Origin of the sequence: Arthrobacter cavernae (genome assembly GCF_017368795.1) — a bacterium.
GTDB classification, from domain to species: domain Bacteria; phylum Actinomycetota; class Actinomycetes; order Actinomycetales; family Micrococcaceae; genus Arthrobacter; species Arthrobacter cavernae.
The window spans coordinates 1-57,671 of the sequence record NZ_JAFNLL010000038.1 but is presented as its reverse complement, the minus strand read 5'-3'; the positions used below and the strand labels follow the sequence as shown (position 1 = coordinate 57,671).

General features: G+C 65.1%; 47 protein-coding genes, 1 tRNA gene and 1 other RNA gene (1 of these 49 running past the window's edge). 27 read left to right on the top strand and 22 right to left on the bottom strand.

Annotated features, from left to right (window positions below; translation table 11 throughout):
- From J1902_RS14835 to J1902_RS14785, 11 genes are all read left to right on the top strand, one after another.
- A protein-coding gene (locus J1902_RS14835) for a hypothetical protein (RefSeq protein WP_207617074.1) crosses the window boundary here: on the top strand, positions 1-183 show its end. It extends 618 nt beyond the left edge of the window; only the last 183 of its 801 coding nucleotides appear in the window; its start codon lies beyond the left edge, outside the window; it ends in the stop codon at positions 181-183.
- A 114-nt stretch (positions 184-297) separates the two neighbouring features.
- Complete coding sequence (locus J1902_RS14830) at positions 298-1,617, top strand: ABC transporter substrate-binding protein (protein WP_207617073.1); 1,320 nt, start codon at positions 298-300, stop codon at positions 1,615-1,617.
- A 9-nt stretch (positions 1,618-1,626) separates the two neighbouring features.
- Positions 1,627-2,619, top strand: coding sequence for a carbohydrate ABC transporter permease (locus J1902_RS14825; RefSeq protein ID WP_207617072.1), 993 nt, complete (start codon positions 1,627-1,629; stop codon positions 2,617-2,619).
- On the top strand, positions 2,619-3,512 hold the full coding sequence (locus tag J1902_RS14820) for a carbohydrate ABC transporter permease (protein WP_207617071.1): 894 nt from the start codon (positions 2,619-2,621) through the stop codon (positions 3,510-3,512). Before J1902_RS14825 ends, J1902_RS14820 begins: the two co-directional genes overlap by 1 nt.
- Before the next feature lie 58 nt (positions 3,513-3,570).
- Positions 3,571-4,317: a sugar phosphate isomerase/epimerase family protein gene (locus J1902_RS14815; protein WP_207617070.1), complete on the top strand. Its 747-nt coding sequence runs from the start codon at positions 3,571-3,573 to the stop codon at positions 4,315-4,317.
- Complete coding sequence (locus J1902_RS14810; protein WP_207617069.1) at positions 4,314-5,435, top strand: Gfo/Idh/MocA family protein; 1,122 nt, start codon at positions 4,314-4,316, stop codon at positions 5,433-5,435. Before J1902_RS14815 ends, J1902_RS14810 begins: the two co-directional genes overlap by 4 nt.
- A gap of 20 nt (positions 5,436-5,455) precedes the next feature.
- Entirely contained in the window at positions 5,456-6,646 is a 1,191-nt protein-coding gene (locus J1902_RS14805) for a Gfo/Idh/MocA family protein (RefSeq protein ID WP_207617068.1), read from the top strand.
- A gap of 1 nt (position 6,647) precedes the next feature.
- On the top strand, positions 6,648-7,649 hold the full coding sequence (locus tag J1902_RS14800; protein ID WP_207617067.1) for a sugar phosphate isomerase/epimerase family protein: 1,002 nt from the start codon (positions 6,648-6,650) through the stop codon (positions 7,647-7,649).
- 109 nt (positions 7,650-7,758) lie between these two features.
- Positions 7,759-8,337, top strand: a complete 579-nt coding sequence (locus J1902_RS14795; RefSeq protein WP_207617066.1) for an NADPH-dependent FMN reductase — start codon at positions 7,759-7,761, stop codon at positions 8,335-8,337.
- Between the two features lie 105 nt (positions 8,338-8,442).
- On the top strand, positions 8,443-8,973 hold the full coding sequence (locus tag J1902_RS14790) for a GNAT family N-acetyltransferase (protein ID WP_207617065.1): 531 nt from the start codon (positions 8,443-8,445) through the stop codon (positions 8,971-8,973).
- 86 nt (positions 8,974-9,059) lie between these two features.
- Positions 9,060-9,758, top strand: coding sequence for a DsbA family oxidoreductase (locus J1902_RS14785; protein WP_207617095.1), 699 nt, complete (start codon positions 9,060-9,062; stop codon positions 9,756-9,758).
- A 14-nt stretch (positions 9,759-9,772) separates the two neighbouring features.
- Here the strand turns inward: J1902_RS14785 and J1902_RS14780 are convergent, their stop codons facing one another.
- Both J1902_RS14780 and J1902_RS14775 read right to left on the bottom strand, forming a co-directional pair.
- Complete coding sequence (locus J1902_RS14780) at positions 9,773-11,284, bottom strand: CYTH and CHAD domain-containing protein (RefSeq protein WP_207617064.1); 1,512 nt, start codon at positions 11,282-11,284, stop codon at positions 9,773-9,775.
- A gap of 5 nt (positions 11,285-11,289) precedes the next feature.
- Complete coding sequence (locus J1902_RS14775) at positions 11,290-11,556, bottom strand: hypothetical protein (protein ID WP_207617063.1); 267 nt, start codon at positions 11,554-11,556, stop codon at positions 11,290-11,292.
- A gap of 452 nt (positions 11,557-12,008) precedes the next feature.
- On the opposite strand from J1902_RS14775, the gene J1902_RS14770 reads away from it, so the two are divergent.
- Positions 12,009-13,391, top strand: coding sequence for a TrkH family potassium uptake protein (locus J1902_RS14770; RefSeq protein WP_307794465.1), 1,383 nt, complete (start codon positions 12,009-12,011; stop codon positions 13,389-13,391).
- Positions 13,392-13,450: 59 nt separating this feature from the next.
- Positions 13,451-14,104: a TetR/AcrR family transcriptional regulator gene (locus tag J1902_RS14765; protein ID WP_207617062.1), complete on the top strand. Its 654-nt coding sequence runs from the start codon at positions 13,451-13,453 to the stop codon at positions 14,102-14,104.
- A 55-nt stretch (positions 14,105-14,159) separates the two neighbouring features.
- Here J1902_RS14765 and J1902_RS14760 read toward each other — a convergent pair whose 3' ends face one another.
- The 3 genes from J1902_RS14760 to J1902_RS14750 all read right to left on the bottom strand — a co-directional run bounded on the left by J1902_RS14760 (position 14,160) and on the right by J1902_RS14750 (position 15,659).
- Entirely contained in the window at positions 14,160-14,462 is a 303-nt protein-coding gene (locus J1902_RS14760) for a DUF4193 domain-containing protein (RefSeq protein WP_207617093.1), read from the bottom strand.
- Positions 14,463-14,596: 134 nt separating this feature from the next.
- Positions 14,597-15,244 (bottom strand): LytR C-terminal domain-containing protein, encoded by a 648-nt coding sequence (locus J1902_RS14755; RefSeq protein WP_307794466.1) that lies wholly within the window; start codon positions 15,242-15,244, stop codon positions 14,597-14,599.
- Positions 15,245-15,359: 115 nt separating this feature from the next.
- Positions 15,360-15,659, bottom strand: a complete 300-nt coding sequence (locus J1902_RS14750; RefSeq protein ID WP_207617061.1) for a type II toxin-antitoxin system VapB family antitoxin — start codon at positions 15,657-15,659, stop codon at positions 15,360-15,362.
- Between the two features lie 135 nt (positions 15,660-15,794).
- Here J1902_RS14750 and J1902_RS14745 point away from each other — a divergent pair, with 135 nt between their 5' ends.
- Positions 15,795-16,715: a hypothetical protein gene (locus J1902_RS14745; protein ID WP_207617060.1), complete on the top strand. Its 921-nt coding sequence runs from the start codon at positions 15,795-15,797 to the stop codon at positions 16,713-16,715.
- 257 nt (positions 16,716-16,972) lie between these two features.
- Here J1902_RS14745 and J1902_RS14740 read toward each other — a convergent pair whose 3' ends face one another.
- The 6 genes from J1902_RS14740 to J1902_RS14715 all read right to left on the bottom strand — a co-directional run bounded on the left by J1902_RS14740 (position 16,973) and on the right by J1902_RS14715 (position 23,444).
- Positions 16,973-17,740, bottom strand: coding sequence for an amino acid ABC transporter ATP-binding protein (locus J1902_RS14740; protein WP_307794464.1), 768 nt, complete (start codon positions 17,738-17,740; stop codon positions 16,973-16,975).
- A complete protein-coding gene (locus tag J1902_RS14735; RefSeq protein WP_207617059.1) occupies positions 17,737-18,693 on the bottom strand; it encodes an amino acid ABC transporter permease in 957 nt (318 codons plus the stop codon). Before J1902_RS14735 ends, J1902_RS14740 begins: the two co-directional genes overlap by 4 nt.
- Positions 18,690-19,592, bottom strand: a complete 903-nt coding sequence (locus J1902_RS14730; protein ID WP_207617058.1) for an ABC transporter substrate-binding protein — start codon at positions 19,590-19,592, stop codon at positions 18,690-18,692. The genes J1902_RS14735 and J1902_RS14730 overlap by 4 nt, the downstream gene beginning before the upstream one ends.
- Before the next feature lie 349 nt (positions 19,593-19,941).
- The gene (locus J1902_RS14725; RefSeq protein WP_242702052.1) at positions 19,942-20,994 is read right to left on the bottom strand and encodes a PDR/VanB family oxidoreductase; all 1,053 of its coding nucleotides are present in this window, start codon (positions 20,992-20,994) and stop codon (positions 19,942-19,944) included.
- Positions 20,975-22,675: an HAL/PAL/TAL family ammonia-lyase gene (locus J1902_RS14720; protein ID WP_207617057.1), complete on the bottom strand. Its 1,701-nt coding sequence runs from the start codon at positions 22,673-22,675 to the stop codon at positions 20,975-20,977. Before J1902_RS14720 ends, J1902_RS14725 begins: the two co-directional genes overlap by 20 nt.
- A complete protein-coding gene (locus J1902_RS14715; protein ID WP_207617056.1) occupies positions 22,653-23,444 on the bottom strand; it encodes an IclR family transcriptional regulator in 792 nt (263 codons plus the stop codon). Before J1902_RS14715 ends, J1902_RS14720 begins: the two co-directional genes overlap by 23 nt.
- A gap of 185 nt (positions 23,445-23,629) precedes the next feature.
- On the opposite strand from J1902_RS14715, the gene J1902_RS14710 reads away from it, so the two are divergent.
- A complete protein-coding gene (locus J1902_RS14710; protein WP_242702051.1) occupies positions 23,630-24,838 on the top strand; it encodes a cytochrome P450 in 1,209 nt (402 codons plus the stop codon).
- Between the two features lie 203 nt (positions 24,839-25,041).
- On the opposite strand, the gene J1902_RS14705 is transcribed toward J1902_RS14710, so the two are convergent.
- The 4 genes from J1902_RS14705 to J1902_RS14690 all read right to left on the bottom strand — a co-directional run bounded on the left by J1902_RS14705 (position 25,042) and on the right by J1902_RS14690 (position 29,432).
- Positions 25,042-25,878 carry a carbohydrate ABC transporter permease gene (locus J1902_RS14705; RefSeq protein ID WP_207617055.1) on the bottom strand — a complete coding sequence of 279 codons (837 nt, stop codon included), beginning with the start codon at positions 25,876-25,878 and terminating at the stop codon, positions 25,042-25,044.
- Positions 25,875-26,846, bottom strand: coding sequence for a carbohydrate ABC transporter permease (locus tag J1902_RS19405; RefSeq protein WP_207617054.1), 972 nt, complete (start codon positions 26,844-26,846; stop codon positions 25,875-25,877). The genes J1902_RS14705 and J1902_RS19405 overlap by 4 nt, the downstream gene beginning before the upstream one ends.
- Before the next feature lie 6 nt (positions 26,847-26,852).
- A complete protein-coding gene (locus J1902_RS14695) occupies positions 26,853-28,148 on the bottom strand; it encodes an ABC transporter substrate-binding protein (protein WP_307794463.1) in 1,296 nt (431 codons plus the stop codon).
- A 69-nt stretch (positions 28,149-28,217) separates the two neighbouring features.
- Positions 28,218-29,432 (bottom strand): aminotransferase class V-fold PLP-dependent enzyme, encoded by a 1,215-nt coding sequence (locus tag J1902_RS14690; protein ID WP_307794462.1) that lies wholly within the window; start codon positions 29,430-29,432, stop codon positions 28,218-28,220.
- Positions 29,433-29,680: 248 nt separating this feature from the next.
- On the opposite strand from J1902_RS14690, the gene J1902_RS14685 reads away from it, so the two are divergent.
- Positions 29,681-30,367 carry a FadR/GntR family transcriptional regulator gene (locus J1902_RS14685; protein WP_242702050.1) on the top strand — a complete coding sequence of 229 codons (687 nt, stop codon included), beginning with the start codon at positions 29,681-29,683 and terminating at the stop codon, positions 30,365-30,367.
- 9 nt (positions 30,368-30,376) lie between these two features.
- Here the strand turns inward: J1902_RS14685 and J1902_RS14680 are convergent, their stop codons facing one another.
- From J1902_RS14680 to J1902_RS14670, 3 genes are all read right to left on the bottom strand, one after another.
- Positions 30,377-30,859, bottom strand: a complete 483-nt coding sequence (locus J1902_RS14680) for a glutathione peroxidase (protein ID WP_207617053.1) — start codon at positions 30,857-30,859, stop codon at positions 30,377-30,379.
- A gap of 85 nt (positions 30,860-30,944) precedes the next feature.
- Entirely contained in the window at positions 30,945-32,171 is a 1,227-nt protein-coding gene (locus J1902_RS14675; protein WP_242702049.1) for a M23 family metallopeptidase, read from the bottom strand.
- A gap of 299 nt (positions 32,172-32,470) precedes the next feature.
- A complete protein-coding gene (locus tag J1902_RS14670) occupies positions 32,471-32,848 on the bottom strand; it encodes a MarR family winged helix-turn-helix transcriptional regulator (RefSeq protein ID WP_207617051.1) in 378 nt (125 codons plus the stop codon).
- 84 nt (positions 32,849-32,932) lie between these two features.
- Here J1902_RS14670 and J1902_RS14665 point away from each other — a divergent pair, with 84 nt between their 5' ends.
- The gene (locus tag J1902_RS14665; protein WP_207617050.1) at positions 32,933-34,396 is read left to right on the top strand and encodes an MFS transporter; all 1,464 of its coding nucleotides are present in this window, start codon (positions 32,933-32,935) and stop codon (positions 34,394-34,396) included.
- A 110-nt stretch (positions 34,397-34,506) separates the two neighbouring features.
- On the top strand, positions 34,507-35,418 hold the full coding sequence (locus J1902_RS14660; protein WP_207617049.1) for an oxygenase MpaB family protein: 912 nt from the start codon (positions 34,507-34,509) through the stop codon (positions 35,416-35,418).
- Positions 35,419-35,484: 66 nt separating this feature from the next.
- On the opposite strand, the gene J1902_RS14655 is transcribed toward J1902_RS14660, so the two are convergent.
- Positions 35,485-38,988, bottom strand: coding sequence for a proline dehydrogenase family protein (locus tag J1902_RS14655; protein WP_207617048.1), 3,504 nt, complete (start codon positions 38,986-38,988; stop codon positions 35,485-35,487).
- Positions 38,989-39,111: 123 nt separating this feature from the next.
- Between J1902_RS14655 and J1902_RS14650 the strand changes: the two genes are divergently transcribed.
- Positions 39,112-40,011: a LysR family transcriptional regulator gene (locus tag J1902_RS14650; RefSeq protein ID WP_207617047.1), complete on the top strand. Its 900-nt coding sequence runs from the start codon at positions 39,112-39,114 to the stop codon at positions 40,009-40,011.
- Positions 40,012-40,216: 205 nt separating this feature from the next.
- Here J1902_RS14650 and J1902_RS14645 read toward each other — a convergent pair.
- Together J1902_RS14645 and J1902_RS14640 are read right to left on the bottom strand one after the other, a co-directional pair.
- Positions 40,217-40,301 (bottom strand) — tRNA-Ser (locus J1902_RS14645).
- A gap of 373 nt (positions 40,302-40,674) precedes the next feature.
- Complete coding sequence (locus tag J1902_RS14640; RefSeq protein ID WP_207617046.1) at positions 40,675-42,543, bottom strand: PA domain-containing protein; 1,869 nt, start codon at positions 42,541-42,543, stop codon at positions 40,675-40,677.
- Between the two features lie 177 nt (positions 42,544-42,720).
- Here J1902_RS14640 and J1902_RS14635 point away from each other — a divergent pair, with 177 nt between their 5' ends.
- The 4 genes from J1902_RS14635 (at position 42,721) to J1902_RS14620 (ending at position 48,149) form a co-directional block, all read left to right on the top strand.
- Positions 42,721-43,044 carry a YqfO family protein gene (locus tag J1902_RS14635; RefSeq protein ID WP_207617045.1) on the top strand — a complete coding sequence of 108 codons (324 nt, stop codon included), beginning with the start codon at positions 42,721-42,723 and terminating at the stop codon, positions 43,042-43,044.
- A gap of 77 nt (positions 43,045-43,121) precedes the next feature.
- Positions 43,122-44,012: a hypothetical protein gene (locus J1902_RS14630; protein ID WP_207617044.1), complete on the top strand. Its 891-nt coding sequence runs from the start codon at positions 43,122-43,124 to the stop codon at positions 44,010-44,012.
- A 256-nt stretch (positions 44,013-44,268) separates the two neighbouring features.
- On the top strand, positions 44,269-44,535 hold the full coding sequence (locus J1902_RS14625) for a M15 family metallopeptidase (protein WP_242702048.1): 267 nt from the start codon (positions 44,269-44,271) through the stop codon (positions 44,533-44,535).
- Positions 44,536-45,002: 467 nt separating this feature from the next.
- Entirely contained in the window at positions 45,003-48,149 is a 3,147-nt protein-coding gene (locus tag J1902_RS14620; protein ID WP_207617043.1) for a peroxidase family protein, read from the top strand.
- Positions 48,150-48,387: 238 nt separating this feature from the next.
- On the opposite strand, the gene J1902_RS14615 is transcribed toward J1902_RS14620, so the two are convergent.
- Entirely contained in the window at positions 48,388-53,148 is a 4,761-nt protein-coding gene (locus J1902_RS14615; protein WP_207617085.1) for a DEAD/DEAH box helicase, read from the bottom strand.
- A 217-nt stretch (positions 53,149-53,365) separates the two neighbouring features.
- On the opposite strand from J1902_RS14615, the gene J1902_RS14610 reads away from it, so the two are divergent.
- The 4 genes from J1902_RS14610 to recR all read left to right on the top strand — a co-directional run bounded on the left by J1902_RS14610 (position 53,366) and on the right by recR (position 57,585).
- On the top strand, positions 53,366-53,689 hold the full coding sequence (locus tag J1902_RS14610) for a helix-turn-helix domain-containing protein (RefSeq protein ID WP_207617042.1): 324 nt from the start codon (positions 53,366-53,368) through the stop codon (positions 53,687-53,689).
- A gap of 84 nt (positions 53,690-53,773) precedes the next feature.
- Positions 53,774-53,870, top strand: an RNA gene (ffs, locus tag J1902_RS14605) — signal recognition particle sRNA small type.
- 33 nt (positions 53,871-53,903) lie between these two features.
- Positions 53,904-56,900, top strand: a complete 2,997-nt coding sequence (locus J1902_RS14600; RefSeq protein WP_207617041.1) for a DNA polymerase III subunit gamma and tau — start codon at positions 53,904-53,906, stop codon at positions 56,898-56,900.
- 85 nt (positions 56,901-56,985) lie between these two features.
- The gene (gene recR / locus J1902_RS14595; RefSeq protein ID WP_207617040.1) at positions 56,986-57,585 is read left to right on the top strand and encodes a recombination mediator RecR; all 600 of its coding nucleotides are present in this window, start codon (positions 56,986-56,988) and stop codon (positions 57,583-57,585) included.
- Positions 57,586-57,671: the final 86 nt, after the last annotated feature.

Here is a 57,671-nt window from a genome sequence, read left to right as displayed (position 1 = left end):
GCGGCGTGGCCGGCCACCGTCAAGGTCACCGGGCCCCAGGGCGAAGTCCTGCTCCCCACGCTTTACGAATCCGCTCACCGCGCCACCTGGCGCCGGCTCAAGGAACACCTCGACGCCGGCACCAGCCCCACCGATCTGCACCGTTTCGCGGCGCTGACGGAATCCATCTCCACGCTCTCCTGACCCCGTCCCAACAACGAGCACCACCAGTCATTCACAGCATTTGCCCTACTCAACGTTGAGCTGGACCGGCTCACACAACGCAGACTCAGCGTGCCGGTCCCGAAAGGAATCATCATGAATGTTCAGCCCGCAGCCAACCGTTCGTTTTCCCGCCGCGGTTTCCTTGGCCTGACAGCAGCCGCTGCTTCAGTGCCGCTCTTGGCCGCTTGTGGCGGCGGATCAGCCACGCAGGGCGGAGGCGGTGCGGGCGGAACGATCAAGTTCTGGGACATGCCGTGGGCAGCCCCGGCTTACAACGACGCCGCCAAGAAGCTCGCGGAAGGGTTCTCCGGGGCCAACAGCAAGGCCAGCTACCAGATCATCCAGTGGAACAACTTCTACCAGACGTTCTCCTCGGCAATCGCGTCCAAGTCCGGCCCGGCTGTGTCCACCGGCGGCGGCTTCCAGGCCTTCCAGTTTGAGCAGCAGGGCCAGATCGCCTACGCGGACAAGGTCATCGAAGAACTCAAGAAGAACGGCCAGTTCGACGACTTCCTGCCCGGCGTGTTGGACCCGTTCAAGACGGACAAGGGATACGTTGCCGTTCCGTGGCAGCTGGACATGCGCCCGCTCTGGTACCGCAAGTCCCTGTTCGAGAAGGCCGGCGTCGAGGTTCCCACGGACTGGGCCACCCTGCTCGAGGCCGGCAAGAAGCTCAAGAGCATCGGCGCGTTCGGCTTCGCCACCGGCTCCGGCGCCGGCAACAACATCGGCAACCACACCATGATCCTCATGATGATCAACAACGGCGGCGGCGTCTTCACCAAGGACGGCCAACTGGACGTCATGAACGACCGCAACGTGGAAGCCATCGAGTTCATGCTTGAGCTGGTCTCCAACGGCATCATCGATCCTGCCGCCGTCAGCTACACCACCGACAACCTCAACGCGCAGTGGAAGGACGGCAAGGCCGCCTTCGGCCCGTACGTGCTGGGCGTTCCGGAGCGCGTGGGCGACACCTCCGGCGACATCGTGGTGGCCAGCCCCATCGCCGGACCGCACGGCGACAAGACTGCGCTGGTGTTCCCGAACAACATCATGATGTACACCAACACTCCTTCGCAGGAAGCCTCCGAGGCCTTCCTGGTGCACTACATGGGCCAGATCAAGGAACTGTGGCGCCAGAAGCTCATGAACGCACTGCCGGTCTTCAAGTCCATCACCGAACTGCCCGAATTCACGTCCGACCCCAACAACGTGAAGATCGTCAAGGAATACGTGCCGATCGCCAAGACCTTCGCTTCCCAGGGCACGGCCCTCAGCGCCGATCTCGCAGCGCTCGATGGTGGTCAGGCGCTGAACCAGTTCACGCAGACCATCCTCACGGGCAGGACCGACGCCAAGTCCGCGCTGCAGGCCTTCGAGTCCGGCCTCAAGTCCGTCCTGAAGAAGTAGGCGGCCAGCATGTCGTCCACTACAGCGCCGTCCGGCCTCGCCCGGGCCCGCAAGGGGCTGGCCCCCGGCGGGCCCGGCGGCGGGTCCCGCAACCGCAAGGACCTCAACCGCAAGGACCTCAACCGCAAGAGCAAACTGTCCGCCCAAACATCACGGACGTTCTTCTGGCTCCTGCTTCCCTCGGTCATCCTGCTGGTCCTGATCCACGGCTACCCGCTCTTCCACGCCGGCATCCAAGCCACGCACGACGGCAACCTGATCGAAACCGGCAACTTCGTGGGCGTCGAAAACTTCGCCAACGTGCTGTCCTCCCCGGCCTTCTGGAAAGCAGCCCAGTTCACCCTCTGGTTCACCATCGTCGGAGTTTTCGGCTCTTGGCTGGTCGGGCTCGGCTTGGCGTTGCTGCTGCGGACCAAAATCCCCGCCGGCGGCACCTTCAAGGTCCTCCTGCTCCTGCCGTGGGTAGTGCCGATCGTGGTCTCCTCCACGGCCTGGAACTGGCTGGTTGCCACCCCGGACAGCCTCATTCCTTCCATCTTCCGCAACCTCGGACTGGGCACCCCGCTGTTCCTGGCGGACCCCACCCTGGCCGCAGTCACGGTCATGATCTTCAAGGTGTGGGTTTCATTCCCCTTCATGATGATGATGATCTCCGCCGCCCTGGCCTCCGTGGACACCACCGTCTACGAAGCAGCCAGCATGGATGGAGCATCCCGTTGGCAGCAATTCACCCAAATCACCCTGCCGCTGATCGCCCGCTCCACCTATATTTCGTGGATCCTCATGACGATCTTCTGCGTGAACGACTTCCCCACCATCTACCTGCTCACAGGTGGCGGCCCCGTTGACGCCACCACCTCCCTGGTGGTCCTGGCCTACCGCACCGTCTTCCAGGACTTCGCCACCGGTCCCGGCGTCGCCATCGCCTTCCTCATGACTATGACCCTGGTAGTCGTCTCGGTCATCCTGTACCGTCAGATCCGAAAGTCGAGCGTCGAATAATGAGCGCAGTACTTCACGCCCACCCCGAGTCCGGACCCGCCCTCGGCGTCGCCACTACCGGCAAAACCCGCCGCGTCCTTTCCGAAGCCGGCATGCGCGGACGCTGGTGGAGATTCGCCCTGATCCTGGCCATCACCGCGATCGTCCTTGTACCCATCATGGTCACCGTCATCCTGGCCCTCACACCGGCGCCGAACAGCACCACCACCGGACTCACCCTCGAGAACATCACCGGAGTCTTCGAACGCACCCTCGCCGCCACCTGGTTGCAGAACAGCCTCATCACCACGCTCGCAACGGTGGTGGTCTCCGTCGCAGTCGCAGCCCCCGCCGGGTACGTCCTCTCCCGTGGCCGTTCCAAGGCAGTCTCCGGCTACTCCCTGCTGCTGTTCGTCATGCAGTCCCTGCCCATCATCACCTCCGTGGTGCCGCTGTTCATCCTCTTCGCCGCCATGGGACTCGTTGACAACCTCATGGGCCTGACCATCATCTACGTCGGCTCCACCATGACCGTGGCCACCTGGATGATGGCCGCCTACTTCGACTCCATCCCGATCAGCCTCGAAGAAGCCTCCTGGATCGATGGCTGCTCCGTGTTCGGTTCCTTCTCCAAGGTGGTCCTCAGGAACAGCCTCCCGGGTGTGCTCTCCACAGCGATCTTCGCCTTCCTCCTGGCCTGGAACGACTACCTGGTAGCCATCGTGTTCCTGCGCTCCAACGAGATCTTCACCCTCCCCATGGGTGTCCAGTCCTTCTTCCAGCAAAACCTCACCGACTGGTCCGGCGTCATGGCCCTCGCCGTGATCATGATGCTCCCGCCGATCATCGTGTTCGCCGCCCTCAACAAGTACTTCAGCGTCGGCGGAATTGGTGGTTCCCTTGCCGGCCGCTAACTAGACTGGCGCCAACTCCCTGAATTCCCTGCACAACCCACTCCCGCAAAGGAAAACAATGTCGTACTCACTCCAGCTGTACACCCTCCGCAATGCCATCCAGGAGGACCTGCCTGGAACCATCAAGAAGGTTGCCGAGATCGGCTTTACCGAGGTTGAGCCGTACAACTTCGTGGCCACCGCCAAGGAACTCGGAGCGGCGCTGAAGGAAAACGGACTCACCGCACCTTCCGGCCACGCACCCCTGCTCTCCCAGGACCAGGATGAGATCTTCGCTGCCGCCAAGGAACTGGGCATCACCACCGTGATCGATCCCTACCTCCCGGCCGAGCACTGGCAGGACGCCGAAACCATCCAGGCAACGGCAGCCACGCTCAACGCTGCAGCGAAGAAGGGTGCCGAGTACGGCATCCGCGTGGGTTACCACAACCACGCGTGGGAGCTGGAGTCCACCATCGAAGGCAAGACCGCACTGGAGTACTTCGAGGGACTGCTGGATCCCGAGCTCGTCCTTGAGGTGGACACCTACTGGGCAGCCGTGGGTGGCCAGGACCCCGTGGAGCTCCTGGCCCGTTTGGGTGACCGCGTAAAGCTCATCCACATCAAGGACGGCCCGGGCAACACTGACACCAAGGCCCAGCAGCCCGCAGGCCAGGGCACCATCCCCGTGCTGGACGTCATCGCCGCGGCCAAGTCCTTGGAAGTTGGCGTGGTGGAATTCGATGACTACTCCGGCGACATCTTCCAGGGCATCACCGAAAGCCTCGCCTTCCTCAACGCACAGTCGGCAGGAGCCAAGGCATGAGCTTCTCTCCGTCCACCCGCAAAGGGCCCGTCGGCGTTGCCGTGATCGGCGCGGGCAACATCAGCAAGCAGTACCTGGACAACCTCACCGTCTTCCCTGACCTCAAGGTCCTCGTGATCGCCGACCTCTTCGTGGAGGCAGCCGAGGCACGGGCCAAGGAATACGGGATTGCCGAGTGGGGAACGCCGGAGCTGGCACTGAACCATCCCGACGTCGAGATCATCGTGAACCTGACCATCCCGGCGGCGCACGTCGAGGTGGCCACGGCGGCCGTCAAGGCCGGCAAGCATGTCTGGACCGAGAAGCCGTTCTCCCTAGACCGCGAATCCGGGCTCGGCCTGCTCAAGGCCGCCGACGCCGCCGGCATCCGCCTCGGCACCGCCCCGGACACTTTCCTCGGCGCAGGCCTGCAGACGGCGCGACGGCTCATTGAACGCGGCGACATCGGCACGCCGCTCACCGGGATGACCACATTCCAGACTCCGGGTCCGGAGTCCTGGCACCCGAACCCCGCATTCCTCTTCCAGCACGGCGCCGGTCCCCTGTTCGACATGGGCCCGTACTACCTCACCGCGCTGATCCAGACGTTCGGTTCGGTCCGCAAGGTGGCCGCCGTCGGGTCCTCCGCGAAGGCGACCCGCATCATCGGTTCCGGCCCCAAGGCCGGCGAGGAGTTCGCCGTCGAGATCCCCACGCATGTCTCCGCGATGGCGCAGTTCGAGGGCGGGCAGTCCTCGCACAGCGTCTTCAGCTTCGAGTCCCCGCGCCTGCGGATGGGCTTCGTGGAGATCACCGGCTCCGAGGCCACGCTCTCGCTGCCGGACCCGAACTACTTCGACGGCGACCTCAAGCTCTGGCGTCCGGGCGCGGAAGAACCGGAGATCATCCCGGCAACGGGCCCCTCCAACGGCCGCGGCATGGGCGTGCTGGACATGGCCCGCGCCCTGCGCGCCGGCGAACCGCACCGCGCCACGGGCGACCTCGCGTACCACGTGCTGGACACCATGGTCTCGATCGCTGAGTCCGTGGAATCGGGCTCGTTCGTGGACGTCACCAGCAATGCACCTGCCTCGGCGGCCATCCCTGAGGACTGGGCCCCCGAAACAGCAACTCTCTAGAACCAGCGAGGAATCGAACCATGACCACCCCCACACACTCGTCCCGGCCTTCCGACCGCCCACTCGGCGTGGCCGCCATCGGCTACGCCTTCATGGGGAAGGCCCACTCGAATGCGTGGCGGAACGTGGCCAGCTTCTTCGACGTCCCGGCCTTCGAGCAGAAAGTGCTCGTTGGCCGGGACGCCACCCAGGTGGCCGACGCCGCAGCCAAGTACGGCTGGGCCGAGTCCGCCACCGACTGGCGCTCGATTCTGGAGCGCGATGACATCGACATCGTGGACATCTGCGCCCCGGGCTGGATGCACGCCGAGATCGCCATAGCCGCGCTCGAGGCCGGCAAGCACGTCCTGGTCGAAAAGCCCCTGGCCAACACGATCGCCGAGGCCGAAGCCATGACCGTTGCCGCAGCAGCGGCCCGCGGCAAGGGCGTCCAGTCCATGATCGGCTTCAATTACCGTCGCGTCCCCGCCCTGGCTCTCGCCAAGGAACTGATCGCCGAGGGCCGCCTCGGCACCATCCGGCACATCCGCGCCGCCTACCTGCAGGACTGGCTCGCCGACGCAGAGTCCCCCATGACCTGGCGGCTCCGCAAGGAAACCGCCGGATCCGGAGCCTTGGGTGACATCGCCTCCCACGCCATCGACCAGGTCCTCTACCTGCTCGGGGACGCCGTCACCGAGGTCACCGGCCGCCTGCACACCTTCGTGTCCAGCCGCCCCGGGCCGGACGGTCCGGAAGATGTCACGGTCGACGACGCCGCCTGGGCCACGCTGACCCTCGCCTCCGGGGCCATCGCCTCGGTGGAAGTCTCCCGCATGGCCACTGGCCAGAAGAACTCCCTCAAGCTCGAGATCTACGGCGACAAAGGCTCGCTGCTGTTCGACCTTGAGGCCTTGAACGAACTCGGTTTCCTGGACGCCACCTTGCCCGTGCGGGAACAGGGCTTCCGCCGGATCCTGGTCAACGAGCCGGAGCATCCGTACCTTGAAGCCTGGTGGCCGCAGGGTCACATCATCGGCTGGGAGCACACGTTCACACACCAGATCCGCGACTTCCTCACCTCCATCAGCGCGGGCGAGGCACCGTCGCCGTCGTTCGAAGAAGGCCTCAACGTCCAGCACATCCTCGCCGCCGTCGAAGAGTCGGCGGCCGCCAAGAGCTCACTGATCCAACTCAACGCAACCACCCAGACCTCTATTGAAGGAGCCTGACATGCCCCGCCCGTACACCCTGTTCACCGGCCAGTGGGCCGACCTTCCCTTCGAGGAAGTCGCCAGACTCGCCTCCGGCTGGGGCTACGACGGCCTGGAAATCGCCGTCTCCGGGGACCACCTGGACGCCTGGCGCTGGGACGAACCCGGCTACGTCGAATCCAAGCTCGCCATCCTGGAGAAGTACAACCTCAAGGTCTGGGCCATTTCCAACCACCTCAAGGGCCAGGCGGTCTGCGATGACCCCATCGACTTCCGCCACCAGGGAATCATCGGGTCCAAGGTCTGGGGCGACGGCGAGCCCGAAGGCGTCCGCCGCCGTGCCGCCGAAGAAATGAAACACACCGCCCGCCTCGCCAAAGCCCTGGGCGTGGACACCGTGGTCGGGTTCACCGGTTCCTCGATCTGGCAGTATGTCGCCATGTTCCCGCCCGTCCCGGAGAAAGTCATCGAGGCCGGCTACCAGGACTTCGCGGACCGCTGGAACCCCATCCTAGACGTGTTCGACGAATCCGGCGTCCGCTTCGCCCACGAGGTCCACCCCTCCGAAATCGCCTACGACTACTGGACCACCGTCCGCACCCTGGAGGCGATCGGGCACCGCGAAGCGTTCGGCCTGAACTGGGACCCCTCCCACATGATGTGGCAGGGCATGGACCCGGTCTCCTTCATCTGGGACTTCAAGGACCGGATCTACCACGTGGACTGCAAGGACACCAAGCTGCGCCCCACCGGCCGCAACACCGTTCTGGGTTCCCATCTGCCCTGGGGCGATCCGCGCCGCGGCTGGGACTTTGTCTCCGCCGGACGCGGCGACGTCCCTTGGGAAGCGTCCTTCCGGGCCCTCACGGCGATCGGCTACGACGGTCCCATCAGCATCGAATGGGAAGACGCCGGCATGGACCGCCTTCACGGCGCCCCCGAGGCCCTCGCCGCGCTGAAGAAGTTCGACTTCCCGCCGTCGCAGACCAGCTTCGACGCGGCGTTCAGCACCCAGGATTAGCTTCTCTCCCGGGTGATCCTCGCCACATTGCTTGACGCAACAACCATTCTCCCTTCAAGATAGATGCAAACACATACATGCATTTGCATCTATCTTGAAGGAGACCGCAATGACCAAGATCGCCATCATCACCGGCAGCACCCGTCCCGGCCGCGTCAACCACCAGGTCGCCAACTGGGTCCTCGCCCAGAGCGCAGCACGCACCGACGCCGAGTTCGAGATCGTGGACATCGCCGACTTCCAGCTCCCCGTCCTGGACGAGCCGTACCCGGCCGCGTACCAGAACTACCAGAACAGCCACACCAAGGCGTTCTCCGCGAAGATCAACGAATTCGACGGCTACGTGTTCGTGGTTGCCGAATACAACCACTCCATCACCGGCGCCCTGAAGAACGCCCTGGACTACCTGTCCGTCGAGTTCAACAACAAGGCCGCGGGCTTCGTGTCCTACGGCTCCATGGGCGGCGCCCGCGCCGTGGAGCACCTGCGCGGCATCGCTTCGGAGCTGCAGCTGGCCCACGTCCGCAACCAGGTGATGTTCTCGGTCTTCACCGACTTCGAGAACTTCTCCACCTTCACCCCCAGCGAGACCGCCGCCTCCGGCCTGACCCCCATGCTGGACCAGCTGGTCCTGTGGACCCGTGCCATGGAATTCGCCCGCAACGAAGCCCTCGTCGCCGCGAACTAAGCAGCACCCCCGCAAGGCGGCAGGCCGCCGTCGGGCCCTTCCGGAAATGCCCCTTAAGATCACTCTTGAGGGGCATTTCCGCGCCTGCCTGCCTGAGAGGACCGCATGAGCCAGACCATCCGAGAAGCAACAGCGGACGACGCCGGGAAGCTGGCCGCGCTGGCCGCCGTCACCTTTCCGCTGGCCTGCCCGCCGTCGTCGTCGCCTGAGGACATCGCCGCACACCTCGCGCGGACGCTGAGCGAGGCCAACTTTGCGGAGTACCTCGCCGACCCGGACATCACCATCCTGGCCATCGACGCCGGCGGCGAGCTGCGCGGCTACAGCCTGCTGGTGGACCGCCCCGCCCAGGACCCGGACGTGGCGGGCGCACTGACCTTGCTTCCCTCCGCGGAACTGAGCAAATGCTACGTGCACCCGGAGCACCACGGCCTGGGCGCGGCGGCGGAACTCATGAAGGCCACCCTGGGCCGTGCTGCCGCTTCCGGAGCCGCCGGCGTGTGGCTGGGCGTCAACAGCCAGAACGCCAAGGCCATCCGCTTCTACGAGAAGAGCGGCTTCCGGAAGGTCGGCACCAAGACGTTCAAGCTGGGCAGCGCTGTGGAGCACGACTTCGTCATGGAGCGGGCGCTCTAGTTTCTTGGCGCGAACCCCGAGCCGCAGTGACGAATCCAACAGCCCATTTCGGGAATGACCGCGGACTGGCCGGGGTTGTCGCCATCATGAAGATTGAGATCTGGTCAGACGTCGCGTGCCCGTGGTGCTACATCGGAAAGCGCCGTTTCGAAACGGCCCTAGCCGACTTCCCGCATAAGGATTCCGTGGAGGTGCAGTGGCGCAGCTACCAGCTGGACCCCTCGCTCCCCGAGCACTACGACGGCACCGAGCTCGACTACCTCAGCACCCGCAAGGGCATGGCCCCGGCCCAGGTCAGCCAGATGTTCGATCACGTGGCCCAACAGGGCAAGGGTGAAGGCCTCAACTACCGCTTCGACAACGTGGTGGTGGCCAACAGCTTCACGGCCCACCGCCTCATCCACCTCGCCGCGGCTTTCGGCTTGCAGGACGAGGCCAAGGAACGCCTGCTCAGCGACCACTTCGAGCACGGCAAGGACATCGGCAGCCAGGAGTACCTGACGTCCCTCGGCACCGAACTCGGGCTGGACGCCGTCGAGCTCGGGGAACTCTTCACCACCGACAAGTACGCGGACGCCGTCCGCAAGGACATCGCCGAGGCCCGTGCCATCGGCGTCACGGGTGTGCCGTTCTTCGTGATCGACCGCAAGTACGGAATCTCCGGCGCCCAGCCGGCCGAGCTGTTCGCCCAGGCACTGGACCAGGCCTGGCAGGAAACCAACCCGCTGGTGACCGTGGGCAGCTCCGACGCAGAGGCCTGCGGCCCGGACGGCTGCGCCATCTAAGGCCTTTTGCCCCTTTACAGCCGGATGCCGCGTGCCTTCTTGCGGGCCTTGCGGTAGTTGGCTTCGGCGTCGGCCGCGATCCGTTCCTCCACCGTGCGCAGCGCGTTGAAGGCCAAGGCCGCGGCCGACGGCAGGCTCGGATCGGCGCCCAGCCTGAGCAGGAGAGCGCGGGCCACCACACTGTCCTGGTGGTCGCCAAGGATTTTCTGAAGCTGTTGGGCTGCAGCGGCCAGCTTGACGGCGCGTTTCCCGTGGATCCCGGTGACGGACTCGGCGGCATGCCGCAGTCGTTTGGCGTCCTTGCGGACCTGATGCAGTGCGGCGTCGCGGGCGTCGCCCTTTCCTGAATTCGCGGCGGCCTTTTGTGCCCGGCGGAGGCGCTTGACGGCATTGTCCACAAGTTTGGCCGTCACTTTGCGGGCCGACCTGGAGGCCAGGGACGTGGCGGGCGGATGGTCGCGGAAGTCTTCGAGGTCATCCAGCAGCCGGTAGTAGCGGTCGGTTGCGAGGGCCTGCAACGCCGCCTTGTAGCCCGAATCGTAGACGGTGCCGAGTTCGTGTTCTATCGACTCGAGAACGGACCCGGGCATGTCCTCCGCCGGCAATTCGTGGATGTGCTGGCGGAGCCGTTCGCGCATGACCTCGGCATCGCGCGGCACGCCGAGGAGCCGGGCGAGCCATCTCAGTTCGTCCTCGATCCTTGTGACCGCTGCTTTGTTGAAAAGTCCGCGGTAAGTCGCCAGGGCAGAGCGGATCCGGCGTGTCGCGGACCTCATCTGATGAACGGCGTCCGGCTCCTCCAGCCGCACACCGGGGTAAAGGCTTAGAAGTTCGTTGATCTGCCCGCCCACGTAAGAGGTCACGACGTCGGCCGCCGGCCCGTCCTTCTGCGCTTTTCCAGCGGGGGCGGCTTGTCCGGACGGGAAGGAGTCGCCGAGCGCCCGGGCCAGCTTGGAGCCATGCTGTGAGCGGCTCGCTCCCGCTCCGGTAAGGGTTTCCGCGGCGACGGCAAAGAGAGTCCCGGTTCCGTGGACGAGCTCGATCTCCCATTCCCGCCAGTCCATGCCGGGCCTTGGTGGCTCCAACGCTTCGGCGTGGACGTGGTCATCGACAAAGTCAGCCAGGTGTTCACCGCCGGAACCGTACAGCCGGTGCGTGGTGCGTTGCGTGGTCAGCCGGGCGATGGGCCGGATTGCTTCTCCACGCGTATACGCGAGCACGTGGTGCAGCAGTTCCTCGGGCACGGTGGCGGGTTGCCCCAGCGGTGCCTGGAGCTCCTGCCGCTGGTCCGGTCCGACCGGGATCTTGAGGTGCCAGCCATGGTCCGTCCCGCCGGTGCGGCGCCGCAGGGTGATTCCCCGCGCGGCCAGGGCCAGGGTTTCGGTGTCGAAATAGACGGCCTCAAGCTGGGCTTCGACCGGCTCCGCTACGCGATCGACGCCGGGAATCTCCAGCAGCGCCGGCAGCGGGGTTGCGGTGTCGACGTCGTATTTTTGTTCGGTTTCGAGGCTTCCGGGCGTCGTCATGAGGGTTAGCCGCCGTCTCCGATCGCGTCTTCGAGGGCCGCCGTGGCAAGCACTGCGGCGGCGACGTCCTCGCGGAGGTAGTAGTTTCGAAGTTCCACGGGTTCCAAGCTGCCGTGGACGACGTAGTAGCCGCGGCCTTCGCCTGGTCCGCCGGCGGCGCGGTCGAGGGCATCTACCATGGAGCGGTCCAGGATTTGGTCCGGACCTCCCTGTTGGAGCATGGCCAGTTCGTCCGGCCGGAGTGCGCTAATAAGACCCTGGATATTCGTCATTGTCCGCTTCCTTTGCCGGGACTGCTGGAACGTGATGCCACCCCCCGGGCGTGCCCGGAGTGCCTTCGCCAGTGCATCCACCCCGATTTTAGGTGCAAGAAGAGCGGCTGGGCGAGAGGCTGTTTGCCGCCGGTGCCGGGCGGTGCCGTCGAACGGCCCGGCCGGCGATGATTTGCTTCCTGCCCATGCAAGTCTTCACAACAGGACTCCGGGGCGTAAAGATTTCGTCAAGACCGGTTCCGGCACCACCCGCCTGGTGTTAGGCTCCCTGTGCGCTCCGTGACGGACCGGTGGGCGGACATCTGCCGGTCAAGGATCACTGAGCTGCTTTCGAAAGGAGGGCCTGATGCCGGCACCGCTGATCGTCCGGGCAGAGGGGGACCACGTTGACGGCCGGAACCGGTGACCGCAACCCCCTCCGCCGCCGCGGCAGTCTCCGGAAAGACGGTCCCGTGAAGGGCAGTCCACGGGACCGTACCGTGCCCCGGGCGAAGAAAGAGAGCGATCTGGCGCGCGCGCTCCTTCATCCCGTCCGTTCGGTGCCCCTCGCGTTCCTGGCCGTGATCATCCTGGGCGCCGGGCTGCTGATGCTTCCGGTATCGCGGACCGGAACTGACGGCGACATCGTCATGCCCGCCCTGTTCACAGCCGTTTCCGCGGTCTGCGTCACCGGCCTGATCACCGTGGACACGCCGACCTTCTGGACGCCCTTCGGCCATACAGTGATTCTCGGACTCATCCAACTCGGGGGGTTCGGCATCATGACGCTGGCGACGCTGCTCGCGCTGCTCGTCCGCAAGAGCCTCGGCCTCCGGGGCCAGCTGGTGGCCCAGTCAGAAACCCACACACTGAACTTCGGTGACGTCAGGGCGGTACTGTTCCGGGTCGCCAGAATCATGATTGCCGTCGAGGCCGTCACGGCGGCGGTGCTCACGGTCCGCTTCTGGCTCGCCTATGACGACAACCTGGCGACGGCGCTCTGGCACGGGGTATTTCACGCGGTCTCGGCTTTCAACAACGCCGGGTTCGCCCTCTACAGCGACAACCTGGTTGGCTTCGCCGCAGATCCCTGGATCATCATCCCGATCTGCGCAGCAGTGATCGCCGGAGGGCTAGGCTTCCCCGTGATCATCCAGCTCTTCAGGGGCACCAAAATCGGGGACTGGAGCATCCACCTCCGCCTGACCGTCTACGGCACCCTGCTGCTCTTGGTAGCGGGCTTCGCGTTTTTCGCCGCCTTCGAATGGGACCGGCCCGGAACGCTGGGGCCACTGAGCCTCGGCGGAAAGGTTCTGGCGACCGTGGCCGGCACCGTCTTCCCGCGCACCGCAGGGTTCAACAGCATCGACTACGGCGCAGCGGCACCGGAGACCCTGATGGTCACGAACATTCTCATGTTCATCGGCGGAGGCAGTGCCGGTACGGCCGGCGGAATCAAGATCACCACGTTCCTGGTGCTGGGCTTTGCGATCTGGAACGAGGTCCGCGGCCGCGACCAGGTCACGGTTGCGCACCGCTCCATCAGTGCCTCCGTGCAGCGCCAAGCCCTCTCCGTTGCCCTCCTCGGCGTCGCCGCTGTGGTCAGCGGCACGCTGCTGCTCCTTATTTTCACCGATTATTCGCTGGAGAAAGTGCTGTTCGAATCCATCTCCGCGTTTGCCACCGTAGGCGTAAGCACAGGCATCACGTACAACTTGCCACCCAGCGCCGAATGGGTGCTGATGGCGCTCATGTTCACCGGCCGCATCGGCACCATCGCCGTAGCGTCGGCCATTGCCTTGGCATCACGGCCCAGACTCTTCAATCTGCCCGAGGAGAGACCCATCATCGGATAGTGCAGCCGTTCACGGCATACATGCCCCGGTTTGCTGACACATCACTGTAATGTGTCTGTATGCCTAGGATTACGGCCGCGAACAACGCGGCGCAGCGCGCCGAGACTCAACGACGCATCCTGACGGGATTCGGGGAACTCCTGTTCACGCACGGACTGCCGGGCCTGACCATGACCGACGTCGCCAGGCATGCCGGCGTGGGGCGCACCGCCGTCTACAACTACTACGCGGACATGGAGCAGCTTCTCATCGCCTACGCCCTGGATGAGACCGAGCGTTTCATCGTGGATCTGCGCGATGCGCTGGAGGCCCTGGAAAACCCGGTGGACCGCCTCGCGCTCTACGTCCGGGCCCAGGTGGAGGACCTGAGCCGCCGGCATCTCCCGCCGGGGCCGGCCATGGCGGCGGTGCTCTCCCCCGGCTCCTTCGCGAAGCTCGCGGACCATGTGGGGGATCTGAACCATCTGTTGCAGGACATCCTGCGCGACGGCGTCGCGCAGGGCTATCTGCCGGCTATCGACGTCGTGCAGCTTGCGCAGCTGATCCACGGCACGCTGTCGGCCAGCGCCTCGCGCCGCAACCGCCCCGGCGACTCGCCGGACGCTGCCCCCGCCGACGACGTCGAGGCACTGATCGCGCGGACGGTCCTGTTCATCCAGCTGGGCGCCGGAGCACGGTTCGACGACGATGGCCGCCCAGTGCCGTTGGACTGAGTGCCGCTGGTCTGAGTACCGCAACGCTGCCGCAGGCTGCGCTTGGGCAGGCTGTTTAGCCCTCGCACTCCGTGCAGTAGGCGTGGCCGTCCTTCTCCTTGGCGATCTGCGAACGGTGGCGGACCAGGAAGCACGAGTAGCAGGTGAACTCGTCTTCCTTCTGCGGGATGACCGCAATGATCAGTTCTTCGGCGACGAATTCGCCGCCGGGCGAATCGCTGCCATCGAGGCCGTCAGCCTCGTCCAAATCGCGCACAACGCTTCGAGCGTCCGGGGCGTTGGCCGACTGCAGCGCCTGGAGCGAAGTGTTCTGCGATTCCGCGACGTCGGAGCGGAGTTCGTCGTAATCGGTTGCCACGTGGTTCATTCCCTAGGTAGATTGCCTGAAACTCTCGACGTAGCAGAGTACCCCATCAAGTCCCGAATCGGCTGAGAGTCCCCGGAAATCCGAGACACAAACCGCTCCAGGCGGCCGGGACACTCCTGCCACCGCTATGGTGTGGGCTCCCCCTTGGGCAGGACGGGCCACTTGGAATCGTCTGCAATCCGCAGATTCTCGCGGGGACAGAGGAGCAAGCCGGGCGTCTGGTCCACGAGCTCCGGATTGACCAGGGCGCCGAAGTCTGGGGTGAGAATCACATCCACCGAGGCATCTTCACGGTTGTCCTGGAAGTAGTCCGTGCCGGCCACGTTCCGCTGGAGGTTGAAGGCACCGGCCTGGCCGTTGACTCCGGAAACCACCATTGCGACGCCGGTATAGCTGGTTCCGCTGTTGTCCACCGCCCCGATCTTGTACCCGCGGGCCGCGAACTGTTCCGAGACCTCCCGGGCCAGCCCGCTGCGCGACGCCGCATTGAAAACGTTCACGGTCACTTGGTCGTTGGGCAGGTAGTCGAACGTGGTGGTGGGGCACAGTGAAATCGGCGCCCTGCTGGTGACGGAGGACGGCACCCGGATCACACCGTTCATAATCGCCCAGGCACCGATGGCCCCGGCGGCGATGAGGCCCAGCAGCAGCACCAGGACAATCCCGTGGAACAGCCGGCGGCCGAACCTGCCGCGGTGGCTCTGGGGGTCCTCGGCAAAGGTCGCCCGCAGCTCGGGCCCCGTCACCACATGGTGGCCATGCAACCGGGTCACGTCCGTAGGCCGCCTGCGCAGCTTTTTCGGGCTCCCCGGTGGTGTCCGCTGCATGGCCGTCTCCTCCGCTTCGTCCGGCCCGGTGGCGTCAAGTTCCTGCCCTGCGGCAGGCTGCCTAGCCATCTATCACCAGCACGCGTGCGTGGATGGCGGTGCGCTGATGCAGCGCCGTGCGGACGGCCCTGTGCAGCCCGTCCTCGAGATACAGCACGCCTTTGTACTGGACGACGTGCGGGAACAGGTCACCGAAGAAGGTCGAATCCTCAGCCAACAATGCCTCCAAATCCAGGGTGCGCTTTGTGGTTACCAACTCATCGAGACGGACGGGACGGGGCGGCAGCGCCGCCCAGTCCCGGGGCTCGGTGTATCCATGGTCGGGGTACGGGCGTCCCTCGCCCACAGCTTTGAAGATCACTCTGCAAGACTATGGAAGTTGCCCCCGCAAGGGAACTTGTTGGCCGCCGCAAACGCAGCTTGTGGCCAAAAGGTGACTATCGACGTCGGGCGTCACAGCAGTGGCGCGGCCCCTGGAGACTGGGAGAATGGATCCATGACTGCTCCGCTTTCCGATACAGCCCGCGCACAGCTTCCCACGGCCCCCGCCTTGGCCCTGCTCCTCGACGTCGACGGTCCCATCGCGAGCCCGGTCACCCGGGACGTCAAGCCGGAAATCATTGCGGACCTTGTGGCACTGGCTGCGGCGGACATTCCGGTCATCTTCAACACCGGCCGCTCGGATGCCTTCATTCGCGAGCAGGTCATGGCACCGATGATCGCCGCTGGCATGCCGCAGGGCACCACCATCCATGCGATCTGCGAGAAGGGCGCCGTGTGGTTCAGCTACACCGCCACCGGCCCGGGCCCGGTCCATGTGGACCACGAGCTCGCGGTGCCCAAGGCCTACGGCGACGACGTGCGCCGGCTGGTGGCCGAGGACTACTCCGCGCACATGTTCTTCGATGAAACCAAGCGCGCCATGGTCTCGGTGGAGCAGCATGTGGACGTCCCCAGCGAGGATTACCTTGCCGAGCAGAAACTGTTCGACGCCGATGCGCTGGACATCATGGGGCGCCACGGCCTCTCGGCCGCCATCTTGGACCACCACGCCCCCGGCTCGGACGACACCGCGGATTACCGCCTGGACCCTACCATCATCTCCACCGACATCGAGTCGGTGAGGCTCGGCAAGGACCTCGGGGCGAGCCGCGCCGTCGAGCTTTTGGCCGCGCGGGGCATCATCCCGCAGGCCTGGCGCACCGTGGGCGATTCGCGCACGGATTACGCCATGGCAGACTGGCTCCACCACAACGACCACGAGGTCAAGCACGTGGACGTCCGGCCGGCGGACGGCGTTCCGGTCAAGCCTTACCCCGTCCTGACGGCGGCCGACCTCAATCTGGGCGACGACGTCATCCACGACGACGCCGGCGGCGCCTTCCTGCGCAGCTGGCGCGAGGCACTCGAAATCTAGGCACCGCCCGCTCCTCACCCTTATCGCTTGCTTAAGAAAAGTGAGAGAGCGTCGCGCGATGGGGCGGCAAAAGTGAGAGAGCGTCGCGCGATGGGGCGGCAAAAGTGAGAGAGCGTCGCGCGATGGGGCGGCAAAAGTGAGAGAGCGTCGCGAGACCCCAAACGCTCTCTCACCTTTGGGCCGTTTTGGACCAACGCTCTCTCACCTTTGGGCCGTTTTGGACCAACGCTCCAGGTGCGAGCGGTCGCCCGAACTGCTCATGCAAGCACCTTGGACAGGAAGGCCTGGGTGCGCGGCTCGCGCGGGTCCTCCAGAACCTGGTGCGGGTCGCCGCTCTCCACGAGCTGGCCGTCCGCCATGAAGTGGACCACGTTGCCCACTTCCTTGGCGAAGCCCATCTCATGGGTCACCACGATCATGGTCATGCCCGAGTCCGCCAAGGAGCGCATCACGTCCAGCACCTCGCCCACGAGCTCCGGGTCCAGGGCGGAGGTGGGCTCGTCGAACAGCATCACGGACGGCTTGAGCGCCAGGGAACGCGCGATCGCCACGCGCTGCTGCTGGCCGCCGGAGAGCTGCCCCGGGTAGTGGTTGGCCTTGTCCGCCAGCCCCACCCGGGCCAGCAGCTGCCGGCCTTCCTCGATGGCCTGCTCCTTGGGGATGCGCTGGACCACGGTGGGGCCCTCGATGACGTTTTCCAGGGCGGTGCGGTGCGGGAACAGGTTGAACTGCTGGAAGACCATGCCCACGTGGGCGCGCTGCTTGGCGGTTTCGTGCTCCTTGAGCTCGTGCAGTTTGTTGCCGGAGCGCCGGTAGCCGATCCGTTCGCCTTGCACCCAGAGCTGGCCGCCGTCGATCTTCTCGAGGTGGTTGATGCAGCGCAGGAACGTGCTCTTGCCCGAGCCGGAGGGGCCCAGCAGGCAGGCGACCTCGCCGGCGTTGATGTCCAGGCTGATGCCCTTGAGTACTTCCACGTTGCCGAAGGACTTCCGGATGTCCCGGGCCCGCACGATGGGTTCTTTCACTTGACCTTCTCCAGTTCTGCCTCGGGGCCGCTGGCCAGGGCGACGGCGGCCGCATGCACGGGCGCGGCCTTCGCCGCGGCGGCCGGCTTCGCGGCCTTGTGGGGGGTGAAGCCGCGTTCGAAGTGGCGTTCCACGTAGTACTGGCCCACGGACAGCACCGCCGTGACCGCCAGGTACCAGAGGGCCGCCACGATCAGCAGCGGGATGGTCTGGAACGTGCGCGAGTAGATGATCGAGACCGAGGTGAGCAGTTCGCTGTAGCCGATCACGATCACCAGCGAGGTGTACTTCAGCATGCCGATGGTCTCGTTGCCCGTGGGCGGGATGATGACGCGCATGGCCTGGGGCAGGATGACGCGCCGCATAGTCTGCAGCCGGGACATGCCCATGGCCTTGGCGGCCTCCGTCTGGCCCACGGGGATGGCCCGGATGCCGGAGCGGACAATCTCGCCCATGTAGGCGCCTTCGTTGAGGGCCAGGCCCAGGAGGGCCGCCGTGAACGGCGAGATCAAGGTGTTGGTGGAGATCTCGAAGAAGCTGGGCCCGAACGGCACGCCGAGCACCAGCTTGGGGACCAGCGCCGCCATGAAGAACCAGAAGAGCAGCTGCACCATGAGCGGGGTGCCGCGGAAGAACCAGGAGTAGGCCCAGGCGGCCGAGGACAGGATGGGGTTCGGGGACAGGCGGCACACGGCCACCCCGATTCCCAGGACGATCCCGATGGCCATCGACACCGCGGTGAGCAGCAGCGTGTTGGCGAGCCCGGACATCACCGGTGCGGCGAAGAGGTACTCCCCCACCACGTCCCACTGGAAGCGCTGGTTGGTGACCATGCCGTAGCCCAGCAGGACCACGCCCAACACCACCACACCGGCCATGACCCACCGCCCGGCGTAGCGGGCGGGGACGATCGAAAGGCCCTTCTCGTCCTCCGTGGCCTGGTACAGCGTCACTTGGTGGCCCCGTTGACGGTGAACGTGTCCACGGCGTGGTCATCCATCTTGTACTTGGCCAGGATCGCTTCGTAGCTGCCGTCGGCCTTGATCTGCTCCATGGCCTTCTGGACGGCGGTCATCAGCTGGGTGCTTTCCTTGGGGAACACGATGCCGAAGTACCCTTCCTCGTACGCCTTGCCCATGGCCAGCTCGCCGTTGCTCTCGGCGGCAACCACGGAACCCGACGTCGAGTCCACCAGGAAGGCGTCCACCCGCTCGCTCTGCAGGGCCAGCACGGCCTGGTTCTGCCCGGCGTAGATGGTCACGGCCAACGGGGCCTTGCCGGCCGCCTCGCACTTGCCTGACTGGGCCGTGGCGTCGGCGTCCTCGGTGGTGCCCTTGACGATGCCCACCTTGGTCCCGCACAGATCGTCCAGTGATTTCAGCTTGTCCGCGTTCGCTTTGGTGGTCATGATGCCGGCGCCGGCCTTGAAGTAGTCCAGGAAACTGACCTGCTTCTGCCGTTCCTTGGTGTCCGACATCGCGGACATGCCCATGCTGTACCGGCCGGAGGCCAGGCCCGGGATGATGGCGTCGAAGGCGATGTTGTCGAAGGCCAGGGTGACGCCGAGTTGCTTCTCGACGGCGTCCGCCAGCTCCCGGTCGATGCCCACGATGGTCTTGCCGTCCTTGTCGATGGACTCGAACGGCGGGTACTCAACATTGCTGGCCACCTTGATGGTCCCGGCGCTCTGGATGTCCTGGGGCAACTGGCTGAACAGCGGCGCCTTTGCCGCGTCCGCCGTCGCAGAGCTGCCGGCCGTTGCGGAGCCACCGCAGGCGGTGAGGCCGACGACGGCGGCAAGCGCCAGTGCGGCGATGGCCGGCTTACGGAGGGAGATTGCAGAAATGCTCATGTTGTTTGCTCCTTGTTGTTCTAACGCTTCATGCGAACCGCCGGAGAGCTGCCGCTTGGGGTGCGGCAATTCTTTTCAAGAATCAGTCTTTTCAAGAATCAGCGTGGCTTTTGACCAGCCTAGAGATGAATATCTCAACCCACAATAGTTAATTAGTGCAAAATTCAAAGTATGACCAAAAGTCAATTGCCGGATCCGAAATGGCCGGATCCGGCATTTGAAAAAGGGCATGCGGCATCGCAATTCGTGAATTGATTATTCGGAAATTCCGGGGCCGGGGCTACCCTGGGGCGTCCACTTTGGGGCTCTGCCGCGCCCCCTGGCTGCGATAGGGCAGGCTTGACGCCGCCTAGATGTCGAGCACGAGCTTTTCCCCGCGGCAGCGGGAAACACAAATCATCATTGTTTCGTTCAATGCACGCTCCTCGTCGCTGAGAATGTCATCGCGGTGTTCAGGAATTCCTTCCAGGACCACGGTTTCGCAGGTGCCGCACGTTCCTTTCCTGCAGGAATTCAATGCCGGAACGCCCGATCTCTGCAGGGCGTCAAGAATTGTTTCTCCGGCCGCGACGGCTATTTCCTGCCCGTCGGCCGTTTCCACCACAAAAGGCGAGTCGTCCGGGCCCGCAGCAGGACCGCCGTCGGGAATGCCGCCGTCGGGATCCGCAGCGGGAGGCCCGGCATCGGAATCGTCGGCAGCGAAGTCCTCAAACCTCAGATGCGGCAGCGTGCCCGCGGCATGGGCCGCGCGGAGCTCGGCCAGGAGCCGGGACGGACCGCACGCATACACCGTGGCGTCCGCCGCAACGCCGCCGTCGAGGTAGTCCGCCAGGTCCAGGCTGCCGTGCTGGTCTTTGGCATGGATCCGCACCCTGTCCTCGGCCGGATCCATGTCCGCGATCTCCTCGAGGAAGGCCATGGACCGCACGCCGGCGCCCAGGTACAGCAGCCGCCAGGGCTCCCCGGCCGCGTGGGCTTCGCGGATCATCGGCAGGAGCGGGGTGATGCCGATGCCGCCGGCGATGAACACCTTTTCCCCTGCCCCGGCCGTGCCGCGGAAGTTGTCCTTCGGGCCGCGGACCTCCACCGTGTCGCCGGCCCGCAGGACTTCGTGGACATAGCTGGAACCGCCGCGGCTGGCCTGCTCGCGCAGCACGGCCACGCGCAGGGCAGTCCGATCGGCCGGATCAGAGCAGAGCGAGTACTGCCGCAGGATGCCGTTGGCGAAGAGGACGTCCACGTGCGCGCCGGGCACCCAGGCCGGCAGTGCGCCGCCGTCGGGCTCGCTCAGCAGCAGTGAGACGACGGCGTCAGCCTCGCGGCGGATCCCGCTCACCATGAGCCGCGTGAACCCCTTTAGTGGGGCCGTCCGGGCGGCAGGGTCAGCGGCCTGCAGCGTCATGGCTACCTCCGCCGAGCGCGGCGTTCACCGCGGCCACCACGGAGCCGTCGTGGACGAGTTCGCCGGCCCTGCGCAGCCGCGGGTACATCACCACGTCCTCCTTGAGGTGGTCGATGGGACGGCCGTCGGCGGACGCGGTGGAGCGCAGGAAGGCCAGCGCGGCCAGGCTCGCGGTGGCCGGCTTGGCGTCTCTCGTGGCCGGCATGCGCATCCGCAGCTCGAGTGCCTGGGCGGCCATGAGCAGCTCGATGGCCACCACCGATTCGATGTTGGCCACGATCTGGCGCGTGTGCCGCCCGGCGTTGTTGGCCATGGAGACGTGGTCTTCCTGGTTGGCGCAGGTGGGGATGGAGTCCACACTGTCCGGGTGCGCCAAGGTCTTGCAGTCGGAGACCAGGGCTGCGGCAAGGTACTGGGGCAGCATGTAGCCGCAGTCCATGCCGATCTGCTCGCTGGCCACCAGCATGTCCGGCAGTCCGCGGTTCAGGGTGCCGTCGTCGAGCCTGAAGAGCCGGCGTTCGGTGATGTTGCCGATTTCGGTGACCACGATCGAGATGAAGTCGGCGGCGAACGCCACGTATTCGGCGTGGAAGTTGCCGCCGGACACGGCCTTCAGGGTGCGGCTGGCGGGCAGCGACGGGAAGATCAGCGGGTTGTCGGTGGCCGCGTTGATCTCGTTGTCGATGATGCCGGCGGCGAACTCCAATGTGTCCTTGACCGGGCCGAAGACCTGCGGGATGCAGCGCAGCGAGTAGGCGTCCTGCGGGGGCTGCCGGACGGGGTCCCGGTCCGCGTCGCCGTCCACGAAGCCGCTGCCGGCGAGCAGTTCACGGAGCCGTGCGGCCACTTCGATCTGGCCGCGCTGGCCGCGGGCCTGGTGGAGTTCGTCGATGAACGCATCGCCGAAGCCCATCAGCGCCTCGATGCTCATGGCCGCCGTGATCTGCGCCGTTTCCAGCAGGTTCTGCGCGTCGTACAGGGCCAGGGCGGCCTGGGCGCAGGAGAACGAGGTGCCGTTGAGTAGGGCCAGCCCGTCCTTGGCGCCGAGCGGGAGCCGCTCGATGCCGGCGTGGGCCATGGCCGCGATCCCGGAGACCACGGCCCCGTCAACGAAGGCCTCGCCGGAATCCAGTTCCACGTCCTCGCCGGTGTGCGAACGGGACATGACAATGGCCACGTGCGCCAGCGGGATGAGGTCCCCGGAGGCGCCGAGCGAACCGTATTCCGGGATGGCCGGGTAGACGCCGCAGTTGAGCATCTCGGCCAGGGTCTTCACGATGTCCGCCCGCACCCCGGAGTGGCCCTGGGTGAGGCTGACGATGCGGATGAACATGGTGGCACGGACGACTTCCTCGTCCACGTAGCGGCCCACGCCGGCGGCATTGGACAGCACCAGGCGGCGGGAGAGCTCGGCGGCATCGGACGGTTCGTCGAAGGCCTTGCGGCCGGCGAGCGATCCGAAGCCGGTGTTGATGCTGTAGATCGGTGCGGTGTCCTTGCCGGCCAACATGCCGTCCATGACGCCGTTGAGCCAGTCCTCGCTGGGCTTCATCCGCGCCAGGGCGGCCTCGTCCACCACCACCGGCCTGCGGTGCCTGGCCACCTGCACCAGGTCCTCCAACGTTGCCCGGTGGATCCCCAGGACCACCGCTTCTGACTCAAGCAGAGTATCGAGCGTCATCGCTTGCCTCCCGTGTTGTTCTTTGGCTGGCGAGGGAACCCAGCGACGCCGCCAGGTTCTCCGCTGCCTCGTTCATTGTTTTCAAGGTCGAGTTGAGCCAGGACCGCGAGCCGCAGCGGCTCTCCGGTCCGGCCACGTTGATGGCGCAGACGGCCTCGCCGTCGAAGATCACCGGAACGGCCACCGAGACCGCCCCGGGATCAAGCTCGCCGCGCGAGACCACCCAGCCATTCGTCCGGATCTGGGACAGCGTGGCGAGGATCTGCTCGGCCGACGGCGAGTTGTCCGTAAAGCGCGGAAGCTCGCCGTCGAGCACTTGACGCACGACGTCGGCGGGCGCCCAGGCGAGCAGCGTCCGCGGGCCTGCTCCCGCGGTCAGGGGCAGGAGTTCGTTGACGGCGAAGGTGTATTTGAAGCCCTTGTCCGGCTCGGCACGGCGCAGGCACATGGCCTGCGTCCCCACCCGGATGACCATCACCGCGGTCTCCCCCACAGCGTCCACGATGCTTTTCAGCACAGCTGTGCCAACTTCCGCGAGGTGGCTCTGCGTGAGGTGCCTGCCGGACAACGCCAGCAGCGCATGTCCGGGCCGGTAGCTCCCGGCATCCTCCTGCACGAAGCCGTGTTCGCGGAGCTGCCGGAAGTAGCGGTAGGTGGTGCTGACGGGGATGCCCAGCTTCAGGGCCACGCTCTCCACGGTGGTGTCACCGCCGTCGGCGATTTCGGACAGGATCATGAGACCCCGCTCGAAGGACGTTGTTCCCGCCATGGGCCTGCCCCCCTTTCTGAGCTTTTCCGGGCTGTTGAACGATCGTGCCGGGCACCGGGCCATTGCGACAAACCCTATTCTCACAGGGTGAGAACCGCGTTTATCGGCTGCACATTGTGACCGGTACGTTGAGGCCACGAATCCGCTGAGCGGCAGCCCTACCATCGACGCAAACGAGGTCCCAGATGTCAGTGACCATGCCCCCGCAGACCATCCCGGTGATGACGGACGATCCCTACTCCGACGAGAACCTGCGGAACCCGTACGCCCTGTTCCAGCGCATGCGCGACGCCGGGCCCGCCGTGTGGCTCGAGAAATACCAGGTGCTGGCCTTTGCCGGTTTCGAGGAATGCAAGGAGATCCTGGACGACTACCGGACGTTCATTTCCAGCGCCGGCGTAGGCCCCAAGAACCTGCACAGCGAACCCGCGTGGCGCCCGCAGGGCATCCTGGAATCCGACCCCCCGGTGCACGGCCCCATGCGCAACGCCATGGCCTCCGTCATTTCGCCCCGCGGCGTCCGCTCCCTGCGGACCGCCTTCGAGGCCTTCGCCGATGAGCTGGTGGACGCGCTGATCGCGCGGGGAACGTTCGACGGCGTCACGGACCTCGCCGAGCTGTTCCCCATCCGGGTCTTCGGGGACGCCGTCGGGATCCCCCGGGAGGGACGCGAGGCGAACCTGCTCCCGCACGGCGCGATGAACTTCAGTGCTTTCGGCCCGGACGACGAACGTTCCAAGGAGTTCTTCGAGAAGGGCGCGGGCACGCACGAGTGGGTCATGAACAACTGCGCGCGCGAAAACCTCTCGCCCGACGGCATGGGGGCCCAGATCTGGGAGTTCGCGGACCGCGGCGAGATCACGGCCGAGCAGGCGGCGCTGCTGGTGCGGGCCATGCTGTCCGCCGGCCTGGACACCACCGTGTTTTCCATCGGCAACACGCTGCAGGCCCTGGCGGCCCATCCCGGGCAGTGGGCCGAGCTGCACGCCAACCCCCGCCTGGCGAAGTTCGCCATCGACGAGGCCCTGCGCTTCGAATCCCCGTTCCAGTCCTTCTTCCGGACCACGGGTTCGGACACCGTGTTCCGCGGCATCCCGTTGCCGGCCGGCACCAAGGTGCTGCTCTTCATGGGCTCGGCCAACCGGGACGCCCGGCACTGGGGTGAGACCGCGGACGAATACGTGATCAGCCGCAACGCCGGCGGGCATCTGGCCTTCGGCATGGGCATCCACCAGTGCGTGGGCCAGCCGATCTCCCGCCTCGAAATGGACGTGCTGTTCACGGCCCTGGCCACGCGGGTCAAGAGCATCGAACCCGTCGGCGAACCCGTCCCGTACCTGCACAACACCCTGCGCGGCTGGCGTTCGCTCCCGCTGCGGATCACGGCGGCGTAGGCCCTGACGCTCTCTCACCTTTGGGTCGGTTTGGCGCGACGCTCTCTCACTTGCTTAAGAAAAGTGATAGAGCGTTGGCCGATTCGGCAGCAAAGGTGAGAGAGGGTTGGCCAGGATTCCGGGACGGCCGCAGGCCCCGCCCTGGAATCTGCGGGAGGGGTCTAGGCGCGCCACAATCGGAGGCACTTCCCTGACCACCGGGCTTAGCCCTTGACAGCTCCAGCCGTCAGACCCTGAACGATGAACTTGCTGGCAAAGGCGAAGATGGCCAGGGTTGGCACCACCGTCAGGACCGCGGCCGCGGACATGGATCCCCAGTCGATGTTGAAGCTGGAGATGAACCCGGCCAGCGCCGTTGGAATCGTCTTGTTGGCATCGCTGTTCATCAGCGTCACCGACAGGAAGAGCTCGTTCCAGCAGTTCACAAAGTTGAAGATGAAGCTCGCGGCCACGCCCGGCAGCATGACGGGAACCAACACGCGGAACAGTGCACCGAGGCGGGAGCAGCCATCGATCATGGCCGCCTCCTCCAGTGCGTCGGGGACGTTTTCGAAGAACCCGCGCAGCATGATGGTGCAGAAAGGGATGCAGATGGCGATGTAGATCAGGATCAGCCCGGTCTTGGAATCCACCAGGCCAAAGTTGCTCATCATCAGGTACAGCGGCCCCAGGGCAATGAACCCTGGAATCATCTGGGTCACCAGGAAGGCGCCCATGACCCAGCCGCGGCCGGAGAATTCGAAGCGGGCCAGCACGTAGGCGGACAGCAGCGAGATCAGGGTGGCCACGGTGGAGGCAACGGTGGCTACGATCAGGCTGTTGACCATGTACTGGCCGAAGTCCGATTTGGTGAAGAGCCCAATGTAGTTCTCCAGGGACAACTGGCGGGGCCAGTAGTCCAGCGGGAGCGAGTAGATGGCCCCGGGTTCCTTCAGAGAGGTGATGATGATCCAGTACAACGGAAACACTGTGGCCAGAAGGCAGAGTCCGAGGAAAACCACCTTGCTGATGCGCCCCGCGATGCTCATTCGGTTGATCATCTCTGCGCCTTTCCGGGTCGGACCGCCATGAGGTAGAAGGCGGCGAAGAGCATGAGGGTGACGACGACGATCAGGCCCAGCGCCGATGCCTTGCCGTAGTCGCCCTCCTGCGTAATTTTGATCATGTAGGTGGTGATGATGTGAGTCTGGTCCGCAGGTCCACCACCTGTCATGGCGAAGATGATGTCGGGGAAATTGAAGATCCAAATCACCCGTAAAAGGATGGTCAGGGCCAAGGTGGTGGCAATGCTCGGCAGGGTGATGTTGAAGAACGTCCGTACCTTTCCGGCGCCGTCCAGCGCGGCGGCTTCATACATCTCATCCGAGACGGATTGCAGGGCCGCGAGGATCATGATGGCGAAGAAGGTCACGCCGTACCAAATGTTGGCGATGATGATGGCTGTCATCGCAAAGCCGGGTTCCGCCAGCCACGGGATGGGAGAGTCGATCAGACCGGCCTTCATCAGCAGGTCGTTGACCACGCCAAACTCGGCGTTGAACATCCAGCGGAAAAGCATGCCGATCAGGAACCCGGAGACGGCCCAGGGGAAGAAAATCATGGCTTGGTAAGCCCCGCGCATTCTGAAGCGCCGCTTCAGGAACAACGCGACGGCGAAGCCGATCACTACCTGGGGGATAAGGGAACCGACCACCCAGATGACGGTGTTGCGCACGATGCCCCAGAACTCTGGGGCATCGAACAGGCTTTGAAAGTTGCCGAACCCTACCCACGAGGTGTCGGAGAGGTCATTCAGGTTCCAATTACGGAACGCCATCTGGCTGCCGGAAATCATCGGATAGTAAGTGAAGATTCCGACGAAGATGGCTGCCGGAGCCAAGAAGGCCAGCAGCGTGAGGGCCGTCTTGGCGTTGAACCGCCTCTTGATGCCAGTGCTCGTGCGCGCGCCGCCCGGCGCGTCCCTCCGGGTGGAGGGACGCGCCGCCGCGTCCTTGGTGTCGACAGTCACGCTGGGCTAGCCTGCCATTTTCTGGGACCAGTAGCTGTCCCAGCCGGCCAGCAACTCGGTGGTGGACATCTGGCCGGTCAGCACCCGCTGGAGTTCGCCGTCGGACTTCTTGATCCATTCGGTCCACCAGGAGACGCCGCGCGGCTGGACGGCGGAGACGTACGTGTCAGGGTTCTCTGTCATCGTCACGTACGCGGCCCAGGGGCCGGAGCTGTAGAAGCTGTCGTCTGCCGCGGACTTCAGGATCGGAACCAGGCTGTTCTCCTTGGTGAAGGTGGTGGCTGCATCGCCCTGGGCCAGGTACTTGATGAGCTTGACGGCCTCGGGCTTGGCCTTGCTGCTCTCGGCGATGCCCCAACCGGCAGAGGCGACGGGCTGGATGGCCTTGCCTGTGGGTCCCACCAGCAGCGGAGCCACGTTCCACTGCTCGGCATTGATCGACTTGGATTCCTTGACGGTGGCGATGACCTCGGGGTCCTGCAGCAGGAACGACGTCGAGCCGTTGGTGAAGCCCTGCACCATTTCGGGGTAGCCCCAGGCTACCGAGGAGGGCGGGGAACCCTTCTTGAAGAGCTCGATGTACAGGTCCATGGCCTCCTGCGCCTTGGGCGAGGAGAATATCGTCTTGCCGCTGGTCAGCTTGAAGGCGTTTTCCTTGTCGATCTCATCGGCGACGTAGGCCTCGATGATGGCGACGGCGTTGGAGTTGGCATTGGCGCCGCCGCGGAAGGCGTAGCCGAACTTGTTTTCCGTGGGCTTGTTCATGGCCGTGGCCTGTTCCAGCATGTCGGACCAGCTGGCGGGCGGTGCGGAGAAGCCGGCGTCCTTGACCACATCGGTGCGGTAGAACAGGGACAGCCCGTAGAAGCCATACGGGATGTAGTAGGTCTTGCCGTCCTGCTTGGAATACTTCACGGCGTTGTCTGTCAGATTGCTCCAACCATCCCAGCCCGTCAGATCTGCGCTCATATCGTAGAGCCACTTGTTGGCACCGAATGAGCCCACCGTGATGTCGCGGGCCTCGACGACGTCGATCCCCTTGCCCGACTGGAGCATCTGCTGGATCTTCTGGTCGGCCTGGTCCGTGGGTGGGGAAATCAGCTCCACCTTGATGTTCGGATTCTCCTTTTCGAAGCCGTCGATGAGCTTCTCAATGGTGTCGGTCCGCGTGGGGTTGGTGAGGCTTTCCACCATCTTCAGGGTGACTTGCCCATTGGCTGAGGGAGCGGCACTGCCGCATCCCGCCAGGGCCAGGGCGGCCGCGAGGCCTACTGCGGCGGACGTGATGAATCTGGATTTCACGGGGGATCCTCCGTTGATTGGGTGGGGTGGGTGTCCATCGCACCGGTGGATGCGTGCGCTGGTGGTGCTCTAGCTGTTGCGGGCCAGCTTGGCCAGCTCGGGGACAGCCTTCTCGGCGAAGATCTCGTAGTCCGACGGCGAGTTGTACAGGTGGGCGGAAATCCGCAGGAAGCCCTGTCCGCCGAAGGTCGTAATGGCCGTTTCAATGTCCAGCCGGTCTGAAATGTACGCCCGGACCGCGTGCGAGTCCTCATGGGTGGTGGCCAGGCCGCGGGGCAGGCGGATGAGGCGCAGCGGACCCACCGGCATGCCGACGTCGGCGCTGGCGTCCTCTCCGGTGGCTGCCGTGAAGGCTTCCCCGATCAGCGTCGATCCGTAGTCGGCCAGTTCCTTGGAGTAGCTGCGAAAGGCATCCCAGCCGTAGCGCCGCTCGATGGTGTCGAAGGCGGTCCGTGCGGCCAGCCACGAGGTGACGTCCTGGGTGCCGACATGGTCAAAGCTCTCGGGGAACGAATGCGGGAATCCCCACGAATCAATCAGCGGATGGAGCACATCCTTGAAGGCACCGCGGGCCACCAGCGCCGCCGTGCCCCGGGGCGCGCAGGCGGCCTTGTGGAGGTTGCCCACCCAGTACCCGTCGAAGTCCGGCACCGGGGCCTTGAGGACACCCGGTGCGTGGGCGCCGTCCACCAGCAGCGGCACACCCAGGGCGGAAGCCGCCCGGGCAATGGCCTCCACGGGGAAGCTGCGTGCTGTGGCCGAGGTGATCTGGTCCAGCACGATCAGTGCCGTGCGGCTGGTGACCTCGGCCATGACCAACGCGCAGGCGGCCTCGGCGTCGGCATCCAGGGGAACCTCGGCGATGCGGACGCTGCCACCAGAGCGGCGTGCGATGCGGCGCGCGCCCTCGAGCACGGCTCCATAGGCATGGTTGGTGGTGACGATCTCCGCGCCGGGGGCGAAGACGAGGGAGTTGTAGACGGTGCTGACGCCCGCGCTGGCGTTGTGCACGAGAGCCAGGTCATGGGCCCGGACGCCGAGGAAATCTGCGATCTCCGTCCTGGCCGTGGCCACCAAGGCGAACTGGCCCATGAACCAGGTGCAGGGGTTGTCGTCCATGCGCGCTTTGAGTCGATGCTGCATGTCCTGGCCGGCGCGTGGAACTGAACCGTAGGAACCGTGGTTGAGGTGGACCTTCGACGGCGTGAGGGTCCAGTCGGACATCGAGGGCAAGCCCTCGGGAGTCATCATCGGCTGCGGTGCCGTGAGGGATGTTGAGAGCACTGGCGGCCTTCTCGTCGGGGAGCGGACTGAATTATCTGTAAGTTACATCACACCCAACCACAAGACAACAGACAATCCAGATTTGTCATAAGATGACTTTAGAAAATTCAGGCCAACCTTCGGCATTTGATCGATAATTCAGTCAAAGACATATGATGACTTCAGGGCAACGTATGACAACATGATCCGCTGGCATCGAGGCACTGAGAGTGCTGTAGCGTGTCACTGGAATCTGAAGGAGCAGCGAATTGGGTGCAGTCGAGACGGCGATGCAGGGCCTAAGGACCAAGATTGCCTCGGGCGAGCTCGCGCCGGGGCAGAAGTGCCCGCCCGAGGCGGAGCTTTCCGCCCAGCTTGGCGTGTCGCGCAGTTCACTGCGGGAGGCAGTACGGGCCATGTCGGCCCTTGGCGTGATGGAATCCCGGCACGGATCAGGAACCTATGTTTCCTCGCTGGAACCGACGGTCATCCTGCAAAACTTCGCCCTGCTGGTGGATCTGCTTCCGCTGGACGGCCTGCTGGAACTCTTTGAAATCCGCAGGCTGATGGAATCCCACGCCGCCGCCGCTGCGGCCGCGAATGCCACGCCCGAGGTTTTGGCTAAGCTGGCGGCGCTGGTGGCCAGCATGGAGGCCGCGGATAGCCCATCCGAGTATTCCGCTCTTGACTCAAGGTTCCATGAGGAAATCTGCCACGCGAGCGGCAACTCGACACTTGCGGCACTGGTCGATGTCTTCCGGTCCCGTGGTGGCCACTTCCGCATCTTCGACGGCGAGGAGGGACCGGCTGTACGGACAGACAGCACTGCTGGCCACCGCGCCATCGTGGAGGCGATAGCCAACCGTGATCCGACCATGGCCGCCACCGCAGCAGCTGCGCATATTGCGCAGACGGAATCCTGGCTCAAGAAGCTCAGGCCGGCACCGCAGCCTTAGCGGAGGGCCTTAGCGGAGGGCCTTTTCAAGGGCTTCGATGAGCTCTTCGGAGTCAGGCTCGACGGCGGAGGGGAAGCGGGCGATCAGCTCGCCGTCGCGGCTGACAAGGAACTTCTCGAAGTTCCACTTCACCTTGACCGGCTCGGCGTCGTCCGTCTGGGTCAGTTCGGCAAACAGCGGGTGCTGTTCCTTGCCCAGGACGTTGGCCTTGGTGGTCAGCGGGAAGGTCACGCCGAAGTTGCGCTGGCAGAATTCGGCGATCTCGGCGTCGGTTCCCTGCTCCTGGCCGCCGAACTGGTTGCAGGGCACGCCCAGGATCTCCAGGCCCTGTCCGCGGTACTTGCCATAGAGCTCCTCCAAGCCTGCGTACTGGCGGGTATATCCGCATTCCGAGGCCACGTTGACCACCATCACAGCCTTGCCCTTGAAGCGGCCGAAATCCACGTCCGAGCCGTCATTGAGCGTGAGCGGGATGCTGTACAGGCTGGTCATGGAGCGCTTCCTTACGACGTCGACGGCGGCAATTGCCGTTATCGAGTCTACGGGGCGAAAGCAGGGGGAATTTCCAGACTCTTGGCTACGGCGCGGGCGTGGCCGTCAGCGTCGCCAAAGGAACGATGGTGCCGGAAGGCGTTTGGACCATGTCCGGAGAGACCAGCACATAGCCCGCCGGGAGCCTTGGCGGAACAAGCACCGGCCCCGCGGGAGCAGTCGGTGCAGTTGTCGCCGGGGCGGGGGCCGGAGCCAGCGTGGGGACGAGGGCGGACAGCGTGGGGACGAGGGCGGACAGCGTGGGGATGAGGGCGGACAGCGTGGGCGTCACGGCAGTGCTCAGCACCGGGGCCGGAACCGTCGGCGTCGGGGTAGGCGTCGGCGTCACCGTCCCGGGAACCGTCGGCGTCGGGGTAGGCGTCGGCGTCGGCGTCACCGTCCCGGGAACCGTCGGCGTCGGGGTAGGCGTCGGTGTCACCGTCCCGGGAACCGTCGGGGTAGGCGTCGGTGTCGGCGTGGGCGTCACGGGAACCGTCGGGGTAGGCGTCGGCGTGGGCGTCACGGCCGGGGCCACAGGTGCTTCGTGCTCGCCGGCCACTACCTCGTGCGTCTGGGTCTCGCCAACCGGTACGGCCCAAGAGGGTGCCGACGATACACCCGTCCCGACGCCTGGCTGGTAGTTGACCATGGCAATCGAGGCCAGGGGGTCAATCTGGCGGGTGGGCAGCAACCTCCAGTCGGCCGGGTTCTTGTAGACGCCGTGGACGATCGTCTCGAAGTGCAGGTGGCAGCCGGTGGACCAGCCCGTGGTCCCTACCTGGGCGATGACCTCCCCCACACGGACCGACTGGCCCTTCGCGACGCCGATTGCCTGGAGGTGGTTGTAGGTGGTGACCAGGCCGTTGCCATGTTCAATCTCAACACGGTTGCCGCCGCCCCACAGGTGCCAGCCCACGGCCCGCACCACGCCGGCGTCGGCGGCATAGACCTTCGTGCCGCAGCGGGCTGCAAAGTCCCGCCCCCAGTGGAATTCGCCGGCATGGCCGGTGAACGGATCGATGCGGTAGCCGAAGGGCGAACTCGAATTCAGTGTCTCCAGGGGCGAGTAGAGGCTTCCCAGGGGTGGGCGCTGCAGGCCCGCGGCCGCGACGGTGAGTCGTGTTGTGCCGTCCTGAGCGATTGTCTGTACGGCTGCCCGGTCGAACTGGACCATGGCGTTCTCGGGCACGGGAACGGGAGCTCCTGCAACGGTTTCGGTGCCGGCGGCCCGCAACTGGCCCGGTGTGGCCGCCTGGATGAAGGCGTCCTCCAACTGCCGGGGCTCCACGACGCCCCGGACCGGTACAGCCTGTGAAGTATTTGGGTCAAACGCGGGAGCTTGGAATCCGAAGGCGAAAAGGCCAAGCACTGCCAGGGTGCCTGCTGCGCAGATTCGGCGAACACGTTCAGACCGCCATAGAGCAAATATCTGTCCCGTGTCATGGTGCTTTCCCACAGCAACTCCCAAGTCGGCGGCGCCAAACCCCAGCTTGGCGAGCAAGCTCCATTGTTGCGGAGATCAGGGGGAAAGGGAAGGCCTTGTGGGGCGGCGAAGAGAGAAGATCGGCAACTTCAGCCGAGGTTTTCCTTCAGCAGGGCCCGGTGCTCGACGGCGGCATCCGCGTGCAGAGTGCGGCCGGCGTCGGTGAGTTCGAGGAACAGCGAGCGGCGGTCGTCCTCGCAGGCATGCCGGGACACCAGTCCGGCCTTTTCGAGGCGGTCCACCACCTTGGACACCGCACTCTGCGTCATGGGGGTCCGCTCTGCCAGGGCCTTCATGCGGCAGGCAGCGTCCACGCTCTCGGCAACGAGGTCCAGGATTTCGAATTCGTTCAGGCCGACGCCGAACTTGGCTTCGAGGGCGCGGTCAATTGCTGCCGCGGTGCGGAAGTACGAGTTCTGGATGCCACGCCATTGCTCCACCAGCTGGCGGTCCCGCGTTGTTGCCATGCCCCGATTCTAGTCCATGACGCATTTAAAATCCACGTCATAATATTCCTTGTCATTCAATGACGTGTCATATACATTGATGCCATGACCTCTCCAAGCACCCTCGCAAGATCTGCCGAACAGCTCCAGACAGCCGTCCGCTGGACCCGTGCCCAGTGGATGCTGCTGATGGTTGTCTGCACCGTCCTGGCCCTCGACGGGCTGGACGTGTCCATGGTCGGGGTGGCTCTGCCCTCCATCGGACACGAACTCCATCTCGGCACCGATTCGCTGCAGTGGATCGTCTCCGCCTATGTCCTGGGCTACGGAAGCCTCCTGCTCCTGGGCGGCCGCCTCGCAGACCTGCTGGGCCGCCGTCGGATCTTCCTCATTGCCCTGACGGTCTTCGCGGCAGCCTCCCTGCTGGGCGGGCTCGTGGATGATCCTGCGGTCCTGATCGCCACCCGCTTCGTGAAGGGCCTGGCAGCGGCCTTCACGGCGCCCACTGGTTTCTCCATCATCACCACCAACTTCGCCGAGGGCCGCGAGCGCAACAAGGCCCTCTCCATCTTTACTACCTTTGGCGCCAGTGGATTCTCCCTGGGCCTCGTGGTGGGGGGGCTCATGACCAGTTTCAGCTGGCGCTGGACCTTCCTGGTGTCCGTGCCGATTGCCGTGATCACTGTGATCCTGGGCAGCAGGTTCATTCCCCGCGACAAGCCGTCCGCACAGGACAGCGGCCACGACTTCTGGGGCGCGGTGACGCTCGCACTGGGCATGCTCGGCCTCGTCTACACGCTGGTATCCGCACCGGAAAAGGGCTGGGGATCTGTGGCAACCATCGCCGGATTCATCGTCTCCGCCGCCGTGCTGGCCGCGTTCGCCGTCATCGAGAACCGGGTCAAGCACCCCCTGATCCGCTTCGGCATCCTGCGGGAGGGTTGGGTGGCCCGGGCCAATCTGAGCGCCATCGGCCTGTTCGGTTCCTACCTGGGCTTCCAGTTCATCGTGACCATGTACTTGCAGTCGGTGCTGGGCTGGTCGCCACTGGGGATGGCCCTGGCCCTGCTGCCGGCGGGGCTGATCGTGGCCTCGAGCGCCCCGTTCGCGGACCGGCTGATCGAGAAGTTCGGCGCCACCCGGCTCATCCTCACCGGGCTGGTCTCGCTGGGCCTGGGTTATGTATGGTTCCTGCGGGTGGGCACCTCACCCAACTACGTCCTCGACATCCTGCCGTCCATGATCCTGCTGGGCATTGGCTTCGCCCTGGCCTTCCCGTCCATCAACGTCCAGGCCACCGCAGGCATCCGCGATTCCGAGCAGGGCCTTGCCGCCGGCCTCATCCAGACCAGCACCCAGGTGGGCGCAGCTCTGGTCCTGGCCGTCACCACGGCCATCGTCAGCGGTTCCGGACGACAGGAAGCCGGAACCGCCAGCCCGGCCGCGATGCTCGACATGTACCGTCCGGGGCTCATCCTCAGTGCCGCCGTCGCGATCGCCGCGCTGCTCGTGGCAGCGTCACCGGCCCGACGCCGGACCGTCGGGACGGGGACCCTGCCCGCCGCTTAGCTGGACTCGCGGGAATCGTCCGGGCTCGCTGTTTGCAAACAGCGAGCCCGCACCTTTTCCGCGAGCCGGGCCCGTGCGCCAACGGCAGGTGCTGCGCAAGAATAGGAGCCATGAGGAACTACCTCAAGGAACTTCAGGAAGAGCTCCGGCGCGCCTTTACCGGACAGCCGGATTCGACGCCGGCCTGGGTGCCGCGCCTCGCGGACGGGAACGACGCCGGATACCACCTGCCGGGATCCGCCGTGTGGGCGGTACACGGCTCCATGCCGACCATCGTGGCCGGCATCCGCGTGCTGCTCATGCAGTCCCTGCACCCCGGGGCCCTGGCCGGCGTGTACGACCATTCGGGATTCAAGGAGGATCCGCTGGGCCGGCTGGCGAGCACCATCCGCTGGATCTTCACGGTCACGTACGGCTCCACCGAGGCCGCACAGGCCGCCACCCAGCGGGTGAAGAAAATCCACGACTACGTCCAGGGCAGCTACGTTGACGCGCACGGAACCACCCAGCGCTACGCGGCCAACGATCCGGAGCTCCTGTCCTGGGTCCACGTGGCCTACGCTGATTCCTTCCTCGCGGCCAACCGGATCTGGGGCCGTCCCGTTCCCGGCGGACCCGACGCCTACGTGCGCGAGTGGGCGCAGGCTGGCCGGCTCATGGGCATCGAGTCTCCCCCGCTCACCGAATCCGCGGTGCGCGCCGAACTCGACCGCTGGTACGAGGCCGGCGAGCTGCGCGCAGACGAACGCCTCGCCGAGACCGTGGCCTTCATCCATCACCCGCCCCTGCATCCCACGCTCAAACCCGGGTACCGCATCCTCTTCGCGGCGGCCGTGGCCAGCCTCGAGCCCAAATACCGCGAGCTGCTGGGCCTGAAGACCGCGCGGATCGGCCCGTTCCCGTTTCCGGCGAGGTTCGCGGCACGGGTGGTCCTCGGCGTCGCGCGTCTTGCCCTGGGCCGGGTCAGCGCCAGCGAGCTGGCCGCCCGGGAGCGGCTCCGGCGGCTGGGGTACGACGCGTAGCCGTTAAATACAGCAGCCGGGCAGTGCGGTGTGGCCGTCCTGCCCGGCTGCTGCGGGGCTGCAAACCTAGATCAGCGCGTCCGAGAGGTTGTTCGGGGTGCCGAAGCGGTGCGCCGTGATGCTGACGGCCTGCTCGCGCAGGAACGGCAGGATCTCGATGCGTCCGGCCGGGGTGACCGTGCCGTGGTAGATCGCGACGTCGGGGCGGCCGCCCAGGGCGGCGCTCAGCGCGCTGCTGTCCCCTCCGATCAGGCGGATCCGGCCGGCGTCGAACTGTCCCGCACCGGTGCCTGACACGCGGGCCAGCCACGCGGCGTCGCTCTCGATCCGGGCGGTGACCCCCAGCCCGGCGAAGGCGGAGACGACGGCGTCCGGAAGCTCGACGGCGGAGGACACCTTCAGTGCCGATCCCGCCACGGCGCCGGCGGCCACCACGCGCAGCAGCTCCGCGAGGCGCTCGCCTTCGGACAGACGGACCGTGACGGGCACGGGGCGGTAGCGGAAGACGTTGCGTTCGGCGGTCAGCGCCGAAACGTCCTTGCGGGTGCCGAACTCGGCGTCCCAGGCGATGGCGTCGCTGAAGAGTGCCTGCTGCAGGGCTGTTGCTTCGGCCGCGGAAACAGCGCCTGCGGCTGAATCCGCCGCAGTCTTCGCGGCGGCCAGCAGTTGCGCCGCGGCGCCTTGGAGCACGGTGCCGCGCTGGGCCTTCGGCTCGGCAGGGAGCCAGCTGCCCAGGCCGATCAGGTAGTTGGGTCCGCCGGCCTTGGTGCCCGCGCCGACGGCCGACTTCTTCCAGCCGCCGAACGGCTGGCGCTGCACGATCGCACCGGTGATGCCGCGGTTGACGTACAGGTTGCCAGCCTGGATGGTGTCCAGCCAGGTGCCCATTTCACCGGAATCGAGCGAGTGCAGGCCTGCGGTGAGGCCGTATTCGATCTCGTTCTGGATGGCGATGGCTTCCTCCAGGGTGGCCGCCGTCATGACGCCCAGGACCGGTCCGAAGAACTCGGTCTTGTGGAAGTAGGAGCCGCGCTTCACGCCGGAGCGGATGCCCGGGGACCAGAGCCGGCCGGTCCCGTCGAGGCGCTCAGGCTTGACGGCCCAGGATTCGCCGTCGCCGAGCGTGGTCAGGGCGTTCAGGAGCTTGCCCTTGGCCGGCTCGATGATGGGGCCCATCTGAGTGGTGGCCTGCGCCGGGTAGCCCACGGTGAGCGAGCGGGCGGCATCCACCAGCTGGTTGTGGAAGCGGGCCGAGGTGGCCACGGAACCCACCAGGATCACCAGCGACGCCGCGGAGCACTTCTGGCCGGCGTGGCCGAATGCCGAGTGGACCACGTCCTTGGCCGCGAGGTCAAGGTCGGCACTCGGGGTGACGATGATGGCGTTCTTGCCGGAGGTCTCGGCCAGCAGCGGCAGGTCCTGCCGGAAGGAGCGGAACAGCTCGGCCGTCTCGTAGCCGCCGGTGAGGATGACGCGGTCAACGCTCGGGTGCGAGACGAGTTGCGTGCCCAGCTCGCGTTCTTCGAGCTGGACGAGCGCCAGCACCTCGCGCGGCACGCCGGCCTCCCAGAGGGCGTCCACCATCACGGAACCGGAGCGGCGGGCCTGCTTGGCAGGCTTGATCACGACGGCGGAGCCGGCGGCGAGCGCTGCCAGCGTCGAGCCCGCGGGGATCGCCACCGGGAAGTTCCACGGCGGGGTCACCACGGTGACGTTCGCGGGGACGAACGTGGCGCCGTCGACGTTTTCAAGGTCCTTGGCGCGCTCTGCGTAGTAGTGCGCAAAGTCGATGGCCTCGCTGACCTCGGGGTCGCCCTGGTCGATGGTCTTGCCCGTTTCCGAGGCCATGACCTCCAGGAGCTCGGCACGGCGTGCCTCCAGGACGTCGCCGGCGCGGTGCAGGATGGCGGCACGCTCGGCGGCGGGGAGGGCGCCCCATGCCTTGCCGTGCTCCACTGCGCCGGCAATGATGCGATCCAGCTCAGCAGGGTCGCTGACCTTTGTGGATTCAACGATCGCGTCTCCGGCGGTGGAGCCCGGGATGCGGTCCAGGATGGCACGGCCCCAGGCGCGGTTGGCCGGGAGTGCGGGGTCCGTGTCCGGGGTGTTACGGAAGCCCTCTGCCGCGGTTGAGGCGGCGGCCTGGTTGCGGTCCTGCTTGCGGTTGGGCGCCGGGACGGAGTCGTCCAGCTGTGCCAGGGAGTCCAGGAAGCGCTGCTTTTCGCGCTCGAACAGCGCCTCGTTGTCGCTCAGCTCGAAGACGGCGGACATGAAGTTGTCCTGGCTGGCGCCTTCTTCGAGGCGCCGGATCAGGTAGGCGATGGCGACGTCGAACTCGCCCGGGTGGACCACCGGCGTGTAGAGGAGGAGACTGCCGACGTCCTTGCGGACGGCGGTGGCCTGGCCGGTGGCCATGCCCAGGAGCATCTCGAACTCGATGCCGTTCTGCTCGGGCGCGATGCCGCGCGCCTTGGCGAGGAGCCAGGCGAAGGCGACGTCGAACAGGTTGTGCCCGGCCACGCCGATCCGGACGTTGTTGATCCGCTCCGGGGTGAGGGCGTAGTTGATGACGCTCTTGTAGCTGGTGTCCGAGTCCTGCTTGGTGCCCCAGGTGGCGAGCGGCCAGTCGTGCAGGGAGGCTTCCACCTGCTCCATGGGCAGGTTGGCACCCTTGACCACGCGGACCTTGATGGGCGCACCGCCCTCGGCGCGGCGGGCCGAGGCCCATTCCTGCAGCTCTTGCATCGCGGAGAGCGCGTCCGGCAGGTAGGCCTGGAGCACGATGCCGGCCTCGAGGTTCTTGAACTCCGGCATGTCCAGGATCCGCTTGAACACGGCAATGGTCATGCCGAGGTCCTTGTACTCCTCCATGTCCAGGTTGATGAACTTGGGCTTGGGGAAGGACGCGGCCAGGCGGTAGAGCGGGGTGAGCTTCTCCACGATGTGGTCCACGGCCTCGTCGAAGGCCCACGGGGAGTGCGGGGCCACGGTGGAGGATTCCTTGATGGACACGTAGTCCACGTCGTCCCGGGCCAGGAGCTTGAGGGTACCCTCAAGGCGGCGCTGGGCCTCGTGCTCGCCCAGGACAGCCTCGCCGAGCAGGTTCACGTTCAGGTGCACGCCGTCCTGGCGGATCTTGGCAATGGCCGGGCCCAGCTTGGCGTCGGTGGCATCCACGATCAGGTGGCCCACCATCTCGCGCAACACGCGGCGGGCGATCGGAATGACGATCTGCGGCATGATCGGAGCCACGACGCCGCCCAGGCGGACGGCTCCGCGCATGTACCAGGGAAGGAACGCCGGAACCTTCGGCGCCAGGCGGGCAAGGTTGCGGCCGGCGACGGACAGGTCCTCGGGGCGGATGACGCCGTCGACGAATCCCACCGTGAAGTCCAGGCCGTTGGGGTCCTTCAGGACGCCGGCCAGTCGCTGGGCGGAGACGTCCACGGGGATCTTGCTGGCTTCGGTGAGCCAGTGGCGGACCAGGGCAATGGCCTCGTGGGCCAACTCCTGGAAGTGCCCGGAGTCCTGGGTGCTGCTGATGGTGGCATTCCGGGTGGAGCTGTTCATGGGCGTGGTCCTTCTGGTGCGGTGAGGGGTTCGTTTCCACCAGTATGGATCTACAATCACATTAGGAAAAGCGATCTTTTCCGAAGAATATTGCTTACTTTTTCAGATGTTTTGGAGGCTGCCGTGCTGGACGTCCGCAGACTGCGTTTGCTGCATGAATTGAAGATCCGCGGCACCCTCGCCGAGGTAGCCGCCGCGATGCAGTACAGCCCGTCGTCGGTCTCCCAGCAGCTGACCCTCTTGGAGAAGGAAGCCGGCGTTGAGCTGCTGCGGAAGACCGGCCGGCGCGTGCAGTTGACCCCGCAGGCGGAGATCCTGGTGTCCCACACCGCATCGCTGCTGGAGACCCTGGAACGAGCGGAAACGGACCTTGCCGCCTCGCTGTCCACGGTGAACGGCACCGTTCGGCTGGCGGTGTTCCAGTCGGCGGCGCTCGCCCTGCTGCCGGACTTCCTCACGATCATGGGCCGCGAATACCCCGAGGTCCGCGTCGAGATGATCCAGCGGGAACCCGAAACCGCCCTGTACGAGACATGGGCGCGGGACTTCGACCTGGTGGTGGCCGAGCAGTACCCCGGCCACGCCGCGCCGCACCACCCGGGCCTGGACCGGGCCGTGCTGACCAGCGACGCCATCCGGCTGGCCACTCCCCCGGCGGGGCTCGGTGGGGAGTTGATTTCTTCCCTGGCCGACACCGCTTCCATGGCGTGGGTCATGGAGCCGCGCGGGGCCGCCTCGCGGCACTGGGCCGAGCAGGCCTGCCGCTCCGCGGGATTCGAGCCCGACGTCCGCTACGAAACCGCCGACCTCCAAGCCCAGATCCGCCTCATCGAATCCGGGAACGCCGTGGCGCTCATGCCGGACCTCGTGTGGACGGGCCGGACCCGCCCCGTACAGCTGCTCGAGCTTCCCGGGCTCCCCCAGCGAACCGTGTTCACCTCGACGCGCACGGCCGGCCGCATCCACCCGGCCATCCTGGCGTGCCGGGAAGTGTTGGAAAGGGTTGCTGCGGCGCAGGGGTAGTGGTTTGGTGGGGCCGGGCCGTCATCGACACGTGAGATCTCGACTCTTTCGCAGCCGCAAAGGGTCGAGATCTCATCTCTCGATGCGCGCCTGCCGCTCAGAACCCCGTCCGCGACGCCGGGTCGGGCACCTAAGGCCCGCTCCGCCGTCGGGGGCTAACATCCGGGTACGCAAAAGGCCCCGGTCCGAGGACCGGGGCCAACCGCGGAGAATGGGGGATTTGAACCCCCGAGGGCGTTAACCCAACACGCGTTCCAGGCGTGCGCCATAGGCCGCTAGGCGAATTCTCCTTGCTTCTGAATCAAAAGCAGGTTCCACTGTACCTGACATTTTCCGCATCACCCAATCGGGGGTTCAGGCGATCCGCAGCGGGCCCGGCGCCGGCCTGATTCGTTAACGAAAAAATGGACGCCCCCAATGCGCCCATTCCTGCGGTCCACCGTTGAGCTGCCGGGTCCGGGTCTCGCACCCAGGCCCCACAGCTCACAATCAGGAGATTGCCCCAATCGGTGTACATACCCCATGTTCCGCCCTGCTCTGCGGATATGCAATGGAACAACCAGACAAAAGTATCCGACGACGATCCGGGGACGGTCCCGATCGCGCGGAGACGGGGCGGCCGCGCCCAAGGCACGGCGGCCCCGCCCACTCGAGAGTGCCTGCTCAGCCTCCGGTGTACCGGAAGATGTAGAGCCCGTGGTCACGGTCGCTCGCGGCAACGTATTCGATGCCGTCCTTCTCGAACACCTGGACACCCCAGAAGTTGTTTCCGCCCTCATCGATGAAGCGGCCGGCCTCAACCAGCTTGCCGTCAACGATCTTGGTTACGCGGAATCCTCCGGAATAGTAGGAGAAGTACGCCAGGTCATTCCGTTGGTGCGACGTGGCCACCTCGTGCACAGAGAGATCGCCAAAGCCCTCCGCAAAGGCCGGGTCGTGCGCCTCGGGGATGGCATAGGTGTCCAGTTCGGCCATCTTGCCCGCCGAGTTATCGAAGAGGTGCACGTAGCCCCATCCGTCAAAGATCGCACGGAGCGTGACGACGTCGCCGACGTCGCCCAGGCTCACGCCGGGAATCTCGCTGGCCGCGCCGGCCAGGCAGGCCGCGTTGTCGTACAAGCCTTCCTTGTCGAAGAACCCGAATCCTGTCTTGCGGTCCACCGAGAACGCGGGAGTGTTGCCGGCTATGGTCATTCCGAACAGGCCGCAGGCGTCGGAGCCTTCACGGTTGACCACTACCATGCCCTCATAGCCAAGCGTGTCCACTCTTGCGGCCTTCTCCGTGAACGTGCAGAGGCCACGGGTGACGATTGCGATCTGCTTGCCGCTCGCCGTAGTCGGAGCGGGTGGAACAGCAGCATCACCTATACATGCACGACCCACGTAGACTGCGTCGCCAGCCAGCGACTGCCCGCCCTGCAATTGCGGGGTATCACTGCCTTGCGAGGCCTGATACGGAGTCGCGGTGTCGTCCGTGACCCCCTCTGCCGAGCTGGGCGAGAAGTCCTCGTCGGCGCCGATTACATATTTGTTGTCCAGCGTGAACTCGGCTTCGTGACCGTTGCCTTCAGGCTTCTCCGACAGTCCGGTCGACTCGAGGAGCTCCGGGTCCGGGTTGGTTAAGTCCGTGTCGCCGAGGTAGACGGGGTTATGCACGTCGGTCATGTCAACGGCCACGTAGCCGGCATCCCAGTAGGACAGGAGCATGACCTGCTTGCCGCCGATCTCCTTGACGATAATGTCGTGCAGGAACACCTCGGTCAGGTTCGACGGCGCGCTCTGCAGGATCTGCGGGAACGTCTGGTCGAGGTCATATTCGGCCGTGAGGAAGGCCTTCTTCGGGTCGGTGATGTCCATGATGTCGACGTCGGCGCCCTCTTCGTTGTCCACGATGACCGCGTACGCCTTGTCGCCGGCATCCCAGGCGAAGACACTGTGGATCTCGTTGGCCGCCTTCTTGCCCTGACCGTTGACCGTGGAGTCGCCGACGCCCTCGGCCAGTGGCGTGGGGTGCTCAGGGTTCGTCACGTCATAGAGGTTCATGCCGCCGAAGCCTGCGTTGTCCTTGCACTTCTCGTTGTTGCTCACCAGCAGATCGCCGGTAAAGGAAGGCGTGCCCACATGCAGGGTCTGAATTCCCTCGCCCGGGTAGCTGCCCTCCTTGGATTGGATGAAGGCAACCTCCTTCGGGCTTGCGGGGTCCTTGATGTTGACCACGTGGATACCGTTGTACTTGCAGTCGACGGCACCCCACGCGGCGAGGTAAGCGTAGTCCTTGAAGACGCCGACATCGGCGATCTTCTCCGGGACCGCGTTCTTCAGTTTCAGTTTGGAGATGAGGTCCACGTTGGATTGGGTTGCCGGCAAATGACCGGCCGTGGTGCCGTGCTGGTGGGCGTCGCGGGCGCCGTCGTCAACCGACACCGCACCGTCGTCGCCGGGTTGCGCTGAGGCTAGTGGCGTTGCTGCGAGGATCAGTCCGGCGACTGAGAGCAGCACCAACGCACCGCGTCTAACAGATAGCTTAGCCATGACACTCCTTGGTGTGGATCCAATTAGTTACGTCTGGGCGAACATGAAAGACTCTATAACCCCGTCTTGCATATTTGGATGACTTGTTATTCTCCTTTAGGCATGTATTCCAGCGAATAGGCATGTATTCCAGCGAAGACCGGTCCCCGCTCCAGCCGGAAATGGCAGGATGTTGCCATGACCCAGCTGCATGCCCTCGTCGTGTACGTTCCGCAGACCCATGCCGAGGCGGTTCTGGGTGCCATCGGCGATGCCGGAGCGGGCCGGATCGGCGACTATTCGCACTGCGCCTTCACCTCTCCGGGCACCGGGCGTTTCACTCCCCTGCCCGGCGCACGGCCATTCATCGGCGACGTGGGGACAGGCGAGCAGGTGCCCGAAATCAGGGTCGAGTGCGTGGTGGAGGAGGACATGCTCGACGGCGTGGTGCGGGCTCTGAGGGCAGCCCACCCTTACGAAGAACCGGCCTTCATGAGCTGGCCGGTGGACGGGTGGCGGTAACGTTCGCCTGACCCCCTCGCCGCGACCGCCGACGGCGGTCTTTCCCGCCGCGACCGCCGGAGAGCTAGGATCACTGCGTGGACGATAGGCAAATACCTCTTGACTCTGCGGGATCGCTGGACGGGGCAGACGAAGAAAGCCGCGCCGCGGAAATCATCTTTGACCGCATGAAGGCTCTGGACTCGCTCTGCGACCGGCAAATGAACGTTGGCCGAGTCGAGAACGGTTCGCCTCTTCACTTGTTGGATGACCGGTTCAGTTCGTCACGCAGCGTAAGCCATCTGCTGAAGCAGTCGCTCGTGGCCGCGATGGACAACCTGCAGGCACTTCGGCGCCTCCTGTTCATCGAGGCGCCCGAGGGGAATGTTTACTTCCGAAGTCAGACCCATGCGCCATATGCCCTCGTGCGCACCATCATTGAGTGCACGGCGACGGTGCTGTGGGCACTTTTGCCGGAGAGCGCAGGCGAACGCGCGCGGCGGGGCCTGGTGCTCGTATCCCGGGAGGTGTTCAGCGCTGCCGTGTTCTGGGACGCCTACCTTGGTGAGTTCCACCCGGAGCGGCATGCTGAGGCGACGGATTACTTTGACGGCCTCCGCCAGGCGCTGAATTCATCAGCGGAAGCCTTGCGGTTGCCCCCGATGTTCCGCCAGAAAGACGACGGCAGCTGGAGATATGCAACCAAGAACCGCACGGAGACAGCGATTCTCAAGGAGCTGCGTTCCGGCAGCGGGCTGCCTCCTGGGCTGATCTATGCCTGGCAGTTCTGCAGCGGATACTCCCACGGGCTGGAGTGGACGACAGCCGAAGGAAGCGGTTTCGAGGACGCGCGCGGCCAGGCCGAAGATGATGCGTTCCAAGCCGGAGGAATGGAACAGCTTCGGCGCATGTGCGACGTGGCGTTCGACCTGATACCCCAAGCATGGGAAATTTTCGACCTGCGCCGCCGCAACGGGCCATTGTCCTAGCCTTCGGAGCCGTCTGAATACTGAGTCGTGGGACGGGTCTTTGTTCCATCCCGACAATGAGGATTGTCGGTGCCCTGCGCCCGGGGTACAGTCACCCCATCGTTGGACGTACCTGACGGGAGGACTTGATTAGCGGGTACCGGTCCTACGCGGAGCAGCAGAGCCTCTACACCAACTACGTGGCACAATATGGCAGGCGACGGCGGACACCCTGGCCACCCGTCCCGGCTACAGCGAGCACCAGACCGGGATGGCCATGGACATCGGCAACGCCAACGGCGTGTGTGCGCTGCAGGCGTGTTTCGACAACACACCGGCCTGGCGCTTCGCGGCGGACGAGGGCTGGAAGTACGGGTTCATTGTCAGGTACCCGGCCGGGGCGCAAAGCATCACGGGCTGTGCATTTGAGCCGTGGCATCTGCGGTTTGTGGGTGTGGAGCTGGCCGCGGATATGAAGGCCAAGGGAATCACGACGCTGGAGCGGTACTTCGGGCTTAAGGACGTGCCGGATTATCTGCCGTAGCGCCGGCTTGCCGCTGGCCTGACGGATCGCACCCAGGCGCTCCGCGATTTCACTTCGGGTGACGTAGCCGGGATCGAGCGCAACGACCATGGCGTCAAGGTCGCGCAGCGCCGCAAGTGCCTGGTGGGCGGCGTCCACACCGCTGACAGCATCCTGCAGGAGCGTCACATAGCTAACGCCCGTGCTCGACGGCGTGATGCGGGCCCCGCGCGCCGCCCACCCTTATGAGGGGCCGGCGTTCATGAGCTGGCCGATGAACGGGCACTGATTCTCTCTGCTGTGGCCCGCAACGCGTTCAGGCCCCGCGAAAGGTTGTTTTCCCTGGCTCTGAGGGCCATCCTTGACATAGCTGGGAATACCACCGCCAACGCGCATCCTTTGGAGGAGCCATGGTCACCGGGGGGATTCCGTTTGTCAGCCGAGCCCTTGGAAAGTACACGGGCCCCGGAAATGTTTCACAAAAAACCATGCAGCGCGGCACCCGCCATCGGCGCGGCCCGCTGCTGAAGCGGGCCACCGCCGTAATCGCGACGCCCATGCTTCTCGTAGGCCTGGGGCTGCCGATAGTGGCAGCTCCGGCGCAGGCAACGCTGCCGCAGGGCGTGGTCAACGACCCCAGCTTCAGGGTGAGGGCCTCGGACCTGGCCTTCATTCTGAAGCAGATCAAGATTGCGGAGGCCCATGTCCAGAACACCACGTCGGCCACCGGCCTGTGCGGGGCGCTCGTCGGCAGCGGCCCCAACCAGGTTCCCGACGTGCTGGCGCCGTTGGGACTCCGCACGGTCGATGGCTCCTGCAATAACCTGGTCCCGGGGCAGGAGAAATTCGGCACCGCAGACCAGCTATTCCCGCGGTTGACTGTGCCGACGTTCAGGGACGCGGAAGCGGTCCCTCCGGGCTTTCCTCCGGTATTTGGGCCTGCGGGCTCGCCAACGTCGTACAAGCAAAAGTCCGGCTTTGTTTTCGACAGCCACCCCCGCCAGATCAGCAACCTGATCGTGGACCAGACCTCCACCAACCCCGCGGCGGTCGCGGCTGCCGGACAAACGGGAAGCCCCGGTGAGACCCTGTTCATCCCGAACGTCCCAAGCGTTGAGGATCCGTCGCAATACAACTCGATGTTCACCCTCTTCGGCCAGTTCGTCGACCACGGCCTGGACCAGACCCTTAAGGGCGGCGGAAGTGTGTTCGTGCCCCTCAAGAGCGATGACCCGCTCCGCACGGTGGGCCGGGACGGCATCCCCGGCACGGGTGACGAGGTGCCGGCGAACAAGGCTTTCATGGTGTTGACCCGGGCGCTGAACCAGCCCGGCCCCAACGGCATCATGGGCGACGCCGATGACGTCCAGGACACGGTCAACAGTGACTCACCATTTGTCGACCAGTCACAGACGTATTCCTCCCATCCTTCCCACCAGGTGTTCCTGCGCAAGTACGTCAACAACACGCACGGCTTGCCGGTGTCCACGGGCGGTCTGCTCACTGGCCCGGCAGGCCCCACCGCCGGCGGCATGTCTACCTGGGCCGACCTCAAGAAGCAGTCCAAAGAGCTGCTCGGCCTCGAGCTTGTGGACCAGGACGTCTTCAGCGTCCCCATGATGGCGGCTGACGCCTACGGCAAGTTCATCCCCGGCCCGCAACGCGGCCTCCCCCAGTACGTCACCGCGACGGGACTCGTCGAGGGCAACATCGGAGCACCTGTTCCGGTGCCCGGCAATGTGTTGACCTTCAACACTCCGTTCCTGACGGATATCGCCCACAACGCGGCGCCGAATCCCGGCCTCGTGGCTGATCCGCCCGACGACGGGGCTTCGGCCGACTTCGCCAGCCAGCCTGCCGGCACGTACGACGACGAAATGCTGAATGCGCACTTCATGGCCGGTGATGGACGGGCCAACGAGAACATCGGTCTTGTCACCGTTCACCAGGCCTTCCACTCCGAGCACAACCGTCTGCTGGAGGACATCAAGAACACCCTCACCAACGACACCTCGGGATCTGGCGCTGCTGCACTGGCTGAGTGGAAGCTGGCAGACGGTGCCGACGGTTGGAACGGCGAGCGGCTGTTCCAGGCGGCCCGCTTCGTGACGGAGATGGAGTACCAGCACATCACGTTCCAGGAATTCGCCCGCAAGATTTCGCCGGACATCCCGCAGTTCGACGAATATGACCCGAGCATCAATGCGGCCATCAAGGCTGAGTTCGCCAACGCGGTCTACCGCTTCGGGCACTCACTGCTTGACGAGACAATCGCCCGCACCAATGCGGACGGCAGCGACAACTCCATCCCCTTGCTGAACGGCTTCCTGAACCCGCCCGCCTTCACGGACGGTGGCAGCGCAGGACCCCTCACCCCGCGAGAGGCCGCCGGAAGCATCGTCATGGGAATGAGCCAGCAGCTTGGAAACGACCTGGACGAGTTCGTGACCGATACTCTCCGCAATAATCTGGTGGGTCTGCCCCTGGACTTGGCGTCGCTCAACATTACCCGCGGTCGCGACATCGGCATCCCACGCCTGAATGAGGTGCGCCGCCAGTTCAGCCTCCTCACGGGTGATGATCGGCTGACTCCCTACACGAGCTGGGCAGACTTCGGACAGGGCATCAGGCACCCGGGGTCGCTCATCAACTTCGTCGCGGCCTACGGCACCTTCCCGACCATCACCAGCGAAACCACGTTCGCCGGCAAGCGGGCAGCGGCCAAGGCCATCGTGAACTCCCCCACCGCTGAACAGCTGAATTTCATGAACAGCACCGGGGCGTGGGCAACCCAGGAGACCGGCCTGAACAACGTCGACCTCTGGGTCGGTGGGCTCGCTGAGAAGCGCGACCCCTCCGGCGGCCTGCTCGGCACCACGTTCAACTTCGTCTTCGAGACCCAGCTGACCGAGCTCCAGAACGGCGACCGCTTCTACTACCTGCTCCGGACGCACGACATCAACCTCCGCTCGGCGCTGAGGAACGACTCGTTCGCCGCGCTGTTCATGCGCAACACCAACGCGCAGAACCTCCCGGAACGCGTGCTCGACATCGAGGGCGCGGAGGAAGAAGAGCCTGTAACCGTGTTCTCCGATGTTCCGCCTTCCCACCAGTTCTTCGAGGAGATCTCGTGGCTTGCGGATCGGGGTATCACCACCGGTTTCCCGGATGGCACGTTCCGGCCTCTGGACTCGGTGAGCCGCGCAGCGATGGCGGCGTTCATGTTCCGGTTCTCCGGCTCGCCTGAGTTCACGCCGCCGGCGGTATCACCCTTCGCCGACCTCCCGACGAACCACATGTTCTACAAGGAGATCACCTGGCTCCTGCAGTCCGGCATTACCACCGGTTTCCCGGACGGCACGTTCCACCCGGAGTTGGCGGTGAACCGCAAGGACATGGCTGCGTTCCTCTTCCGGTTGGCGGATAAACCGGATTTCACGGCCCCGGCAGTATCGCCCTTCAGCGACATGACCCCGAGCTCCCAGTTCTTCCTGGAAGTCTCATGGCTGGCACAAAGCGGCATCACCACCGGCTTCCCGGATGGCACGTTCCACCCGTTTGAGCCCGTACACCGCGACGCAACTGCGGCGTTCCTGTTCCGCTTCAACAATGAGTTCGGACCCCCCGTTCCCTAGGCACAGGGCGTCACCGAGCATCCACGGCTGTGGCCCCGGTCCTTATGGACCGGGGCCACAGCCGTTCATCGGAGCAACTGGCATGGGTGAGCAGGTCCCGGAGATCCGGATTGAGTTCGTGGGGTCCGGTGAAGTGCTCGACGGCGTCGTGCGGGCATTGCGGGCCGCTCACCCCTGCGAGCAAGCGGCCACCCCTACGAGGAACCGGCCGCCCTATTCCGCCACGGAGGACCTCCAACTATTCCGCAATCTCCAATTCCGGCAGCTTGGCCACGATCCTATTCGTCTCCACCGACACCGTGACGATCCGCTTGATCAAGTCCAGGATGTAGCGGGGGTCGCCGATCTCGCGGCAGTAGTCGTTGGCGTCGTTGGTGATCTGTGAATCCTTGTGGGTGGTGACCTGGTAGCGGTCGATGATCCACTCCAGCGCCGACTTGCCGTTGACCTGGTAGTCGAAAGCTTCCTCCGGGATGCCAGCGAGGGTGATGCGCGCGTTGTAGATGATGCGCGAGCGGTCCTTGCGGGCGCCGAAGGACAGCTTGTTGACCCGGTAGAAGTCGTACTCATCGCCTTCAGGCGTACCCTGAGCGATCTCCTCCAACGGATACGGCTCCACCGTTTCGTAATTCAGGTGCAGCTCAGCCAGTTCCCGGCCGGCCGTGCTGAAGCCCCGGAAGTCCTTGACCTTGGGAATCCGCGGCAGCAGTTTCTGCAGGTCGGCTTTGTAGCTCTCGCGGTACGCCGGGGAATGAATTATCCCGTAGACGTAGTAGAAGATGTCTTCCTTGTTGATGGCCGGGTCCTCGTAGAAACCGCGGTAAGTATTCAGTGTTACGTCAGTAATGTTGTCCTTACGGCGGTAGCCGTCGACGACGACACCCTCAGCATCAGCGAAGAGGTCACCTTGCGCTTCGGTAGAGATCGGCTCATAGGTGTATAGGCTGTACGCCTGACCGGTGTGAACGAGGTGCAGATTTGGGACGCAGTCGACGACCAATGGGCTGAAGATCTTGGATGCTCCGGGGCTGCTCATGTACAGCGCGATATTCGGATGATTTGGGGTTGGAAACAGTTTTGGGAGCTGATACCGACGCTCGTTCATGCTTCCGGAGTAGTAGACCGTTTGCCGACAAAAAGGACGATATATCGAGTCCTGCAATGCCCCTTGCTCGTATTCCAGATGCGTTCCACGCTTAAGGTCATCTTTCAGACTTCCACCCCAGGCAATTTTGGTGGCGTCGTTACTCGGAGAATCTGTCAACAGTTGTTCATTGTAGAAGTCGATCGTGCGGCGCATGTTCGATTCGACGGCAACCTGGCTGAAGTTGTAGCACCAGGCGTCACGGTTGGTTTTCAGACCTGACGAGTAGTTCTCGAAGATCCCGGGCGTGCCTGGCTTGCCCTTGGTCGCCTTGTCCCCGATGGCTTGGAAGGTGTCATAGCGGTCGTCGCGGTGGTTGATCCAATCGCCGTGTTCGTTCGGGGTGATAGTTTCCCAGTCAGTGCCTTCGAGGGACTGCTCGATTTCGAGGATGTCGAGTTTTTGTTCGCGGGTGAGGTAGTCGCCGATGTCCCGGTACTGGATGTCCGCTGGACCCGTGCTGGCTGAATTCTTGATGAGGATGCAGATGGCCACCTGCGTGCGGGAACCACTGCCGAAGACCTTGCCGCCTTCTTTGCGGGACACTTCGCCTGAAGTGCGCTGGTTGCCCCGGAGGTTGTATACGAAGATCCGGCTGAACTCGGTGGCGAAGGTCTTGCGGATGCCGTCCGCTGTGTTGCCGTCGATGAAGCTGCCGTTGGAGACAAAGGCGATCACGCCGTCGTTCTTGATGCGGTTGGAGGCCCATCGGATACCGCGGATGTAGGAGTCGTAGAGGTTGTTCTTGTTGGTTGCCGTGGACAACTTGGCATAAGTCTCGGCGATAGACGCGTCCAAGCGTGGGTACTTCAGATTCTGGTTGTTGTCGTTCGCACTGGTTTGGCCCGCGGAGTAGGGCGGGTTCATGACAATAACCCGAATATCCTGCGCCTGCTGACGCTTGACGCGCTCGGAGTTCACTTGGAAGGCAGGGTTGTCGAACTGGCCGTCGCCCTCATCCAACTGGAATGTGTCCGTCAGTGAGATCCCATCGAACGGCACATAGCCGAGACCCAGCCCGTGCCTGTCGGCCTCCTCGGCAAAGACGGTTTCAATGTTAATGGCGGCGATGTAGTAGCTAAGGAGGACGATCTCGTTGGCGAAGATTTCCTTCGTGAACTTCCGGTGCAGGTCTTCGGGCTTGATCAGATTGAGCTGGAGAAGGCGGGTGACGAATGTGCCAGTCCCGACAAAAGGCTCAATGATAGATACGCCTTCGCCGGACAAGGAGCTTCCAAATTCAGCCCGCAAAACGGCGTCCGCCGAACGGAGGATGTAGTCGACTACTGGGACCGGCGTGAAGACGATTCCGAGCCGCTCAGCGACGCGGGGAAACGCGTTCTCAAAGAACTTGTCGTAGAGCTCCTTGATTATCGCCTGTTTGGCGGCAGCGTTGTCGATCTTCTCAACTCTCGCATTGACCGACGCGTAGAACACGTCCAGGGAAGATCGTTCCTTTTCAAACGCTGCGTTTGCGTTGAGCAGATCAATCGTGTCCTGCATTGCCTTAGAGATCGGATTCAACTCTGTGAATTGGTGACCCTTAAACATGGCGTCAAAGACGGGCTTAGTGATCAGGTGTTGCGCCATCATCTCCACCGCTTGGGCTTCGTCGATGGCCGGGTTTAGCATTTCCTGGAGACCAACAACGAACAGGTCAAATGCCGTGCGCAATCCGGAATCGGCGTGATCCAGCAGGTTGTTGACCAGGACGATGTGCTTATTCGCGATGGCCGCAATGTCCTTGGACCAGTCTTCCCAGTACATGCGGTTGCCGCACTTGTCCACGATCTTGGCGTAGACGGAGTCCTTCCATTCGGCGGCCGGGAACTGGAGCGTGGGCTGGACGTACTCCTGCTTTCCGGGGTTGTCCGGGTCCGGTGTCGGCCGGGGGTCAATGAGGCCGGGTTTCTTCTGCGGCGCCAGGTCCACGGTCTCGATCAGGATCGATTCCGGGGCGTTCTTGTTCAGTTCGATCTGGTTGATCGCGGCATCCATGCGTTCGTCGTGCGCGCGCAGGGCCTGCAGGACCTGCCACACCACCTTGTACCGGGCGTTGTCCTTCAGGGCCTCGGAGGTGGACATGCCGGACGGGATCGCGATGGGCAGCACGATGTAGCCGAACTGCTTGCCCTTGGCGATGCGCATGACCCGGCCGACGGCCTGGATCACGTCCACCATGGAATTGCGCGGGTTCAGGAACAGCACCGCGTCCAGGGAGGGCACGTCCACGCCCTCGGTGAGGCACCGCGCGTTGCTGAGGATCCGGCAGGTGGGCTGGCCGCCGTCGTGGTTTACCTCTTCCTTGAGCCAATCCAGACGCTCCGCCCGCGAGACGGCATTGAAGCCGCCGTCGACGTGCCTGACCTCCACCTTGAGGTCATCGGTCGGGTCGTCGTTCTCCAGGTTGGTCAGGTGCACGCGGACGAGTTCCTCGAACTCGGATTCGACGAGCTTGGAGGACTTGATGTCCCGGTTGAACGCCACGGCCCGGCGCATCGGCTGCCAGTCGGTCCCGAAGGAGGACTCGAACTCCCCGGAGCGGCGCTTCGCGAGCCCGTTCCAGCAGCCGATCAGCTTGGCGACGTCATCGATCTGCAGCTCCATGTTCGAGTCGGACAGCTGGTCCTGGAAGCTGGAGACCACCTGGCTCTCATCGACGCCGAGCACCAGCACCTTGTAGTCGCTGAGCAGCTTCTTGGTCACGGCCTCACCGAAGCCGATCCGGTAGAACACCGGCCCGTACAGCTCCACATCATCCATCGAGCACAGGATCGCGTCCTTCTCCAGGGCCGCGTTCTTGGTGTCGTCGTTGAACAGCCGCGGCGTGGCGGTCATGTACAGGCGCTTGGCACCCGCGATCTTGCTGTTGTCGTGGACCTTGACGAAGTGGGACTCCTCCGTGCCGGCGAGCGTGGCGCCGGTGGTGCGGTGGGCTTCGTCGCAGATGATGAGATCGAAGTCGGGCATGCCGGCCCGCTGGGCCTCGGCGATGGCCTCGATGGACTGGTACGTGGAGAACACCACCGTCATGCCCTCGTCCAGTTCCTTCCTGCCCATCGCTTCGACGAGCGTCTTGCCGTCGGTGGTGGCCGGGATCTGCAGGTCATGGATCGCGACGTCGGTCAGGTCGGCGTTCTTCTGACGGCCCACCTTCACGTCCGAACACACCGCGTAAGCGTGCATCGGCTGCCGCGTCTCGTCCGACCATTCCTTCAGGGACTGGGACATCAGCGCCAGGGACGGGACGAGGAACAGGATGCGCGCGTGGCCCTCGGCCTCGGCGAAGCGTTCGGCGATCTTCAGGGCCGTGAACGTCTTGCCCGTGCCGCAGGCCATGATCAGCTTGCCCCGGTCGTCGGCTTCGAAGCCCTTCAATGCCGCCGAGACGGCCTCATGCTGGTGGGCGCGCAGCTGCTTCTTCTCATGCAGCCTGGGCGCCTTCTGGGGGTCCGTCAGCGTGTACGTGGCCCAGTCGATGTTGGAATGACGGAAGTCAGAGAGCCCGATCCGCTGGATTGGAATTCGCTGGCTGTCCAGCATCTCCTCGGCGTTTTGGGTCCACTTGGATGTGGTCGAAACAATCAACCGGTGAGTAAACGGCTCCCTGCCGGAGGCGGAGATGAAGGAGTCGATGTCGTGCTTTTGCATGGTGTGTGTCGCGGCGTAAAACTTGCACTGGATCGCCGTGATTCCGCCGTCGGCCCGCTCGGCCACCAGATCGATGCCGGTATCCGGCTTGCCGTCGCGGCCCGGCCAGTCCCGCCACAGCCAGACGTCCGTGTACTGCGGAGCCTGGACGCCGTCGTTCTCGAGGTACTGCTCGATGAGCTGCTCGAAATAGCTGCCCTTCATCCGTTCCGAATCGGCAAGATCGCGGTACGAATCCAGCAGTTGGTCAAAAGTCGTGGACACAGTATCCCCATTGCGTAGAACGAAGTCGGGTCCGGCAACGCGGTGGCTGTCGGACCCTCGTGATGGGATTGCCTAGAGCAACCCAGCACCCAATAAATTGAGTGAATACCCAATATATTAGGTGGTCTTCCATGTGCCCGGAATTGACGCTGGATGGGTGCCCTCTGCCGATAAAGTTCCCGATAGCGACTGGGATGTCGTTGCGGTTGAGCTGGCAGAGCGGCTTCGCACGCTACGAAAGCATGCAGGTTTCACTCAGGAAGCGCTGAGCTACGCGGCTGGCCTGGACAAGAACACAGTTCAGAACATCGAACGTGCACGCAACAACAAAAGCCTCAGCAACCCGACCATTCAAAGTCTGTTCAAGATCGCGTTCGCACTGAATATCCCTGTCGTCGAGATCCTGCCTGATGCTTTCCACCACGTCCCCCACCGCCAGCTGGCGCCTGGTTCGCCGTCACCCAGTGCGATCGAGTCCTGACACCCGACCACCCGCCGTCGGGCATTCCAAACCGCCCGGCCTCCGGAGGATTCGAACGGCGCTGGATCTTCGGGTAAGCTTGTCGACGGCCCCTCATGTGGCGTCATCCTGTTGAACTCCCCCAGGACCGGAAGGTAGCAAGGGTAGATGGGCTCTGGCGGGTGCATGAGGGGTCACTTATTTAAATGTCATCCCCTATAGCTAGGTTGACCCTGTGACTGTTACTACTGCCCTCTACCGCAGGTACCGCCCGGACTCGTTCGCGGACGTTATCGGGCAGGAACACGTCACTGACCCCCTGATGACGGCCCTGCGCAAGAACCGCGTCAACCACGCCTACCTGTTCTCCGGCCCGCGCGGCTGCGGCAAGACCACATCCGCCCGCATCCTGGCCCGCTGCCTGAACTGTGCCGAGGGCCCCACTGACACTCCCTGCGGCAAGTGCAACAGCTGCGTCGAGCTCGCTCGCGGCGGCTCTGGCTCGCTGGATGTCATCGAGATCGACGCCGCCAGCCACGGTGGCGTGGACGATGCCCGCGATCTGCGCGAGCGCGCCACCTTCGCCCCGGTCCGGGACCGCTACAAGATCTTCATCATCGACGAAGCCCACATGGTCACACCGCAGGGCTTCAACGCGCTGCTGAAAATCGTCGAAGAGCCGCCGGAACACATCAAGTTCATCTTCGCCACCACGGAGCCGGACAAGGTCATCGGCACCATCAAGTCCCGCACGCACCACTACCCCTTCCGGCTGGTGCCGCCCGAGCCGCTCATGGCCTACCTGGAACTGCTGTGCCAGCAGGAAAACGTGCCCGTGGCGCCCGGGGTGCTCTCACTGGTACTCCGTGCCGGGGAGGGCTCAGTCCGCGACACCCTGTCCGTGTTGGACCAGCTCATTGCAGGCGCCGGGCCCGACGGCCTGGACTACGAGCTCGCCGTCGCGCTGCTCGGCTATACCCACGCCTCACTGCTCGACGACGTCGTGGACGCTGTCGCTGCTGCGGACGCCGGCACCGTCTTCCGGGCCGTGGACCGCGTCATCCAGACCGGCCACGATCCGCGCCGCTTCGTGGAGGACCTGCTGGAGCGCTTCCGCGACCTCATCATCGTCAAGGCCATGCCGGAAAGCGCCCAGGCCATCCTGCGCGGCATGCCGGCCGACCAGATCGCCCGCATGCGCGGCCAGGCCAACAACCTTGGCGCCGCCGAGCTCTCCCGCGCGGCCGACGTCACCAACACGGCCCTCACCGAGATGACCGGCGCCACCTCGCCGCGGCTGCACCTTGAGTTGCTGTGCGCCCGCGTCCTGCTCCCCAGTGCCGAGCAGACAGAGCGTGGCATCGCGGCCAGGATCGACCGTGTGGAACGCCGCCTCAACTACGGCGATGAAGGCGCTGCTGCTCCTGTGGCCGCGCCGGCTACTGCCGCTCCGGCCGCTCCCGTGGCTGCGCCGGCTCCAGTTGCGGTATCTGTGGCTGCGCCCGCCCCCGCGGCGGAACCGCAGGCCCCGGCGCCCGCCGATTCACCTGCCCGGGAACCGCTGACCGCGCCTCGCGTGTCCACGGCGGACTGGCCGGTCGACGAGCGCCAGCCTGCCGGGCGTCCCGCTCAAGTTCCTGCAGCGCAGGCTCCCGCGGCCGTGTCCCCTGTAGCGCCAGTAGTGGCTCCGCCCGTATCCCCGACGCCGGTTCCCGCCCCGGCAGCACCCGCGCCGGCAGCTCCCGCACAGCAGGCGCCCCGACCTGCTGGAGCCAGCGACGTCGAGGCCCTGCGCCGCGCGTGGCCGGAAGTCCTGCAGACGCTGACCAAGATCAAGCGCAGCACCTGGGCCCTGGTGGAACCGAACGCCCAGGTGGCACAGTTCGACGGCCAGCAACTCACGCTTGCCTTCACCACGGCCGGCCTCGCCGGCGCTTTCGGCCGGGCCGACCACGCCGAAAACCTCCGCCAGGCGATCCACAAGACCATCGGCATCGACTGCCAGATCGTGGCGGTCGCCGGCGGAACCAACAGCTCAGCGAGCTCTGAGCCAAACCCAAAAGCACCGGCTAGCCCGGAGGTCCCGGCGCCCAGCCCCGAGGTCCCGGCTTCAGCCGTTGACGCGGCATGGGGCCTGGCCCCTGCAGGGCCTGCTGCTGCCTCGCCTGCAGCAACGCCGGTCCAGGCAACGCCGGTCCAGGCTGAACCGACGACGGCGGCAGCACCTGCTGCTCCGACGGCGCCCGCTGCGGCGTCGGCTGCTCCTGAAACGGCGCCTGCCACTGCGCTGCCTGTTGCCTTGACTCCGGCTGCGCCAGAGTCCGAGCCGGCTCCTGTCACGGCCCAGCCGACCGCGCCGTCGGCAGCCCCTATGGCCACGCCCGAATCCGCTGGCGATTACGCATACCCCGATGACGACTGGGGACCGCCGCGCGACGAGGACGCTCCGCCGCTGGACGAGGAACCGCCTGCCGATTGGGAGCCCACCGGCAGCTATTCAGCTGCCCCGGCCGGACCTTCCGCAACCGAAGCACCTCCCTCGGCGGCGCCAAAGAAAGCTGTACCCTCAAAGGCGGCCGCTGCCAAGGCGGCAGCGAAGGCAGCGGCCGCCGACTCAGCTGTGGACCCGGCGTCGGCTCCCGACACCTCGCACGACCCCTGGTCTCGTGCGGTGGAGCAGTCTCCGGGGTCCTGGGTTGTGGGCAGCGCGTCCAACGTGGGCACGCAGGCTGCAGCCGAGCCGACTTCGGCACAGGAACCGGCACCGGAACCGGCCTCGGAGGAGCCTTCCGCTCCGCCCGTCTACGAGCCTGCAGGCGCCCAGATCCCAGCTGCTCCCGCGCCGTCCGGCTGGGACCTCCCGCCGTCGTCGGTCTGGCCCGTTGCGACCGCCGCTGCAGCACCCGCTTCCGCCACCTCCGAGGCAAGCGCTCCGGCGACATCGCACGGATCCGTCGCAACCATGGAAGAAACCGCTCTGGTAGACCGCGGCACGGGCCGGCAAAGCCTGTACCAGCGGCTCACGAACAGCCCGGAAGCCCAGGCCGGACGCCAGCAGGCACCGGTCCGGGCACAGGAATCCGCCGCCCCGGCGGTCGAGGAAATCCCCAGCCCGGATGACGAAACCATCGAGGAGTCCAAGCTCTTTGGCCGGGCAGCCGTGGAGCGTATTCTGGGCGCAAAGCTGCTCGAAGTTCGGGCATTGGACGGCACTCCCCTGCAGGCCGGCTAGTCGCGCGGCCACCGCAGCGGTGTGGCCTGAACAAAACCAGGCGCGCACCGCAACGCAGCATTGATATCGAACGAACGAGGACATTGTGTACGAAGGTGCAGTTCAAGAGCTGATTGACGAGCTCGGCCGGCTTCCCGGCGTCGGGCCCAAGTCGGCGCAGCGCCTGGCGTTCCACATCCTCGAGGCCGACCCCGAGGACATGAAGCGCCTCGTCACGGCCATCACCACGGTCAAGGAGCGCGTGAAGTTCTGCACTGTCTGCGGCAACGTGACCGAGCAGGAACTCTGCAACATCTGCCGCGATCCGCGCCGCGATCCCTCGGTGATCTGCGTCGTGGAAGAGTCCAAGGATGTCCTGGCGGTGGAGCGCACCCGTTCCTTCCGGGGCAGGTACCACGTGCTCGGCGGGGCCATCAATCCGATCGCAGGCATCGGGCCCGAGCAGCTGCGCATCCGCGAACTGCTCACCCGGCTCAACGACGGCGCCATCCAGGAAATCATCATCGCCACGGACCCCAACCTTGAGGGCGAAGCCACGGCAACCTACCTGGCACGCATGCTCAAGTCGATCGGCATCACGGTGACCCGGCTCGCGTCCGGCCTGCCCGTGGGCGGAGACCTGGAGTACGCCGATGAGGTCACGCTGGGCCGGGCCTTCGAAGGCCGCCGCAACGCCCTGGCCTGATTCCTCAGAATCCCAGCCGCCACGAACCCAGCACGCGGCCGCCAACGCCCTAGGAGCGTGGGTCGGTAGTCGTTCGGTGGCATGAG

Excerpts from the sequence above, each read along its gene's own strand:
- J1902_RS14830 (WP_207617073.1), top strand. The coding sequence starts at position 298 with ATGAATGTTCAGCCCGCAGCCAACCGTTCGTTTTCCCGCCGCGGTTTC.
- J1902_RS14825 (WP_207617072.1), top strand. The coding sequence starts at position 1,627 with ATGTCGTCCACTACAGCGCCGTCCGGCCTCGCCCGGGCCCGCAAGGGG.
- J1902_RS14820 (WP_207617071.1), top strand. The coding sequence starts at position 2,619 with ATGAGCGCAGTACTTCACGCCCACCCCGAGTCCGGACCCGCCCTCGGC.
- J1902_RS14815 (WP_207617070.1), top strand. The coding sequence starts at position 3,571 with ATGTCGTACTCACTCCAGCTGTACACCCTCCGCAATGCCATCCAGGAG.
- J1902_RS14810 (WP_207617069.1), top strand. The coding sequence starts at position 4,314 with ATGAGCTTCTCTCCGTCCACCCGCAAAGGGCCCGTCGGCGTTGCCGTG.
- J1902_RS14805 (WP_207617068.1), top strand. The coding sequence starts at position 5,456 with ATGACCACCCCCACACACTCGTCCCGGCCTTCCGACCGCCCACTCGGC.
- J1902_RS14800 (WP_207617067.1), top strand. The coding sequence starts at position 6,648 with ATGCCCCGCCCGTACACCCTGTTCACCGGCCAGTGGGCCGACCTTCCC.
- J1902_RS14795 (WP_207617066.1), top strand. The coding sequence starts at position 7,759 with ATGACCAAGATCGCCATCATCACCGGCAGCACCCGTCCCGGCCGCGTC.
- J1902_RS14790 (WP_207617065.1), top strand. The coding sequence starts at position 8,443 with ATGAGCCAGACCATCCGAGAAGCAACAGCGGACGACGCCGGGAAGCTG.
- J1902_RS14785 (WP_207617095.1), top strand. The coding sequence starts at position 9,060 with ATGAAGATTGAGATCTGGTCAGACGTCGCGTGCCCGTGGTGCTACATC.
- J1902_RS14780 (WP_207617064.1), bottom strand. The coding sequence starts at position 11,284 with ATGACGACGCCCGGAAGCCTCGAAACCGAACAAAAATACGACGTCGAC.
- J1902_RS14775 (WP_207617063.1), bottom strand. The coding sequence starts at position 11,556 with ATGACGAATATCCAGGGTCTTATTAGCGCACTCCGGCCGGACGAACTG.
- J1902_RS14765 (WP_207617062.1), top strand. The coding sequence starts at position 13,451 with ATGCCTAGGATTACGGCCGCGAACAACGCGGCGCAGCGCGCCGAGACT.
- J1902_RS14745 (WP_207617060.1), top strand. The coding sequence starts at position 15,795 with ATGACTGCTCCGCTTTCCGATACAGCCCGCGCACAGCTTCCCACGGCC.
- J1902_RS14730 (WP_207617058.1), bottom strand. The coding sequence starts at position 19,592 with ATGAGCATTTCTGCAATCTCCCTCCGTAAGCCGGCCATCGCCGCACTG.
- J1902_RS14725 (WP_242702052.1), bottom strand. The coding sequence starts at position 20,994 with ATGACGCTGCAGGCCGCTGACCCTGCCGCCCGGACGGCCCCACTAAAG.
- J1902_RS14720 (WP_207617057.1), bottom strand. The coding sequence starts at position 22,675 with ATGACGCTCGATACTCTGCTTGAGTCAGAAGCGGTGGTCCTGGGGATC.
- J1902_RS14715 (WP_207617056.1), bottom strand. The coding sequence starts at position 23,444 with ATGGCGGGAACAACGTCCTTCGAGCGGGGTCTCATGATCCTGTCCGAA.
- J1902_RS14710 (WP_242702051.1), top strand. The coding sequence starts at position 23,630 with ATGTCAGTGACCATGCCCCCGCAGACCATCCCGGTGATGACGGACGAT.
- J1902_RS14705 (WP_207617055.1), bottom strand. The coding sequence starts at position 25,878 with ATGATCAACCGAATGAGCATCGCGGGGCGCATCAGCAAGGTGGTTTTC.
- J1902_RS14680 (WP_207617053.1), bottom strand. The coding sequence starts at position 30,859 with ATGACCAGCCTGTACAGCATCCCGCTCACGCTCAATGACGGCTCGGAC.
- J1902_RS14670 (WP_207617051.1), bottom strand. The coding sequence starts at position 32,848 with ATGGCAACAACGCGGGACCGCCAGCTGGTGGAGCAATGGCGTGGCATC.
- J1902_RS14665 (WP_207617050.1), top strand. The coding sequence starts at position 32,933 with ATGACCTCTCCAAGCACCCTCGCAAGATCTGCCGAACAGCTCCAGACA.
- J1902_RS14660 (WP_207617049.1), top strand. The coding sequence starts at position 34,507 with ATGAGGAACTACCTCAAGGAACTTCAGGAAGAGCTCCGGCGCGCCTTT.
- J1902_RS14655 (WP_207617048.1), bottom strand. The coding sequence starts at position 38,988 with ATGAACAGCTCCACCCGGAATGCCACCATCAGCAGCACCCAGGACTCC.
- J1902_RS14640 (WP_207617046.1), bottom strand. The coding sequence starts at position 42,543 with ATGGCTAAGCTATCTGTTAGACGCGGTGCGTTGGTGCTGCTCTCAGTC.
- J1902_RS14635 (WP_207617045.1), top strand. The coding sequence starts at position 42,721 with ATGACCCAGCTGCATGCCCTCGTCGTGTACGTTCCGCAGACCCATGCC.
- J1902_RS14625 (WP_242702048.1), top strand. The coding sequence starts at position 44,269 with ATGGACATCGGCAACGCCAACGGCGTGTGTGCGCTGCAGGCGTGTTTC.
- J1902_RS14620 (WP_207617043.1), top strand. The coding sequence starts at position 45,003 with ATGCAGCGCGGCACCCGCCATCGGCGCGGCCCGCTGCTGAAGCGGGCC.
- J1902_RS14615 (WP_207617085.1), bottom strand. The coding sequence starts at position 53,148 with ATGAAGGGCAGCTATTTCGAGCAGCTCATCGAGCAGTACCTCGAGAAC.